General features: G+C 57.8%; 41 protein-coding genes, 1 tRNA gene and 1 riboswitch. Of the genes, 28 read left to right on the top strand and 14 right to left on the bottom strand.

Features of this window, described 5'->3' with window-relative positions; all coding sequences use genetic code 11:
• From VL547_RS05705 to VL547_RS05690, 4 genes are all read left to right on the top strand, one after another.
• Window positions 1–1295: hypothetical protein (locus VL547_RS05705; RefSeq protein WP_325576143.1), on the top strand; the 1295-nt coding region annotated here is incomplete at its 5' end.
• Window positions 1243–2505: a replication-associated recombination protein A gene (locus VL547_RS05700; RefSeq protein WP_325576139.1), complete on the top strand. Its 1263-nt coding sequence runs from the start codon at window positions 1243–1245 to the stop codon at window positions 2503–2505. The genes VL547_RS05705 and VL547_RS05700, both read left to right, overlap by 53 nt.
• Before the next feature lie 2 nt (window positions 2506–2507).
• The gene (locus VL547_RS05695) at window positions 2508–2996 is read left to right on the top strand and encodes a GNAT family N-acetyltransferase (RefSeq protein WP_325576137.1); all 489 of its coding nucleotides are present in this window, start codon (window positions 2508–2510) and stop codon (window positions 2994–2996) included.
• Window positions 2997–3064: 68 nt separating this feature from the next.
• The gene (locus VL547_RS05690; protein WP_325576135.1) at window positions 3065–4066 is read left to right on the top strand and encodes a hypothetical protein; all 1002 of its coding nucleotides are present in this window, start codon (window positions 3065–3067) and stop codon (window positions 4064–4066) included.
• A gap of 268 nt (window positions 4067–4334) precedes the next feature.
• Here the strand turns inward: VL547_RS05690 and uvrA are convergent, their stop codons facing one another.
• Both uvrA and VL547_RS05680 read right to left on the bottom strand, forming a co-directional pair.
• Window positions 4335–7376, bottom strand: a complete 3042-nt coding sequence (gene uvrA / locus VL547_RS05685; RefSeq protein ID WP_325576133.1) for an excinuclease ABC subunit UvrA — start codon at window positions 7374–7376, stop codon at window positions 4335–4337.
• Window positions 7377–7391: 15 nt separating this feature from the next.
• Complete coding sequence (locus tag VL547_RS05680; protein WP_325576131.1) at window positions 7392–8387, bottom strand: homoserine O-acetyltransferase family protein; 996 nt, start codon at window positions 8385–8387, stop codon at window positions 7392–7394.
• A 126-nt stretch (window positions 8388–8513) separates the two neighbouring features.
• Between VL547_RS05680 and VL547_RS05675 the strand changes: the two genes are divergently transcribed.
• The 9 genes from VL547_RS05675 to VL547_RS05635 all read left to right on the top strand — a co-directional run bounded on the left by VL547_RS05675 (window position 8514) and on the right by VL547_RS05635 (window position 17734).
• Window positions 8514–8930, top strand: a complete 417-nt coding sequence (locus VL547_RS05675) for an OsmC family protein (protein ID WP_325576129.1) — start codon at window positions 8514–8516, stop codon at window positions 8928–8930.
• A gap of 23 nt (window positions 8931–8953) precedes the next feature.
• Window positions 8954–10114, top strand: a complete 1161-nt coding sequence (locus tag VL547_RS05670; protein WP_325576125.1) for a trans-sulfuration enzyme family protein — start codon at window positions 8954–8956, stop codon at window positions 10112–10114.
• 114 nt (window positions 10115–10228) lie between these two features.
• Window positions 10229–12670: an ABC transporter permease gene (locus VL547_RS05665; protein ID WP_325576123.1), complete on the top strand. Its 2442-nt coding sequence runs from the start codon at window positions 10229–10231 to the stop codon at window positions 12668–12670.
• 66 nt (window positions 12671–12736) lie between these two features.
• A riboswitch (SAM riboswitch) is annotated at window positions 12737–12859 on the top strand.
• 203 nt (window positions 12860–13062) lie between these two features.
• The gene (locus VL547_RS05660; protein WP_325576121.1) at window positions 13063–14244 is read left to right on the top strand and encodes a PLP-dependent aspartate aminotransferase family protein; all 1182 of its coding nucleotides are present in this window, start codon (window positions 13063–13065) and stop codon (window positions 14242–14244) included.
• Window positions 14226–15479 carry a homoserine dehydrogenase gene (locus tag VL547_RS05655; protein WP_325576119.1) on the top strand — a complete coding sequence of 418 codons (1254 nt, stop codon included), beginning with the start codon at window positions 14226–14228 and terminating at the stop codon, window positions 15477–15479. The genes VL547_RS05660 and VL547_RS05655 overlap by 19 nt, the downstream gene beginning before the upstream one ends.
• 52 nt (window positions 15480–15531) lie before the next feature.
• Window positions 15532–15621, top strand: a tRNA-Ser gene (locus VL547_RS05650).
• A 289-nt stretch (window positions 15622–15910) separates the two neighbouring features.
• On the top strand, window positions 15911–16111 hold the full coding sequence (locus tag VL547_RS05645; protein WP_325576117.1) for a type II toxin-antitoxin system HigB family toxin: 201 nt from the start codon (window positions 15911–15913) through the stop codon (window positions 16109–16111).
• Complete coding sequence (locus VL547_RS05640) at window positions 16084–16533, top strand: transcriptional regulator (protein ID WP_325576115.1); 450 nt, start codon at window positions 16084–16086, stop codon at window positions 16531–16533. Before VL547_RS05645 ends, VL547_RS05640 begins: the two co-directional genes overlap by 28 nt.
• A 13-nt stretch (window positions 16534–16546) precedes the next feature.
• Window positions 16547–17734 carry an aspartyl protease family protein gene (locus VL547_RS05635; RefSeq protein WP_325576111.1) on the top strand — a complete coding sequence of 396 codons (1188 nt, stop codon included), beginning with the start codon at window positions 16547–16549 and terminating at the stop codon, window positions 17732–17734.
• A gap of 2 nt (window positions 17735–17736) precedes the next feature.
• On the opposite strand, the gene VL547_RS05630 is transcribed toward VL547_RS05635, so the two are convergent.
• Window positions 17737–18564, bottom strand: coding sequence for an RNA polymerase sigma factor (locus VL547_RS05630; protein WP_325576109.1), 828 nt, complete (start codon window positions 18562–18564; stop codon window positions 17737–17739).
• Between the two features lie 72 nt (window positions 18565–18636).
• Window positions 18637–19461: an SDR family oxidoreductase gene (locus tag VL547_RS05625; RefSeq protein WP_325576107.1), complete on the bottom strand. Its 825-nt coding sequence runs from the start codon at window positions 19459–19461 to the stop codon at window positions 18637–18639.
• Window positions 19462–19538: 77 nt separating this feature from the next.
• Here VL547_RS05625 and VL547_RS05620 point away from each other — a divergent pair, with 77 nt between their 5' ends.
• Window positions 19539–20663, top strand: coding sequence for an alpha/beta fold hydrolase (locus tag VL547_RS05620; RefSeq protein ID WP_325576105.1), 1125 nt, complete (start codon window positions 19539–19541; stop codon window positions 20661–20663).
• Here VL547_RS05620 and VL547_RS05615 read toward each other — a convergent pair.
• The gene (locus tag VL547_RS05615) at window positions 20638–21006 is read right to left on the bottom strand and encodes a helix-turn-helix domain-containing protein (RefSeq protein ID WP_325576103.1); all 369 of its coding nucleotides are present in this window, start codon (window positions 21004–21006) and stop codon (window positions 20638–20640) included. The genes VL547_RS05620 and VL547_RS05615 overlap by 26 nt on opposite strands.
• 39 nt (window positions 21007–21045) lie before the next feature.
• Between VL547_RS05615 and VL547_RS05610 the strand changes: the two genes are divergently transcribed.
• Complete coding sequence (locus VL547_RS05610) at window positions 21046–21513, top strand: DUF3291 domain-containing protein (RefSeq protein WP_325576101.1); 468 nt, start codon at window positions 21046–21048, stop codon at window positions 21511–21513.
• Between the two features lie 81 nt (window positions 21514–21594).
• Window positions 21595–24054, top strand: a complete 2460-nt coding sequence (ppsA, locus tag VL547_RS05605; RefSeq protein WP_325576099.1) for a phosphoenolpyruvate synthase — start codon at window positions 21595–21597, stop codon at window positions 24052–24054.
• Here ppsA and VL547_RS05600 read toward each other — a convergent pair.
• Window positions 24035–24469, bottom strand: coding sequence for a SecDF P1 head subdomain-containing protein (locus VL547_RS05600; protein WP_325576097.1), 435 nt, complete (start codon window positions 24467–24469; stop codon window positions 24035–24037). The two genes, ppsA and VL547_RS05600, sit on opposite strands and share 20 nt — an antisense overlap.
• Before the next feature lie 108 nt (window positions 24470–24577).
• Complete coding sequence (locus tag VL547_RS05595) at window positions 24578–25942, bottom strand: alpha-L-fucosidase (protein ID WP_325576095.1); 1365 nt, start codon at window positions 25940–25942, stop codon at window positions 24578–24580.
• 183 nt (window positions 25943–26125) lie between these two features.
• On the opposite strand from VL547_RS05595, the gene VL547_RS05590 reads away from it, so the two are divergent.
• The 8 genes from VL547_RS05590 to VL547_RS05555 all read left to right on the top strand — a co-directional run bounded on the left by VL547_RS05590 (window position 26126) and on the right by VL547_RS05555 (window position 32142).
• Window positions 26126–27007, top strand: a complete 882-nt coding sequence (locus tag VL547_RS05590) for an NAD(P)H-binding protein (RefSeq protein WP_325576093.1) — start codon at window positions 26126–26128, stop codon at window positions 27005–27007.
• A 1-nt stretch (window position 27008) separates the two neighbouring features.
• On the top strand, window positions 27009–27908 hold the full coding sequence (locus VL547_RS05585; protein ID WP_325576091.1) for a helix-turn-helix transcriptional regulator: 900 nt from the start codon (window positions 27009–27011) through the stop codon (window positions 27906–27908).
• A gap of 196 nt (window positions 27909–28104) precedes the next feature.
• A complete protein-coding gene (locus VL547_RS05580) occupies window positions 28105–28287 on the top strand; it encodes a hypothetical protein (RefSeq protein ID WP_325576089.1) in 183 nt (60 codons plus the stop codon).
• A gap of 52 nt (window positions 28288–28339) precedes the next feature.
• Window positions 28340–29950 (top strand): TlpA disulfide reductase family protein, encoded by a 1611-nt coding sequence (locus VL547_RS05575; RefSeq protein WP_325576087.1) that lies wholly within the window; start codon window positions 28340–28342, stop codon window positions 29948–29950.
• 14 nt (window positions 29951–29964) lie between these two features.
• A complete protein-coding gene (locus VL547_RS05570; RefSeq protein ID WP_325576085.1) occupies window positions 29965–30534 on the top strand; it encodes a hypothetical protein in 570 nt (189 codons plus the stop codon).
• Window positions 30524–30811: a transcriptional regulator gene (locus tag VL547_RS05565; RefSeq protein ID WP_325576082.1), complete on the top strand. Its 288-nt coding sequence runs from the start codon at window positions 30524–30526 to the stop codon at window positions 30809–30811. The genes VL547_RS05570 and VL547_RS05565 overlap by 11 nt, the downstream gene beginning before the upstream one ends.
• A 43-nt stretch (window positions 30812–30854) precedes the next feature.
• Complete coding sequence (locus tag VL547_RS05560) at window positions 30855–31511, top strand: hypothetical protein (protein ID WP_325576080.1); 657 nt, start codon at window positions 30855–30857, stop codon at window positions 31509–31511.
• 43 nt (window positions 31512–31554) lie between these two features.
• Window positions 31555–32142: a Crp/Fnr family transcriptional regulator gene (locus VL547_RS05555; protein ID WP_325576078.1), complete on the top strand. Its 588-nt coding sequence runs from the start codon at window positions 31555–31557 to the stop codon at window positions 32140–32142.
• On the opposite strand, the gene VL547_RS05550 is transcribed toward VL547_RS05555, so the two are convergent.
• From VL547_RS05550 to VL547_RS05540, 3 genes are all read right to left on the bottom strand, one after another.
• Window positions 32117–32758: a hypothetical protein gene (locus tag VL547_RS05550; protein WP_325576076.1), complete on the bottom strand. Its 642-nt coding sequence runs from the start codon at window positions 32756–32758 to the stop codon at window positions 32117–32119. The genes VL547_RS05555 and VL547_RS05550 overlap by 26 nt on opposite strands.
• Window positions 32755–33552 (bottom strand): class I SAM-dependent methyltransferase, encoded by a 798-nt coding sequence (locus VL547_RS05545; protein WP_325576074.1) that lies wholly within the window; start codon window positions 33550–33552, stop codon window positions 32755–32757. Before VL547_RS05545 ends, VL547_RS05550 begins: the two co-directional genes overlap by 4 nt.
• A gap of 69 nt (window positions 33553–33621) precedes the next feature.
• Entirely contained in the window at window positions 33622–34551 is a 930-nt protein-coding gene (locus VL547_RS05540; RefSeq protein WP_325576072.1) for a DUF5996 family protein, read from the bottom strand.
• A 92-nt stretch (window positions 34552–34643) separates the two neighbouring features.
• Between VL547_RS05540 and VL547_RS05535 the strand changes: the two genes are divergently transcribed.
• From VL547_RS05535 to VL547_RS05525, 3 genes are read left to right on the top strand one after another with little or no spacing between them, the layout of a single operon-like run.
• Entirely contained in the window at window positions 34644–37814 is a 3171-nt protein-coding gene (locus VL547_RS05535) for a SusC/RagA family TonB-linked outer membrane protein (protein WP_325576069.1), read from the top strand.
• Between the two features lie 12 nt (window positions 37815–37826).
• A complete protein-coding gene (locus tag VL547_RS05530) occupies window positions 37827–39503 on the top strand; it encodes a SusD/RagB family nutrient-binding outer membrane lipoprotein (protein ID WP_325576067.1) in 1677 nt (558 codons plus the stop codon).
• Window positions 39504–39509: 6 nt separating this feature from the next.
• Window positions 39510–40286, top strand: coding sequence for a DUF4397 domain-containing protein (locus VL547_RS05525; RefSeq protein ID WP_325576066.1), 777 nt, complete (start codon window positions 39510–39512; stop codon window positions 40284–40286).
• Between the two features lie 36 nt (window positions 40287–40322).
• Here the strand turns inward: VL547_RS05525 and VL547_RS05520 are convergent, their stop codons facing one another.
• Window positions 40323–40967, bottom strand: a complete 645-nt coding sequence (locus VL547_RS05520; protein WP_325576064.1) for a TetR/AcrR family transcriptional regulator — start codon at window positions 40965–40967, stop codon at window positions 40323–40325.
• Window positions 40968–41003: 36 nt separating this feature from the next.
• On the opposite strand from VL547_RS05520, the gene VL547_RS05515 reads away from it, so the two are divergent.
• Window positions 41004–41162, top strand: a complete 159-nt coding sequence (locus tag VL547_RS05515; protein WP_325576062.1) for a hypothetical protein — start codon at window positions 41004–41006, stop codon at window positions 41160–41162.
• A gap of 308 nt (window positions 41163–41470) precedes the next feature.
• Here the strand turns inward: VL547_RS05515 and VL547_RS05510 are convergent, their stop codons facing one another.
• The 3 genes from VL547_RS05510 to VL547_RS05500 all read right to left on the bottom strand — a co-directional run bounded on the left by VL547_RS05510 (window position 41471) and on the right by VL547_RS05500 (window position 43841).
• Entirely contained in the window at window positions 41471–42655 is a 1185-nt protein-coding gene (locus VL547_RS05510) for a cellulase family glycosylhydrolase (protein ID WP_325576060.1), read from the bottom strand.
• 113 nt (window positions 42656–42768) lie between these two features.
• Window positions 42769–43476, bottom strand: coding sequence for a sensor histidine kinase (locus tag VL547_RS05505; protein ID WP_325576058.1), 708 nt, complete (start codon window positions 43474–43476; stop codon window positions 42769–42771).
• Between the two features lie 131 nt (window positions 43477–43607).
• Window positions 43608–43841 carry a hypothetical protein gene (locus VL547_RS05500; RefSeq protein ID WP_325576056.1) on the bottom strand — a complete coding sequence of 78 codons (234 nt, stop codon included), beginning with the start codon at window positions 43839–43841 and terminating at the stop codon, window positions 43608–43610.
• Window positions 43842–43901: the final 60 nt, after the last annotated feature.

Genomic DNA, 43901 nt, shown 5'->3' with positions numbered 1-43901 from the left:
CGGAACCGCGGCCCGTCTACAGCACCTTTGCCAGCAAAGCCCGCCGGGAGGCCTTCTACCAGAATTTTCTAAAAAATTATATCGAGCGCGACCTGACGCTGCCGCTGGCGGACTCCACCGAGGACGACTGGTCGGACCCGTTCTATGGGATGGAATTGATGCGGTATAAAACGCCGTTTACGCTCCAGCGGATCACCGCGGCCTGGGAGCATATCGACGAGGTCTCCGAAGACTTTACAAAGGCTTTCCTCCAACTGATATTCGCCAACTACCCCAGGCGATTCCGGACGCAGGTGGAAGCGCTGATGCAGCGGACGCAAAGCGACCGGGTATTTGTGCTGTGCGCGGAATACCTGTTGCTCGATCCGGGGGATAACGCCGCGCGGACGGCGATCCGGATGCGTTTAAAAGAACGCCAGGACAGCAGCGCGGACCCCGTCCTGGACCTGTTCCGCCGCCGTCTCAACCACGAAGGCGTGCCCACGCTGACGCCCCCGCTCGAAGACCTCCTGGCCATCCAACCAGGCAAGCTCATTGTATTCAGCTTTCAGCGGTCCAACCGCGACTACCCGGGGCTCACCGTGATCCGTCGCGCGGACGGCACCTTCCAGAAGAATGCGGACGGCTCCTTCTTCTCAGTTCCCCAGCTGGCCCGTTCGGTTACCAACCTCCCCTACTATACCAAGGACGGCAACACGCCCCAGGGAATCTATCGCATGGAAGGACTTGGTTTTTCCCGGAACCAATTCCTCGGGCCCACGCTCAACATCCAGATGCGGATGCCGTATGAGGTGACGCCGGCCCGCTTTTTCAAGAACGACGGCATCACCGATACTACCTGGTACCTGGGCGCGTATAAGGATCTGTTGCCGCCTTCCTGGCGCGAAGACTTTGCGATGCAGGGGGCCTTTTACGCGGGCCGGCTTGGCCGGCGGGAAGTCATTGCCCACGGCACCACGATCAACCCGGAGTACTTCAAGGGCTGCGTTTGGTACCCCCAAACGCCTTCGCTGGGCTGTCTTTGCACCCACGAGAACTGGGACGCCGACGGAAAGCGCGTCTACAGCGACCAGCAGCAGCTGATCGACGCCCTGGACTCCGCGGGCGGGGCCGATGGCTATCTGGTAGTGGTGGAGCTGGACGATTGGCCGGGGCCCGTCCGGCTGGCCGACGTCAGCACCGCCATGACGGCCACGGACAAGGCAGCGGCCATAGCCCGGTCTGCCGTATATTTGCACCGCAATGGCGCCCACCATTCCACTGGCAGAACGCATGCGGCCCACGCGGCTGGATGACCTCATCGGGCAGGAACACCTGGCCGGGAAGGGCAGCATTTTGCGTAATGCCATCGAACACGGCAAGATTCCCTCGATTATTTTATGGGGCCCGCCCGGTGTGGGCAAAACCACGATCGCCGGCATCATCGCCCACACGCTGCACGCGCCGTTCCACACCCTCAGCGCGATCAGCAGCGGGGTAAAGGAAGTCCGGGCGGTGATCGACGAAGCCAGGGAGCAACCCGGCGCCATCCTTTTCATCGATGAAATCCACCGTTTCAACAAAGGCCAGCAGGACGCCTTGCTGGGCGCCGTGGAAAAGGGCATCGTGACGCTCATCGGCGCCACCACGGAGAACCCCAGCTTTGAGGTCAACAGCGCCTTGCTCAGCCGCGCCCAGGTGTATGTGCTAAAGCCCCTGTCCGACGCGGACCTGGAGAAGCTGCTTCAGACGGCCCTCGAAAAAGATCCCGAGATACGCGCCGCGGGGCTCCAGCTCGTCGAGACCGCCGCGCTCATCAACCTCAGCGGGGGTGACGCCCGGAAGCTCCTCAACCTGCTGGAGATCGTTGCCCAATCCGATCCGCCCGGCGGCAAGGTCACCGACGCGGTGGTCATGAACGCGGCCCAGAAAAAGGTGGCGCTCTATGACAAGAGCGGAGATCAGCACTACGACATCATTTCCGCCTTTATCAAGTCGCTGCGCGGCAGCGATCCCAACGCCGCCCTGTACTGGATGGCCCGGATGATCGAGGGTGGCGAGGACGTCAAGTTCATCGCGCGCAGGATGGTGATCCTCGCCAGCGAAGACATCGGAAACGCCAACCCCACCGCCCTGGTGATGGCCAATGCCACCTTCGAGGCGGTCAACAAGATCGGCTACCCCGAGGCGAACATCATCCTTTCGCAATGCTGTACCTATCTGGCCTGCTCCCCCAAGAGCAACGCCGCCGTGGCCGCCATCGGCGCCGCGATGGCCGCGGTCCGGAAGTACGGCGACCAGCCGGTCCCTCTGCACATCCGGAATGCACCCACCCGCCTGATGAAGAACATGGGGTATGGTAAGGATTACCAATATTCACACAACTACGAGAATAATTTTTCCCAGCAGGAATACCTCCCGGAAGCGCTCGCGGGGACTAAGTTCTACGAGCCCGGGCATAATGCCCGGGAAGAAGAGCTGAGGCGCTACCTCAAACAACTCTGGAAGGACAAATACCAATACTAGCCATGGACCAATGGATCCCCAAAACTTTTGACGAGCTTACCCCCGCGGAGCTGTATGCCCTGCTCCGGCTGCGCAGCGAGGTTTTTGTAGTGGAACAAAACTGCGTGTTCCTGGACATGGACGGCGCCGACGACGTCTGCCATCACCTGATGGGCTGGACCGGGGGCATCGACCGCCCCGACGGCCTGGGCGGATTTATTACCGAGCCGGCGTTCTTGGGCGCCTATGCGCGGATCGTACCTCCCGGCGTCAAATACAAGGAGCCCTCGATCGGCCGGATCGTTACTTCTCCGGCCAGCCGGGGCAAAGGTCTGGGGCGAACCCTTGTCGCACAATCCCTTACACATTTATATAGCCTTTATGGTCAGCAGCCTGTCAGGATAGGCGCGCAACAATACCTGGATAAGTTTTATGGCTCCTTCGGTTTTGTCCAAACCGGCGACATGTACCTGGAAGACAACATTCCGCATATAGAAATGGTGAAATATTAGGAATTTCCGCGATTGTTTGCTATTATTACAGCGTAAATCCATACCTGAAAACCTAAGATCCGTATTTTATGAAAAAGAGTTCCCCTCTTTTTACGTGGAGATTTCCAGCGCTTACCCTGCTCCTTATTGGCTTATTGTTGTCCTCGGGCACACACGCCCAGTTAGCCCTTTCTTTTAAAGACATGGAAGCCGACCTCGGCTTTGAAATAGGACCCTCTTTCTTCCTGGGTGACCTGGGGGGGAACCTTGGGGATGGGAAACGTTTTGTAAAGGACCTCAACCTGCCGACCACCCGTTACTTCCTGGGACTTTCCGGCGCCATCTATCCCGCCTCCTGGCTGGGGGTGCGGGCCAACCTCGACTACGGTCGTATCTATGGTAACGACGCCATGACCACCGGGGGCGACTTTGCCTCCAAGGGCCGCCGGATGCGCAAACTGGATTTCCGTTCCGCCATCGAGGAGGCCACCGTTTGTCTCGAGATCTATCCCACCGACTTTTTTACCCTGCCCCTGGACTACCAGCCACGGCTGCGTCCCTACGCGGTAATAGGCATAGGTGGCTTTCACTTCAACCCGCAGGGTTCCTATACCGACCCCAACACCGGTCGCACGAGCTGGGTTAACCTCCGGCCGCTGCATACCGAGGGTGAAGGCTGGGGTCCGGGCTATCCCCCGGAATACAGCCTTTGGCAGATGAACTTTCCCATGGGGATTGGCGCCCGCTACGACCTTTCGGACAGGGTCGCCATCAGCGGTGAACTGCTGGACCGTATTACGCATACCGATTACCTGGACGACGTCAGCACCACCTTTATAGGCGGGTACGATCCCACCGGCGCGAAGGCCATGGCTCTCTTCCAGCAGCACCTTTCGCCGCAAAATGCCGCCATAGCCTACCAGATGTACAACAAGAGCGGTCTGCCGTCCTCGGACTTTTCCACGCGCGGCGACCCCACCCACGATGACTCCTACTTTACCTTCACCATCCGCGTGATCGTCAAGTTCGGGAATTCCGATTCCTGGTTCGGGCGCGCGAGCGACCAGGTGAGGTGCCCGGTGCGCTGGTAAGCGCGCCGCGAAAGCGAGGCTACGGCCCGGTTTTTGCATCCAATGCGCCGCTGGGCCTCACGGCCACAAGATGTTAGAATTAATTTGTTTTAGCCATATATCCAAGCATAGCCGAGGGGAGGTGTCTACCACCCCTCTTTTTTTTGGCCCCGAGGCTTGGGGTTTGAAAACTTAAGCCTCGGGGCCAAAAAAACATATGCGTTGCGACAAAGGGGGGCAAGGCCCCCCTTTGTAATCCCCCGGAACGGGGCGCTTTGGCGCACGCGCGTTACTTCTTTTTGCGGGTGGCGGTCCTCGAGGCGGACTTGGCGGGCGCGGCGGTCTTCGCCGATTTCGCGGCGGCGCGGGCCTCGGCGGCGGCGGACTTCGCGGCTTTTTCGGCGGCCTCCCTGGCGGCCTTGGCTGCGGAACGCGCTTCGGCGGGGTTCCGCGGGAAGGTGGGGGCTTTGGCGGGTGCGACGCGCTTCTTTACCACCGCACCGTCGGGGAGCTCGAGTTTCAAAAACGCCGCCGTATGGCTCTCGGCGCAGGACAGGATTTCTTCGGGGGTGCCTTCGACGAGGATTCGTCCGCCGCCGGCGCCGCCTTCGGGGCCGAGGTCGACGATCCAGTCGGCGACCTTGACGACGTCGAGGTTGTGCTCGATGACGAGGACGGTGTTGCCGCGCTCGACCAGCTTATTCAGCACGTCGATCAGGTGGCGGATGTCTTCGAAATGGAGACCGGTGGTGGGCTCATCGAGGATATAGAAGGTCTTGCCGGTATCGCGCTTGGAAAGCTCGGTGGCGAGCTTGACACGCTGGGCTTCGCCGCCGCTGAGCGTGACGGCCGACTGGCCGAGGGTGATATAGCCGAGGCCGACGTCCTGGAGGACCTTGATCTTCCGGTAGAGGTAGGGCACGGCGGTGAAGAACTCCACGGCCTCGTCCACGGTCATGTCGAGGACGTCGCTGATGGACTTGCCCTTGTAGCGGATTTCGAGGGTCTCGCGGTTATAGCGGCGCCCGTTGCACTTTTCGCAGGGGACATAGACGTCCGGGAGGAAGTTCATCTCGATGACGCGCATCCCGCCGCCTTCGCATACATCGCAACGGCCGCCCTTGACATTGAAGGAAAAACGGCCGGCGTTGTATCCGCGGATCTTCGCCTCAGGCACCGCGGCAAAGAGCTGGCGGATTTCGGTGAAAAAGCCGCAATACGTCGCCGGGTTGCTGCGGGGCGTCCTGCCGATCGGGCTTTGGTCGATCTCGATGACCTTATCGACGTGCTCCAGCCCCTTGATGCTTTTGTATTCGAGGGGCGCCGTTTTGGACCCGTAACAATACTGGCTGAGGATGGGATACAGGGTCTCGTTGATGAGGGTGCTTTTCCCGCTCCCGCTCACGCCCGTGACGCATACGAACGTACCCAGCGGTATGCGCAGGTCGACCTGTTGGAGGTTGTTCCCGGAGGCTCCTTTGAGGTCGAGGAAATTCCCGTTGCCCGCCCGCCGGGTCGCGGGTACCTCGATCCGGCGGTGGCCGTTGAGGTAGCTGGAGGTCAGGGTGTCCAGCTTGAGCAGCGACTCGGGCGTTCCCTGGGCCACGATACGGCCCCCGTGGATACCCGCCTTGGGTCCCACGTCCACCAGGTAGTCGGCCGCCATCATGATGTCCTTGTCGTGCTCGACGACCAGGACGCTGTTACCGATGTCGCGGAGGTTCCGGAGCGCCTCGATCAGCCGGTGGTTGTCCCGCTGGTGTAAACCGATGGAAGGTTCGTCCAGGATATAGGTGATGCCCTGCAGCTGTGATCCGATCTGCGTGGCCAGCCGGATGCGTTGGGATTCCCCGCCGCTCAGCGTACGCGTGGGCCGCTCCAGCGTCAGATAGGTCAGACCCACGTCCAGCAGGAACTGCAGCCGCTCCCGGATTTCCTTGAGGATGTCCTTGGCGATGGTGTTCTGCTTGGCGGACAGGCGCTTTTCGATCCCGTTGAACCACGCCCAGAGCGTGTCCAGGTTCCAGGAGCTGAGCTCGGCGATGTTTTCATCCGCCACGCGGAACCACAGGCTTTCCTTCCGGAGCCGGGCACCATCGCAGGTATCACACGTCTTGAGCTCCATGAACTGCTCCGCCCACTCCCGCACGTGCTCGCTCATGCCACCGGAGAACCAGCGCTTGACCATATTCACGATCCCCTCGTATTCCTCGGGGTTGCCCGTGTTTTCCTCTTCAAAACCGACCTCCGTGGTCCCTTCGCCGTCCTCGTTCCCATAGAGCAGGACGTTGAGGACTTTGGGCGGCAGGTCCTGGATCGGCGTTTCGGGTTTGACGCGGTATTTCTTCAGGATTTGCTCTACCTGCTTGTACACATACGCGGCGCGCTCGCCGCCGAGGGGCGCGATACCGCCATCCTTTACGGAGACCGAACGATCGGGGATGATCGCGTTCAGGTCGATCTGGTATATGGTGCCGAGGCCCTTACACACCGGGCACGCGCCATAAGGCGAATTAAAGGAGAACGAGTTCGGCGAGGGCTCCTCGTAGGATATACCGGTGTCCTCGCACATCAGCTGCTTGGAATACTGCAGCACCTTACCCGCGTCGCCCACCAAAAGGAACAACAGATCCTTGCCCGCCTGGAGCGTCTTCTGGACGCTCTGGCTCAAACGGACCCGCATATCGTCGGCGACGGGCAGGCGATCCACCACGACCTCGATGTCGTGGATCTTGTACCGGTCGACCTGCATCTTCGGCGCGAGGTCCAGGATCTCGCCATCCACGCGCACCTTTACGTATCCTTTCTTCCGGATGTCCTCGAACAGCTCCCTGTAGTGGCCCTTGCGTCCCCGGACCAGGGGCGCCAGCAGGGTGATCTTTTTACCCTTGAATTTCTGGTAGATGTTGGCGACGATCTCCTCTTCGCTGAACTTCACCATCTTTTTCCCCGTGTTGTAGCTGTAGGCTTCGCCGATACGGGCATACAACAGCCTGAGGAAGTCATAGACCTCGGTTATCGTGCCCACCGTGGAACGGGGGTTCTTGTTGGTCGTCTTTTGCTCGATGGATATGACCGGAGAAAGCCCGGTGATCTTGTCCACATCCGGCCGCTCCATTTCGCCTATGAATTGCCGGGCATAGGCGCCGAAGGTCTCCATATACCGCCGCTGTCCCTCCGCGTAAATGGTATCGAAGGCCAGCGAAGACTTGCCGCTTCCGCTGATACCCGTGATGACCACCATTTTGTTCTTGGGAATATGAAGATCTACGTTACGCAGGTTGTGCACCCGCGCGCCAAACACATCTATGTATTCTTCCGCTTCGTGCATAGTACGCAAAGGTACTTAAGCTTCACGAAGCCACTCGGCTAAATATTCGCTAATCTTGGCCGATTCTGTCAAAAAACCGTCATGTCCGTAGACCGAGTCGATCCCTATCAGACGGGCCTGCGGAAGGTGCTGCGCCAGGAATTTCTGCTCCACGAAGGGACACAGGAGGTCGCTGTCGATCCCCATGACCAGGGACCGCTGCCGGATGCTCTTCAGGGCCATTTCCAGGTCCAAGTCCCGGCCCCGGCCGATGTTATGGCTGTCCATGCTCCGGGTAAGGACCCAATAGTTCCGGGCATGGAACCGTCTGACGAGCTTTTCACCCTGGTACCGGATATACGACTCGGCCCGGAACCCCTGGAGGGCGCCGGGAGGACCGGTTTGGGCATTGACATATTGCTGGTAAGTCCGGTAGGTCAGCATGCCGATCGCCCGGGCGGCCATCAGCCCCGCCGCGCCGCCCGACGGGAGGTTCCAGGTCGGATCGGCCTCCAGCGCCAGGCGCTGGGCGGTATGGATGGCGATACCCCAGGCGCTTTCCGAGGCGCCCGTTCCTATCAGGAATAATTCCCGGATCACGTCCGGTTCCATGAGCGCCCACTCCAGGACCTGGTAGCCCCCCATGCTGCCGCCCATCAGCAGCCGGATACTCGCCAGCCCCAGGTGCTCCCGGAGCAGGATATGCGCCCGGACCATGTCCCGGATCGTTATAAGGGCCGGCGTTTCCCCTTCGAAGATCGCCGCCTCGGTGCCGTAACAGGACCCGAGGATATTGGCGCAAACGACAAAATACTTGTCCGTATCGATCACCCTGCCGGGCCCGATCAGACCGCTCCACCACTCGGCCGCGTTGCTGCTGGCCGTGAGCGCGTGACAAACCCACACCACGTTATTCCCCTCCGCATCCAGGTGGCCAAACGTATGGTACCCTATGGTAAATTCGTCCAGGATAAGGCCGGATTCCAACGCGAACGGGCGTTTGTGACGATAATATTGCAATATGGACGACATGCCGTTATTTAAGTCGGGGCGGCGGCCTTGGCGGGCAATTTAGTCCACCGTCCCGACACCGCTATTAAAAATAGCTGCAAAGTAAAAACGATTCGCCGTTAACTTTGTAAAAAATATTGTGCGATTATGCTGATCGAATTGAAACGGATCGATGACAATTTCGGATTTGAGGCAAAGGACGTTAATGGCAACACCGTCCGTCTCGACGCAGGGACCGCCTCGGGGGGCACGGAGCACGGCGCCAGGCCGATGCAGCTCCTGTTGATGGGGCTGGGCGGCTGTAGCGGCATCGACATCGTCAGCATCCTGAAGAAACAACGTCAGCGGATCGACGACTTCACCATACAGATCGACGGCACCCGGGAGGCGGGCAAAGAGCCCTCCCTTTGGGAAAACGTCGCGATCCGTTTTCACCTGAAGGGAGATATAGAGCCGGGGAAGGCCCAGCGGGCCGTAGAGCTGTCCATGGAGAAGTATTGTTCCGTTGCGGAAACCCTCCGCAAATCCGGGACGCATTTGTCCTGGAGCGTGACCGTGAACTAAGTCTCTCCAACCAAAAAAAAATCATGCAACCAATAACAAAAGCCATCCGCACCCGCGTCCCGCAGACGGATGAGATGGAACATTCCTCCCCGCTCTTTCTGACCTCCAGCTTTACCTACGACAGCGCGGAAGACATGCGGGCCGCCTTCGCCGACGAAAACGACGCCAACATCTACACCCGCTTCAGCAACCCCAGCGTCCAGGAGTTCACCGACCGCGTATGCGCGCTCGAAGGTGCGGAGGCCGGTTTTGCGACGGCCTCGGGGATGAGCGCCATCTTTGGCACGTTCCTCTCCTTCCTGAAGACCGGGGACCACCTGTTGTCCTGCAGCTCCATCTTTGGCTCGACCCATTCGCTGATCACCAAATACCTCTCCCGCTGGGGCATCACCTACACCTACGCCGACATCAACCAACCCGATACCTGGGCGTCGCTGATCCAGCCCAATACGAAGATGTTGTTCCTGGAAACCCCCACCAACCCCGGTCTCGACCTGGTCGACCTGGAATGGGTCGGTAAGCTGACAAAGGAAAAAGGCATCCTGCTGGTCGTGGACAACTGTTTTGCCACACCCATTGCGCAACAGCCGCTCCGGTACGGCGCCGACCTCGTAATCCATTCCGCGACGAAGTGGATGGACGGACAGGGACGCGTGCTGGGCGGCGTAGTCGTCGGGCGCTCCGATTTGATCCACGACGTCTATTTGTTCTGCCGCACCACCGGTCCTGCCCTGTCGCCATTCAACGCGTGGGTCCTGTCGAAGAGCCTCGAGACTTTGGAAGTCCGGATGGACCGCCACGCCTCCAGCGCACTGAAGATCGCCACCGCGCTGGAAGGCCACCCACGGCTGCTCTCGGTAAAGTATCCGTTCCTGAAATCCCATCCCCAGTACGACATCGCCGTCAAACAAATGTCCAACGGCGGCGGCATCGTCTGTTTCGAGCTCGCCGGCGGTCTGGATGCCGGTCGCAAATTCCTCGACGCCCTCGATATGCTGTCGCTCACGGCCAACCTCGGCGACTCGCGCACGATCGCGTCCCACCCGGCGTCTACCACGCACGCAAAGCTCTCCGAGGCCGAGCGGCTCGCCGTAGGGATTACGCCCGGGTTGATCCGCATTTCCGTGGGGCTCGAGGCGCCGGAAGATATCCTGGCGGACATACGGCAGGCGCTGGACGCGTAGACGCCGGTGTATCGAAACCGCACACCTGCCGTTGCGTTTGCGGACGACATAGCGCCAAATAGCCTTGAAAGTCAGCGCAATAGCCCCAGGCATGGCGTTCGCGGGGGATAAGGCATGTTTAAAAACTACCTGCTCGTCGCCGCGCGCAATCTGCAGCGCCACAAGATCCTCTCCGCCATCCACGTGCTGGGGCTTGCGATCAGCATCAGCGCCTCGCTGGTGATCTTCCTCATCGTGCGCTATAGCTACGGCTTCGACCGGTTCGAGCCGGATGCAGGACGGTTGTACCGGGTGGTGAGCGATTATTCTTCGCAAAACGGCAGCGGGCATACGCGGGGTACCCAGGCCCCGATGTCGGAGGTCGTTCAAAAAGAACTGGCCGGCACCGATCTTGTTACCGTATTCCGGTACTACAGCCCAAACAAGCAAAGCATCCAATTGCCCGGGGAAAAGAAACCGGCAAAATTTCCGGCGCAACGCAAGATCATTTTTACCAATCCTGCCTATTTCCAAATGCTGCACTTCACATGGCTGGCGGGGTCGCCGGAAGCAATACAGCAGCCGGGGCGCGTCGTTCTGGATGAAACGCGTGCACAATTGTATTTTCCCGGTAAATCTTACGACCAGGTCGTGGGCAGCTCGATTGTGTATGACGATTCCATTACCGCGCAGGTCTCCGGGATCGTCCGGGACCTGGACAAGCAAGGCAGCACCGATTTTTCCTTCCATGAGTTTATTTCGCTCGCCACCCTGCTGGACAACCAGGGTTTGCGGCGGCATTTCTTTTGGGATGACTGGGGTGGGACGACGAGCGACCAGCAATTGTTCGTCCGGCTTTCCAAGGGATCGACCCGGGACGCCATCAATGCCCGGCTGCATTACCTGGGGGAAAAGTACATCGGGGACGACGAACGCAAGTACCACTACTCCTGGAAATTCTTGCTTCAGCCCTTAAGCGATGTTCATTTCAATAAGGATTACGGCATCCTGGACAGCCCGGTATCCGATAAAAATATGTTGAATGGGATGATGGCGATCGCCGTTTTTCTTTTGGCGCTTGCCTGTATAAATTTTATCAACCTGACGACCGCGCAGGCTACGGTCCGGGCCAGGGAGATCGGCATCCGGAAGACCATGGGCAGCTCACGGTTGCAGCTGGTATCCCAGTTTTTGAGCGAGACGTTCCTCGTCACCTCCGTCTCCGCTGTCTTATCCCTCCTGTTGCTCCGCTGGCTGGTGAAGGCGTTCTCGGATTATATGCCCCAAGGGTTCCATTTTACGTTCACCGATCCGTCGCTTTTTCTTTTTGTAGCCCTGCTGGTTGTCGCCGTGACCCTGTTGTCTGGCACATACCCGGCATTGGTGCTTTCTTCCTGGAACGCGGCCGTGGTGATGAAAAACCAAGGGGTCTCGAGCAATACGCGTAAAGCATGGATGAGGAAAACACTGACCGTATCCCAGTTCGTCATCGCACAATTTTTCATCATGGGGACGCTGGTCGTCTCCAAACAGATCCGCTACATGCTCGACTCCGACCTCGGGTTCCGCAAGGAGGCGGTGCTGAGCTTTTCCATACCCGGTGGAGACACCTCCGTAAGCCGACGGCTTGCACTTTTGAACGAAGTCAAACAATTACCCGCGGTGGAGATGGCCAGCCTGGCCAGCGACGTCACCAATTCCGGCGGCTGGTGGCACAAGGAGATCAACTACAAGGACGGTAAAAAGGACCTGCAAATACCAGTGGAATTAAAAGCGGGCGACGTCAATTTCCTCAAGCTTTTCCACATACCGCTGATCGCAGGCCGGGAGCCGTTGCCCTCGGATACCGTTATCGACATTGTCATCAATGAAACCTACATGCACGCGCTGGGCTTTCAAAAACCGGAAGACGCCATCGGGAAGGTTACGCTGTGGGATGGCAAGCGCGTGCCTATTGCAGGGGTAATGAAGAACTTTTACGCGCATTCCCTGGATCATGCCATCGAACCGATGGCGTTTTTCCATTCGCTGTCGGACAGCAGGACGATGATCGTCGCGCTCCCCCCCAGGGGCAGGTGGAAGGAAACCATTGATCGGATGGGAACCGCCTTCAAGAGCCTGTACCCGGATGACACCTTCGACTACAATTTCCTGGACGACAGCATCAACAATTCTTATGGCGAAGAGAAACGCATCGAGCGTTTGATCGCGTGGTCCGCGGGCCTAACCATCTTTATCAGTTGTCTCGGCCTGCTGGGACTGGTTATGTATACGACGAACCAGCGCACCAGGGAGATCGGCATCCGGAAAGTCCTCGGCGCCTCCATCCGTCAAATCGTGTCCCTTTTGTCCAGGGATTTTATGGCGTTGGTCGGGCTCGCGTTCGTGATTGCCACGCCGCTGGCCTGGTGGGCCAACCATGCATGGCTGCAACACTATGCCTATCGGATCGCCCTGAGCTGGTGGCTGTTCCCGCTGTGTGGCTTGGCGATGACGCTAATCGCCTTGTTAACCATTAGCTATCAAACGATTAGAGCGGCGGCCGCGAACCCGGTCGACAACCTCAGGACGGAGTGATATGTAAAAAAATTTGGCGGTCTCGCCCAAACCGCTATAACTTTGTGACCAGTTCTTTTGACACGTCTCTTATCAAGAAAGGCTGAGGGAAATGGCCCTTTGAAGCCTTGACAACCTGCTACCCACCCGAAAGGGCGGGGAAGTAAGGTGCCAACTCCATCCCGATGGAACAATCGGGACAGATAAGTCAGTGAAAGCAGAAAATATTGGTAAAGCGCCATATAATTGAAGCCCATCTGACGATCCAGGTGGGTTTTTTTGTGCCCGTACGTGGCGTGCCCGTGACCGTGAGGCCGCGGCCCACGACGTAAGGGGGCGAAGCCCGAACGCTGATCTTGATAAAAGTGGTGTCGCTAAACCACCTGTTTTTCAAACAAAAAAAACTGTCTATCATGCAAGCGACAACCAAATTACTTCAAAGCATCCCCGTCGACGAACTGACGGGAGCCATCGCCGTGCCCATCTACCAGACGTCCACCTTCGTCCAGGAAGCCCCCGGCATCAACAAGGGTTATGACTATTCCCGGAGCGGCAACCCCACCCGCCACGCCCTCGAGTCGATCGTGGCCGGGCTGGAGGGCGGAAAGGTAGGGCTCGCCTTTTCGAGCGGCCTGGCCGCCATCGACGCGGTGCTTCGCCTGCTCCAGAGCGGGGACGAGGTCATCGCGGTGGACGACATCTACGGCGGCGCCTTCCGGTTGTTCGATAAGGTGTATAAAAAATTCGGCGTAAAGGTCACCTTCGTCGACACCACCGACCTCACGCAGGTATTCAACGCGATCACGCCAAAAACCAAACTGATCTGGCTCGAAACGCCCACCAACCCCACGCTCAAGATTTCGGACATCGCCGCCATCGCCAAGCTGGCGCGGCAGCTAAACGTGTGTCTTTGCGTGGATAATACTTTTGCATCGCCGGCCGGGCAACTCCCTCTTTCGCTGGGAGCTGACATCGTCGTCCACAGCGCCACCAAGTACATCGGCGGACACAGCGACGTGATCGCCGGTGTGGTCGTGACCCGTACCGAAGAACTCGGCGAACAGATCCGGTTCTACCAGAACGCCTGCGGGGCCGTGCTGTCGCCCTTCGACAGCTTCCTGCTGATTCGCGGCATCGAAACCCTGCCGCTCCGCGTCAAGGCGCAAAGCCGCAGCGCCCAGGCCATCGCGGAGTTCCTGGAAGATCACCCTTTGGTTTCCAGGGTCTTCTATCCCGGGCTGGCTTCACACCCCGGTCACGCTATCGCGGCCGCCCAGCAGCAAACCTTTGGCGGCGTTGTCTCGTTTGTATTAAAGGATGACTCGGAGGAAGCCGCCCGCGCCCTCGTCACCCATACCCGCTACTTCAACCTGGCCGAAAGCCTCGGTGGGGTAAAAAGCCTCATCGCCCATCCCGCCACCATGACCCACGCCTCCATTCCGGGGGACGTTCGCCGGGCGGCGGGTGTCGCCGACGGCCTGGTACGGCTGTCCGTCGGACTGGAAGAAGCGGAAGACCTGATTGCGGATTTAACCGACGCCCTCCAGGCGTCTACCTATAAAAAACAAGAATTGAAATGGCACAAAAGCAACTGACCATTGGATTGTTCGGATTTGGCGTCGTAGGCGAGGGCCTCTACAGGGTCCTCCAGCAAACGCCCTCCCTCAAAGCCACGCTCAAAAAAGTCGTAATAAAGAATCCGGGTAAAAAGCGGAACGCCCCGCTGGAATTGTTCACCACCGATCGGGACCAGATCCTGAACGACCCCGAGATCAACGTCGTGGTCGAGGTGATCGACGACTCCGAGGCGGCGTTCCAGATCGTCTCCACGGCCCTAAGTAACGGCAAGGCCGTCGTCAGCGCCTCCAAAAAGATGATCGCCGAGCACCTGCCGGAGCTGCTGGCCCTCCAGCAAAAGACCGGCCAGCCGTTCCTCTACGAGTCCGCCGCCTGCGCCTCCATCCCCGTGATCCGCAACCTGGAAGAGTATTACGACAACGACCTCCTGCATTCCATCAAGGCCATCGTTAACGGCTCCACCAATTTTATCCTCACCAAGATATTCGAGGAAAAACTGGACTTCAAACAAGCCCTTATCCTGGCGCAGCAACTCGGCTTTGCCGAAAGCAACCCCACCCTGGACGTCGAAGGCTACGACGCCGTTAACAAGTGGTCCTTCCTGCTCACGCACGCCTATGGCGCCATCGTCCACCCGAACGACCTTGTTTTCACGGGCATACAGCACATCCAACCGGGGGATGCCGTCGTCGCCCGGGAAAAGAACTTCCAGATCAAGCTCGTCGCCCAGGCCAAAAAGCTCCTGTCCGGTAAGGTCGCCGCATTTGTCCTTCCCCAGTTCGTAAAACCCGAGGACCCGCTGTCCTTTGTCAAAAACGAATACAACGGCGTCGTCATCGAAAGCGGTTTCGCCGACAAGCAATTCTTCTACGGCAAGGGCGCCGGCAGTTTCCCCACCGCCTCGGCCGTCCTCAGCGACATCTCCGCCCTGCGCTACGAATACCGGTACGAGTACAAAAAGCTCTACCACCACCAACCGCTCGAAATCACCACCGATTTCCACATCAAAGCCTACCTCAGCTTCGACGAATGGAAACACATCCCCCGCGACGATTTCAACTGGATCGAAGAATGGCACGCCGAGTCCGAACGCAAATACCTCATCGCCGTATTCCCGTTCGCGCTGTTGCATTCCGGCACCTGGTGGAAAGAGAACAATGTATCCCTGATCCTAGCCCCCGATCCCATCATCGAGGACGTGGAAGTCAGGCAGTTAAAGAAAAAGAGCCTCGAGTTGGCCGGAATCGTGTAAAAACCTATTTTTGCAACCCCGCAGGCGCATTTGCGTGCGCCCGCGGCCTTTCGGAGAGATGCCTGAGTGGCCGAAAGGAACGGTTTGCTAAACCGTCGTACGCCTTTAAAGTGTACCGAGGGTTCGAATCCCTCTCTCTCCGCTAGCACAAAAGCGCCAGCGCCGCCGACGAAGTCGGTGGCGTTTTTCGTTTGGAGCGGATGGAACGAGCTCGCTCGTTCCGGCCGCGGAAGGCGAAAAACACCGCGCACAGCGCGGTGCTGGCGCGGGTGCGCTGAAGCCCCCCACCTAAGGGATCAGCGAGGCTGCTTCGCGGCCGCAGCTAATCCCTCTCGCAACGCCTCCAAAAAGTACGCATTACGCGAACTTTTCCGTATCTTAGCATAACCTTGCTGTGAAAGTTCACCTAGTTAAAAAGCAAACCATTGACGATGAGCAGTGCTGACTGGAGTGAGCCAGGGGATATATTAAAGACATTCGGCGCAACGGATTTGTTAGGCAACAACTGCGACCGGGCAGTCTTTGACATTGGAGGAAACAATTACCGCGTTATCTGCCATTATGTGTTCGGTGACAAACAAGTACATCTATTAACAAAAACAGCATGGAATCTATTCAATTCAAAGTCATAAAAAGCTCAAAACAATACAAGGACTATTGCAACATGCTCGAAAACCTCGTTATGATGGAAAAGAAGAGTAAGCTGCAGCAGGATACGATTGAGCTGTTGACGGTTCTCATTGAAAAATGGGATCAGAAGCACAATACTTTTTCAGACGCCGATCCGGTCGAGCTGCTTGTCTACCTGATTAAGACAAACAACCTTAAAGCGGTAGACCTGGCTAAACAATTGGATGTAAGTAAAAGCCTCATATCGGATATTCTTCACTACAGACGAGGGCTATCCAGGGATATTATCCGTAAGTTGGCTACTCGTTTTAAGGTATCACAGGAGCTTTTTAACAAGCCTTACAAGCTCATATCGCCTGTGAACTCCCATTTGAAAGATGCAAGTGTGATGAATACAAAAAAAACGCTGTCACGAGCCGTCTGATTTCACCCCAGCCATGACCCCAAAGCTCCTCCTCCCCCTCCTCCTCCTATCCACCGCCAGGGCCCAATCCCCCCAACAGGTCCTGCAATGGATCAACACCCCCAAAGCCGAAACCCACGACGTCTACGAGGAAATCCCGTTCGAATACCGCAACGGCAGCATCGTGATCAGGGTAACCATCGGCGATGACAGCTACCAATATATATTCGATACCGGCGGCTATAACGACATCACCGATGATATCCAGGCGAAGAAGCATTTCCCCATACTGACCACGGAGACCGTTGGCAGCTCCAACAGGCTAAAGGCAAAGGTCAACCTCGTAAAAGTGGACAGCCTGAAAATCGGATCGCTGCTGTTCCGTGACGTGGCCGCGCTGCAAATGAATTTCCACCATTCGCCGACGATCGGCTGTACGGTCGATGGCGCGCTCATCGGCGCCAGCATTATCCACGGGTATTGCTGGCAGATCGATTATGAGCACAAAAAAATAATCGTCACCGATCATCCGGACCGGCTACCGGGTCTGGGAGGTTCGGTAAAGGTTCCCGTCGCCTTTAATTCCCGGCTTATGCCATTTGTCATGGCCAGGCTGGATGGCAAAGACGTCCGGTTCATGTTCGACCTCGGTAGCTCGTCCCCGTTCATACTGACGGAGAAAAACGCAGAACCATACGCGGCGGAAAAACAGTTTATCACCATCGACGGGGTAACCTCGGAAGGCGGCAACGGCGTTATCAGGCAAACCATAAAGGTATTCAAGGTCGATTCGCTCCAGCTCGCCGGAACCTGCTTCCGGAACACACCTGTGTATAGCCTGCCGAACATCACCGACAACCTGATAGGCAACCCCATCATCAAGCACTTTCTCGTGACCCTCGATTTTCCGGACAGCGCCATTTACCTCACCCCCACCACGCCGCCAAAAGGGGGATTGGAAACGTATGGCTTTAGCTTGAAATACGACAACGGGAAAACGGTGGTCGGTTCTTTATACGAGGGCTCCGCAGCCGATCGGTCCGGCTTGCGTATCGGCGATACGGTCACCTCGGTCAACGGACAAGCCCTCACCTTTCCCGATCCATGCGCCGCCATCCCAACATTAGCGGCGTTGATTGGCTCCGAAGGCGATATCGAGCTAACCATACTCAGGGACAGGTCGGCTGTCGCCGTGCGTATAGCCAAAGAAAAATTGTTTTGACTTCACTCAAAAAAATCCTTCTTATCCCCGATCGCCGTCCTCGTACACTTCATAATCTCATCCTGCAAATCCGTCCCCGACGAATTCAACGGGTCAATCGCCTTGACGAGCAGCGTCCGCAGGGCAAACAGCTCCTCCCGGTTGTATTTCTTCGACGCCTTGACCAGCTCCAGCTTCATCCGCTCCTCCTGCTGGTCCTGTTTGGGATTGAAGACCGCGTTGATATGGCTGCACTGGTCGCAGACCCCGTTTTTGTTGACCAACGCACACCGGTGGTCGAAAATATCCGTCATGACCCCGCGGGCATCGCCGACGAGGTGTTTGACCACGCCCTCCGTCTTGTCCAGTATGAGCGCGATATCCTTGATGGGATAGTCGTAGATATCCTTCAGGATCAGCGAGACCTGGTTTTCTATGGGTAGCGTCTTGGAGATGCAGGTAAAACAGAAGTCGATGTGCTCCCTCATTTCATAGGCGCCGGCGCGGGCGTTATCATGAACGACCCAAAACGCCTTCCTGACCTCGTCGGAGCCCAGGGCCAGGTCGGCGCCCCGGTCCTGGGCGTCTGCGCTCCACCTTTTTTTCTTCCGCAGATGGTCATACGCCAGGTTGGTGGCGATTTTGAAAACCCAGGTCTTTAGCGATGACTCCCGGTTGAAGGTCGATATACCGGAAAACGCCCTGACAAAAGTGTCGTGCGCCAGGTCGTCCACGTCGTTCCTGTCGGTGAGCAACCGGTACAGATACGACTTCAACTGGGTTTGAAATTCTGCAAACAGGGTTTGAAAAGCATTTATATCCCCGGCTATGGCACGGTCCAGCATTTCCATGGTATCAAAATTTGGTGGCGACCCCGGGCCTCCGGCACAAGACCGGAGGGCCCGAAAGGCGCAACCGCTAATTTATAATATGTTCAGCTTCCCGCAATCCACATCGATCGCATGACTGTTGAACGCAACGCCCGCGTCCGAGGCTATAAAGGCCGCCGTCTCACCCACTTGTTTCAGGGTGGGGCTCGTCTTCAGGATGTCGAACGCCTTGTATTGCGCCACCAGCTGCTCGACCGGAACCCCGTACTCTTTTGCGGCGGATGCTATCCACCCGGAGATCCTTTGCGTCTCCATCAGCGCGCCGGGGGTGATACAGGTCACCTTTATGCCCTCGCCGCCCCATTCGGCGGACATTACCCGGGTCATCGCTTCGACGGCGGCACAGGCGGCCGAGAAGCCCGACAGGTTCGGGATCTTGGATCGGGCCGCCGCAGACGACAGCAGGATGATGGTGCCCCGGGATTGGGTTTGTATCATATACTTCGCCGCTACCCGGGACGTCAGGAACTGCGACCCGCAAATCTTCTGTACCGGCGCCAGAAATTGCGCCAGCGTAGCCACCGTGGCCGGCGGACGACCACCCATCTCGCTGTACTCCACCGCGATGCCATTGAATACGATGTCCAGCTTGCCGTTGTCCGCGACGACCTTCTTCAAAAAGCCGTCGATCTCCCCCTCATCCAGGGCGTCCACTTTGGCGGCCTCGGCGCTCCCGCCACCGGCCCCGGCGCTCCCACTGGCAGCCTTGATCTCCGCGGCAAGGGCTTTTACGGCTTCCAGATTCCTCGCGGTCACATAGACCTTTGCCCCGTGCTGGGCGAACGAATGTGCCACAGCGCCCGCGATCTCTCCGGTTGCGGCAAAAACAACGGCTACTTTGTCTTTTAAATTTTGCATTTTGTGTGTGTTTTGCGTGATAGACGTACGGGCCGTGCAAAACGGTCGGGATTTTTCAAAAAAAATATAAGTAACTGATGTTCACTCGCCTATTTCTACTAACTATCCTCTATTGGCCTGTCGCCCGGACCGACACACACCCCAGCGCCGCACCCGCGCCAGCGCGCGCGCAGCGCCCCCTCCCCGATTCAACCGAAGGCAACTACGAAATAAATAACTTCCCCTTTCAAAGCGGCGAAACGACTCTACCCGTCCTGCGGCTACACTACACTACCTTCGGCCGCCCTGTCAGGGACGCAAAAGGCAAGGTGACCAATGCCATCCTCATCATGCATGGCACCACCGGAAACGGCCACAACTTCATCAACCAGCTTTTCGCGGGTCACCTTTTCCAGCCAGGCCAATTGCTCGACGCCTCCCGATACTATATCATCCTCCCCGACGCCATCGGGCACGGCAAATCCAGCAAGCCCAGCGACGGGCTGCATATGCGGTTCCCGAAATATACCTATGACGATATGGTGCTCGCGGACTACCGCCTCCTGACCGAACACCTGGGCGTCAACCACCTCCGCCTGTGCATGGGTACCTCGATGGGGGCCATGCACACCTGGGTATGGGGCTATACTTATCCCGACTTTATGGATGCCCTGATGCCGCTGGCCAGCCTGCCCGTCGCCATCGCGGGCCGCAACCGGATCATGCGCAAAATGGCCATCGAGGGCGTCGAAGACGATCCGGCCTGGAACAACGGCGAATACGCCTCCCCCCCGGTGGCCGGGCTCCGCACGGCCTATTCGTCGTTGTTTTTTATGACGAGCAGCCCCTGGCACTTACAGGAGCGCGCGCCCACCCGGGACGCAGCGGAAAAGGTCCTGGACAGGGGTATCGATGGTTTCCTGAAAACCCAGGACGCCAACGACCTGATTTATGCATTCGATGCCTCCCGTGACTATGACCCATCGCCACACCTCGATAAGATCCGTGCGCCGCTGTTTGCGATCAATTCGGCCGACGACGAAGTCAACCCGCCCGAGCTGGGCATCATGGAAAAGGAGATCAAAAAAGTGCCGAAGGGGCGCTATATCCTCATCCCCTGGTCGGAAAAAACGTCGGGACACGGCACCCACACCGATCCGACGGTATGGGGCGACTATCTCCGGGAGTTATTGGTCATTAGCAAGCCGCCAGCATTTCCCTGATCGAAAGCACGCCTTCGATATGCTGCAATCCCCAATCCTGGATCTCTTCCAGCAAAGGCATCAGGGAACGGCCCGTTTCGGTCAGCGAATATTCGACGTGCAGGTCTTTGCGGTGTAGCGATTTCCTGGCGATGAGCCTGTCTTTTTCCAGCTGGCGGAGGTGCTCCGACAACATACGCCGGCTGATGTTCGGGATCAGGCGCAACAGCTCCGTGTAACGCAACGGGCCCTGTGACAGGTAACAAAGGATACAGGGCTTCCATTTCGTGGCAAAGACCTTCAGTGCGGCGATGACCGAACACCGGCCAAGGACCGGTAACCTTTTTGTAACTCCTTGTTCCATCTGTCGCGGCGATTTAGATTTGACAATAATATCAAATCTATGGAATATAACCTGGCCCAGTTGAATATCGGCCGCGTCCTCGCACCGCTGGACAGCCCTGTCATGGCGGACTTCGTCGGCAACCTGGATACGATCAACGCCCTGGCAGATACCAGCCCGGGGTTTGTCTGGCGGCTGAAGGACGACGCGGGCGACGCTACGTCGATCCAGATGTATGACGACAAACGCATCATCGTGAATATGTCCGTTTGGGAAACCTGGCAGCATCTCCACGATTTCGCCTACAAAACGATGCATACGGAATTCCTGAAGCGGCGTCGCGAATGGTTTGAGAAATTAGGGGACCTGTATTATGTCCTGTGGCATGTCCCCGTGGGACACCTGCCGGACGTAGGGGAAGCGAAGGATCGGCTCGAACACTTACGCGCTCATGGAGAGACGCCCTATGCCTTTAGTTTTAGCCGACGGTTCGACCCGGAAGAAGCCGCCGCTTATCGACACCAGTAAGGTACGACTATTCGGGCAAAGACATATATTTGTTTTTTACTATGCATTTTCTACTTTCGCCGCCGACCAAAAGCGAAAGATATGAGCACCTATGTACTTCCCTTGCGGGACATCGACCGCACCATGGCCGCGCTGGCAGGCGGCAAAGGCGCTAACCTGGGCGAGCTGACCAGGATCGGTGGCATACGCGTCCCCGACGGATGCTGCGTTACCACCGAAGCCTATAGGCGAGTAACCGCACACCTGGACCTGTCGGACGCCAGTGCCTATATCCGGACCGCCATCGAGACCGCGGCCATACCGGTAGCTATCGCCGACGAGATCGCCGCCTACATCGAAGAGGGTGTTCCGTATGCCGTCCGCTCCAGTGCCACCGCCGAAGACCTCCCGACGGCTTCCTTTGCGGGACAGCAAGACACCTATCTGAACATCATCGGCAAGGAGGCCGTTTTACAACACGTCGGCAAATGCTGGGCATCCCTGTACACGGACCGCGCGGTGGCTTACCGCAAGCAAAACAGCTTCGACGACCCTAATGTACACCTGGCCGTGGTCGTCCAGAAAATGGTCGCGGCCCGGACCGCGGGCGTCCTGTTTACCGCCGACCCCGTCACCTCCAACAGGAAGGTCGTATCCATCGACGCAGGCTTTGGCCTCGGCGAGACGCTGGTCTCCGGTCTGGTGAACAGCGACGTCTATACAGTACGGGACGGCACGATCGTCCGCGAAAGGGACACCCTCCAGGCGCTAACGGATGAGCATATCCTGGAGCTCGAACAGATCGGACGTAAGATCGAAGCCCATTTCAAAAGCCCCCAGGACATTGAATGGTGCATCAGCGATGCGATATACATCGTCCAAAGCCGCCCCATCACCACCCTATACCCCATCCCCCAGGCCCCTGACAAGGAGAACCGCGTCTATCTATCCGTCGGCCACCAGCAGATGATGACCGACGCCATGAAGCCACTTGGCATATCCATCAAGCAGCTCAATGCCTTCCGTCCCATGTATGAAGCGGGGGGCAGGCTGTTTGTGGATGTTACCGACAACCTTTCGACGACGTCCGGCAGAAAATCGTTGATAGACCTCATGGCGCAACACGACCCGCTCATGAAGGATGCCGTGACAACGCTGGTCGAAAGGGATTTCATAAAACTACTCCCCGAAGACGCGCACACGCCTCAAAGACCGTCGGCCTCGCACACCCAAACCGACAGCGATCCCGCCATCGTCACTGAGCTGATCGAACGCGGCCAGGCGTCGATAGCCGAAGTCAAACAAGCCATCCGGTCAAAATCAGGCGTGGACCTCCTCGACTTCATCCTGGAGGACATCCAGGAATTAAAGAAAATATTGTTCGACCGGAGAAGTTTTGGCGTCTTCATGGCTGCCATCGACGCCTCCGCCTGGATCAATGAAAAAATGAACGACTGGTTGGGCGAGAAAAACGCCGCCGACGTGCTTACGCAATCCGTGCCCAACAATGTCACATCGGAAATGGGTCTGGCGCTGCTCGACGTCGCCGACGCGATCCGTCCCTACCCGGAGATAATAGCCTATCTCCAGGAGACAAAAGACGACAACTTTCTGGACGGGCTACCCAGGCTCGAAGGGGGCCCGCAAACCCAAAAAGCCTTCCGCGAGTACCTCGACAAATACGGCATGCGCTGCGTCGGCGAAATCGACATCACCAAACCCCGCTGGAGCGAAAAGCCGTCCATGCTCCTCCCTCTGATCCTTAGCAACATCAAAAATTTCGAGCCCGGCGCCGCCCGACGGAAATTTGACCAGGGCTTACAGGAAGCGAGCCAAAAGGAACGTTCCCTATTAGAAGCGTTACAGCAATTGCCGGACGGCGAACAAAAAGCCAAAGAGACAAAACACATGATCAGCCTGATCCGGAATTTTATGGGCTACCGGGAATACCCAAAGTACTTCATGGTCAGCCGTTATTTTATTTACAAACAGGCGATGATGAAAGAGGCGGAGCGCCTTGCACAGTCCGGGGCCATACCCGACAAGGAAGACGTATATTACCTGACGCTGGAAGAACTCCGCGAAGCCGCGCGCACCCAAATACTCGACTACGAAACCATCGCCAAACGAAAAGCGGCATTTAAGACATATGAAAAGCTGTCGCCACCCCGCGTCATCACCTCCGACGGCGAAATCCTCACCGGATCATACAACCGAAAAAACCTCCCGCCGGACACGCTGGCAGGTCTGGCCGTCTCCTCGGGCGTCATCGAAGGCCGTGCCCGCATCATCCTGGATATAAAAGACGCCGACCTCGCGGAGGGCGATATCCTGGTCACCGCCTATACCGACCCCAGCTGGACGCCCCTGTTCGTCTCCCTCAAGGGCCTGGTCACCGAAGTCGGCGGCTTGATGACCCACGGCGCCGTCATCGCCCGCGAATACGGCCTGCCCGCCGTCGTCGGCGTCGAGAACGCCACCCGGCTGATCAAAGACGGCCAGCGGATCAGGGTGAACGGGACGGACGGATACGTAGAACCTCTTACATTTCCGACCGCATAACGCCAGCGAACTTCTCCAACTCCTCCTTCGGGTAGTTACCCCTGTTCAGCGCCGACACCCCCGAAAAGATCGGCCCATTGACTAGCGGCGTATACACCAACTTATCGTCGATAATCAATGCCAGTCTTTTACCGACAGCCCTATCCGTAGCAACCCTCCAGGCAACCGTCCCAAGGGAATCAAAGCGAATGTCAATATACGCGTAGGCCGCTCCGTTGTATGTACCCTCCAGCACTTCTACTTTGGCAAAGTGCTTTATGGTAACGATCGGCGTCGGGTCGATATAATACCTCTCATTGCTTTTGTCAAGTATCCTCAAACAGGTGCTTGTATCCTGGATATAGTACCACCCGGTCTGCAACGTTGGATGGGGTTTACCCAGAATACCCGCAATAAACAAGATCATACCTATCATAAGCGTTTATTTGACGAAACCCAAAGAGCGACAGCTCCAGCGCCAGCCGAACCGCACCAGTCCAATGGCCGGGATCAACCATGCCAGTACCAGCCCGAAGGTACCACCTCATTTCAACAACAGCTCGATGACCGGTATGTCGTAGGGTGGCCGCACCTTGGGCAGGGTCAACACCACGTCGTTGCCTGCCGTCGTCAGCTGGATTTCCGACTCGTCGTTCAGCAGCTCCGCGTATTTGACGCGGCCCGCGTAACCCGGTAACGTGAGCGTGGTCCTGGGGGTAAAGTCATATAAATGAACATACAACCGGCGCGTCGACGGGTTGTAGGTCAGCTTCGTGCCCGCGGGCGGCGTGAACGACGCCGGCGCATACGTGCAATCATAGATAGACCGGCTGTTGGCGTGGATCCAGTAGGCGAGGCTGTCCAGCGCGTGGGTGGCCCGGTAATCGAATTCACCCCGCGCGGTCGGACCTACATTCAGGATCAGATTGCCGCCGTTTGCGACGGAGGTGATCAGCAGGTCGAGCAATTGCCGGTGTGTTTTCCACGACGTCTCATCCCGGTAATACCCCCAGGACCCGGAAAAGGTTTGGCACGTTTCCCATGTCTTACCCTTGTAGCCCTCCAGCTCCTTCGACGAGACCTGCTCAGGGGTTACGAAATCCCCGCCGTCGCTGTATTCCTCGTCAAGCCCCAGGCGGTTATTGACAATGATGCCCGGCTGCAGCTTCCTGATCATCTTGATCAGCTCGACCGCGCCCCAGTCGTCGGCGTGTTTGCCGCGCTTGTCGTCCTTGCCCCACGTCCAGTCCAGCCAAAGCACGTCAATTTTACCATAATTGGTCAACAGCTCGGTAATCTGGTCGCGGAGGTACTGACGGTATTTGGCCATGTCACGCCCCTTGTTCAACCGGTCGTAGTTCGCCCGGCTCGTGTCGACCTGTGTCAGCGGGTGTACGTCGTCCATCGTATAGTCGGGATGGTGCCAGTCGAGCAGCGAATAGTAGAACCCGACCTTCAAACCCTGCGCCCGGAAGGCATTCACGTATTCCCTCACCAGGTCCCGATGCGCCGGTGTATTGGTCGCCTTGTAATCGGTATACTTGCTGTCGAACAAACAAAAGCCGTCGTGGTGCTTTGTCGTCAGCACCGCATATTTCATCCCGGCGGCTTTTGCTTCGGCGGCCCACTTTTTAGGGTCCCATTGGTCGGGGTTGAATATCTCGAAATACTTCTGATATTCCTCGTTGGTCATGTGCTCGTTGTGCTTTAGCCACTCGTGCCTCGCCCCCAGCGAATACAACCCCCAGTGGATAAACATCCCGAAACGGGCATCCGTCCACCATTGCATGCGCTCCTGCTTGTGCGCGGCGGATTCATGAAAAAGGGAGGCTTTGTTTTGCGCGGATACCGCAACAACAGAGAGATACAATCCGACGAGCGGCAATAGGATTTTCCTGGACCAGGTCATATGGAAGCGTTTTTTATTCCGCGCCAAAATACAAAAGGATTCGCAAACTAACCGGCCGCCGCGGAAATCCGCCGCAAAACCTGCGCAACCGATTGCCATCGGACATTTTGTTATAACAAACAAGAATCCAGTTAGGCCCCGCCGTCCATGAACTCCGAGCTTTGTGATACAAAAATCCCGAAAATGAACATCATCGTAACAGGCTCTTTGGGTCATATCAGCCGGCCCTTGGCTATACAGCTCGTGCAAAAAGGACATTCGGTAACCGTCGTCAGCAGCAACCCGGAAAAACGACAGGCCATCGAGGCGCTCGGCGCCCGGGCGGCCATCGGGTCGGTGGAGGACGCGGATTTCCTGGCCACGGTTTTTACCAACGCCGACGCCGTCTATTGTATGATGCCGCCGCGCTCGTTCCAGGAACCGGACTACCCGGCATATGGCCGGCGGATCGGTGGCAACTATGCCAAAGCCGTCCGGAGGGCCGGTGTGCGGAACGTCGTACACCTCAGCAGCTGGGGCGCGGAGCTGGATAAAGGCACCGGGTTCATCCTCGCGGCCCACGAGGCGGAAAAGGCGTTCGACGCCTTGGAGGACATTTCGGTCGTACACATCCGCCCGGCCTCCTTTTACTATAATCTGCTTAGCTTTATCCCCATGATAAAATCGGCGGGTATTATGGCGGCAAACTATGGGGAAGACGACCGGCTGGTCCTGGTGGCCCCGGCGGACATAGCGGACGCCATAGTATCGGCGCTGGAGTCACCGGGCGACCGTATCCGGTATGTCGCCAGTGACGAATCCACCTGCAACGAGGTCGCGCGCGTGCTGGGACAAAAAACCGGCCAGCCGGGCCTCACCTGGAAAAAATGGACGAACCAGCAAATGCTCGACGGCCTCGTGGCTGGCGGGGTTCCTGCGACCGTCGCCAGGGGTTTTGTCGAGATCGGCGCCGCCAGCCGTGACGGTCTTCTGCGAAAGGGCTACGACCTCCACAAACCCGTTTTGGGAAAAGTAAAACTGGCAGACTTCGCCACGGAGTTCGCCGCGCAATACAACCGGTCATAACATGCTTCCGCAGCGGATACATACCGTCACCGAATTCCACCGGCTCATGGGTTTACACGACCCTGACCATCCCCTGATCAGCCTGATCGATACCGGCTCCCTGCGGCGCCCGGGGAACAAAGAACGGGAAAGCTTCGTGTATGATTTCTATGTGGTCATCCTCAAGAAAAACCCCCGGGTAAAATTAAAATTCGGACGGTTGGAGTGTGATTTTGACGGTGGCGTGCTCCTTTTTATGGCCCCCGACCAGCTCCTGACCCTCGAATCCCGCGAAAGCGATCCGTCGAAACCCACCTCGGGATGGCTCCTGCTGGTCCATCCCGACTACCTGTGGGGCACTTCGCTGGCCCAGGCGATAAAGCGGTACGAGTTTTTCGACTACGCCGCCAGCGAAGCCCTCTTCCTCTCGGATAAAGAAGAAGCCAGTCTCGTCGGCATTTTCCTGAACATTCAGCTGGAATACCGGTCGGGCATCGACAACTATAGCCAGAGCATCATCATCGCGCAGCTCGAATTACTTCTATCCTATTCCGGAAGGTTTTACCACCGCCAGTTCATCACCCGCAAGGTACCCCACCACCAAATCCTGGACCGCCTGGAAGAACTCCTGGCGGCCCGGTTACAAAATGAGGCCCTGCCAACCGTCCAGTCTCTGGCGGACCAGCTGAACATCTCGCCTAATTACCTGAGCAGCCTCCTGAAAGTCCTGACCGGCCAAACCGCCCAGCAGCACATCCAGGAAAAGATCATAGACAAAGCCAAAGAAATGCTTTCCACGACCGATTTGTCGGTCAACGAAATAGCCTATCGCCTGGGGTTCGGGTACCCCCAATCCTTCACCCGCCTGTTCAAGCTAAAGACCGACGTTTCGCCGTCGGAGTTCAGACAAGCCTTCCGATAGGCATACTACCTTTTTAATATTTCATACGTATGAAATCCCGTTTTTTCCCCGTTGTGATCCACGGAACGGATTCCTAATTTTGCATTCACCACCGATAATCACTGTCATTACACCCACCCATGCCGGTTTCCGGCAAAGTCATGTGTCCGGCTAGCGCCGGACTAAAGGTCTTTTTTAACCACAAAAACCAAATCAAATGAGACCTCTGACAAAAGAAGAAATGAAGTCCGTGAAAGGTGGGGTAGTCACGACTACCTGCTGGTGTGTCATCAACGGGAACCTCGTCAATGGGGGGCTCGCGCTTTGCAGCGACGCAGGAACCAATTGTAACGACGTGTGTACGGAAAGGTGCAACCTGATGAGGAGCACGATCCAGTAATTCAAACAGGAGGCGGTGCATCGCCGCCTCCCTTTCAGTTAACCATTTACCCATGTATAAAGAACTATTAATCCTGCTCACCTGTCTGCAATTCTTACACGCGTCACCGGCACAAAAGACCACCCGTATTGAGGGGGTGTTGAACAACATCGAGGATGACAAAGTGACCATTTATCCGGATTACGACGGATTCCTCAATGAACATCATGGCATTGATTGCCCTGTCAAAAACCATCGGTTCTCCTTTAACTATGTCACGGCCCATTCGGGCTTCGTTAGGATCGAGTCAAAAACCTTCCCATGGAGGCTGCTGTTTGTACAGCCGGGTGACACACTTGCCCTCTCTGCCGACCAGACAGCCGGGAAGCTACGGTGCACGGTCGAGGGGGGAAAAGACCCTTTAGGGAATACCCTTTTCCTCAAGGGCCGGTTCGCCATCACCAACTGGATTGAGTTGTCGCAAAACCTGATACCGCAGATAGCCGGTCTTACGGACGTAGACTCCGCTTTCTTCATTATCCAACGACATACCGACTCCTCCAAGCTGGCCATAGATTCCCTATATCGGACAAACGGGCTATCGGATGCCATGTACAGCGCGCTTACGGCCTACCAGGAATCATACATCGTATTCACCTGCTGCGACTATTTGAGGATCACTAAATACCTGGTCGAACGAGACAGCCTGGTACCGCCACTTCATTTTGACGTGGCCGGCTGCAAACAACTCATGAGGCTCATATTGACCACCTGGGATCCTTTTGACGATAAATATTTTTCGTCTTTTACGGAATCGTCGAATCTGACGTTCAAGGGGGAGCTGATCCGGTCCCACGACCTACCCGTTCAAAATCCGGGGGAAAAGATCCTTTGGGCAAAAGACCACAAGAGTTTTATCCAAACCATGAGCCATGAGGCGCCCTTTCCCATCGACTCCGGGTTTTGGATGCTGGAACACGGTATTACCGAATGTCCGCACGCCTATGTCACCGGCGTCAGCCAACAACTCATTCAAAGCCACCACATTTTGGGTGATTTAACCTGGTCCAACGATCCCCCGGATGTCATCGGGCAACAAATCGCCCTGTATATCCAGCGGTACCCCCACAGCGAAATCAACCCGTTTTTCCAAAGCGAGATTAAACGGCTGGAATCCGGAAACACGACCCTGGAAAACTATGGCCACTTCGGGGTCTATGACACCGCAAGGGATTCGCTTATACTGACGACGGTCCCGACGTTGGATTTTAAAAACATAAAAGAAATCGTTTCTACCCAATTCAGCAACCGCGCCGTCCTGATCGACTGCTGGGCTACGTGGTGCCCGCCCTGTATGGAAGAGCTAAAGTATGCGGATACCTTGTTCACCCTGCTCAAGAAAAAAAATATCGGTCTGTTATTTATCTCCTTTGACAAACAGGCCAATAAGCTGAACTGGGCCAAAACGGTGAACCGGCTAAAGCTGAAGGGTACCCATTACATCGCATCGGACGACTTTGGCGCGGCGCTCCGGGCCGAACTGAACGTAAACGTGTTGGCCATCCCCCGATTTTTGCTGGTGGATAAAAAAGGGGACATCATGATTCCCAGCACGGTATTGCCCAGCGACCTCAACGGCCTCGACAAACAGATCGACAAATTTTTGGTTTGCACCGCAAACTAAATTAGCTTTGACTCATGATCGAAGAAACTCCCCTATCGCCCGGCGAGGGCCTCGCCCTCATCCAGGGCGTGATCGCCCGGACGAAAGAGCGTTACCGGGACAACAGCTTTTATTTTATGCTGTGGGGCTGGCTGATTGCCGTGGCGGGGGCTGCTTTTTTCGTGCTCCACCGGTTCACCGGCTTCAGGTTCTTCTTTTTGCCGTTTCCGGTGCTGGTGGCGACGGGTATCGTAACCTCGATCCTTCACTACCGCCGGCGACCCCGGTCGGTGGAAACCTACACCGATTTCTTTTTTAGCCGGCTTTGGCTCGCAGTCGGCATCGGCTTTATCGTGACGGTGGCCGTGGCTGTTTCACAAGGGCTTTCCCCGATCCTGTTTGCGATCGTCGTAGCGGGTATCGGCACGCTCGTCTCCGGATCGATCATGCGGTTCCGGCCGTTGATGGCCGGCGGCGCGCTCTTCTTCGTTGCGGCCATTTCGGGGATATTCATCCCGGATGGTTACCGGCCGTTACTGCTGAGTGCGGCCATCGTATTGGGTTATTTGCTACCCGGATACCTCTTGAAGAAAAATGAAGTATAAGGACCTGGACCCGGTTTTGAATACGCCCGTGCGGCTGGCCGTCGTGTCGATACTGGTCAAAATGCGGCAGGCGGACTTTGGGTACCTCCAGGAAACCACGGGTACGACCCAGGGGAACCTGAGCCACCAGCTGAAAAAGCTACACGAGGCGGGGTATATCGAGATCGTCAAAACGCAAAAGGGGAACTATCCGCAGACGATCTGCCGGCTCACAAAAACCGGTCATACGGCATTTGAAAGATATGTGGACACGATAAAGGATTATCTGCACCTCTAAATTTTTTTGCTCATTTTAGTTTGCGTCACAAACCAAATTTATCATGGAAAACAAACACCACGGCCCGCACCCGGGCATCCTCGCCATCATCTTCATGCTCCTGTTTTGCACGGGCTTGTCCTTTGTGATCTCTTTGTCAGGCACTCTCCCGTACTTCCCCGGCCCCTGGGAAACGCAAGGCGTCCTCGAAGCTTATTTCCAGCACTACCCGCACGACGTGCTGCGGTGCGCTTTCTTCCAGTTCGCCTCGGCGGTGCCGCTGGCGTTATTCGCGGCCGCCACGAGCAGCCGTTTGCGTTTCCTCGGAAACCGCTCGACCGGCCCCTTCATCGCCCTGGCCGGTGGGTTGCTGACCGCGGTAAACGTCATCATCTCCTCCCTGTTGTTATGGACGGTCGCCTATCCCGGGGTAGCCGACAGCGGCCCCGTGCTTCGGATGCTGTACTATGCGGATTTTGCCGTCGGCGGCGTGGGGTATTCCGTCCCGCTCGGTCTGTTGATCGCCGGCATTGCGGTGTCCTCCGGTTTTATGAAGATCATGCCCCGGTGGCTGGTCATCGCCGGCGTCGTCATCGCCGCCATAGGGGAGTCGAGCTGTCTCAGCCTGGTGTTCCCCAAGCTGCTGCCGTTGATTCCGCTCACCCGTTTTCCCGGCTTTATATGGCTGATCCTCGCGGGTTTCAAGTTGCCAAGAGGATAGGTTTTCCGTGCGGAAGAGCCGAAAGCTGGTATCTTTAAGGTGTATGGACAAGCAACCGCTGCTCGACTTCATCCAGGCCAGCATCCCGGATTTCCCGCTAACGCGTGAAGGGCTCGAGGCCATCGCGGAGAGGTTCGAAGGACTCGAATTCGCCAAAAACGAATACCTGCTCAAGGAAGGAAAGATCAGCGGGTATTTTTACCTGGCGGAAGGCTTTATGCGCGCCTATACCTATGACGCCAAGGGCAACGAGATCACCACCTATTTTTATCCCAGCGGCCGGGTTCTCTTCAACCCATATTCCTTCTTCAATAATGTTTCGTCGACGGAGAACATCCAGGCGGTGACGCCGTGCAAGGGCTACTATACCACCTTCGACAAGTTGAACGTGCTTTTCCACAACGTCCCCGAGTTCCGGGAATTCGCGCGCCTCATGCTGGTCAGGGAATTCGTGGCGTACAAACAGCAGACGCTGGCGATGATCAACCAAACGGCTGAGGAACGCTACGCCAACCTGATCGCCAACGGCAAGGAAATTTTCCAGCACGCCCAGCTCAAGCACATCGCCTCTTTCCTGGGAATGACCGACACGTCGCTCAGCCGGATCAGGCGGGAGTTTTCAAAGCGATAACGCTCCGCCGGATGGCCGCCAGGTGCGCAAGCAGGACCAACGGCACCACGAAACCAGGCAACAACAGGAAGGGGAAACGTGCTAACGCGACGCCCGGTTGGCCAAATGCGAAACGCTGGGCCCTGAGCGTCACGTTCAGCAACAACCCCATACAAACCACGTTCCACCAAAGCAACAACCGCGGGCGCAAGGGTTTGAAGCCAATGACATAGATCAACGGCGCTGACAGTCCGGACAGGATATCCAGGTTCCCGCCCTCGAAGGTCATCTGACGGGGAATGGTCCCCTGCACATACAAGCCATACAATACCAGCTCCACAAAAATCCGGAGGCCGTGCAACAACGTGAGTACCCGCAAATCGAGGCTGTCGAGAAAGCGCCTTCCAAAACGCGGTACCAATAATGTCACCGCGAAGATCGCGGGGGGAACGACGAGCAGCAGGATGCGGGGCGGCGTCGTGAGGACCGCATAAAAACCGGCCAATCCAAGACCGGTTTGCAACACGATCCACGCCACCGCCACACCGGCAAATACCCAGGGACGGCTCGTTGCGCGGACCCACCCATAGAAGAACATCAGCACGAGGCCGCCGAAAGCTACCGCTAACCAGGTCATAGTATAAAGGCTTTACATACCAGGGCGGTCAGGGGCGCCTGCATCGGCTCAGCCTCACCGAAAATGTCTATATATCGTTTTTCCAGGGCCTCTTCGATACGCGGGATCGCACCTTCCGCCCGATCCCGAATGGCGTTGGCCACCGGCAGTCCCTCGACCATCCCTTTTGCCGCGAGGGCGGCGTTCCCGATACGGCAGGTAAGCCGTACGCGCTCGATGGAAACCTCCGCAAAGCCGCATTCCTCCATCATTGCCATTACCATCCCTTCATCGCTCATGGCAAATGGCACGTCCATGGCAGCCGGCGCCTTCTCTCCAAACGCCTCGCGGACGACCTTCCCCAGCTCCGCCCAGAGCGGGTTCTCCGCCGCGGTCGCCCAGGTGCTGAATACCAGCCGGCCGCCGCTGCGCAACACGCGCCTGAATTCCGAGAGCGCTTTTTTCTTGTCCTGTGGGAACATCAGGCCGAACTGGGATACCGCGAGGTCGAATATTCCATCCCCGAACGGGAGCGCCGTCATGTCGGCCGCCGCCCAATGTATTCGGGTGTCCGGCAGCACCAGCCGCGCGACCGTTAGCATGTCCGGGTTGACGTCGGTGGCGGTCAACCTCGCCCCCGACGCAAGCCCGTCGGCCAATCGCCGCGTCAGTCGTCCGGTCCCGCAGGCGACTTCGAGGATATCATTGGCGGCTGGGAGCCGGTCCGCGAGGTCCGCCGCAAACGGTTCAAAAAGAAAGGGACCGAGAATCGTCTCGTACTGTGCGGGAATACTCTCCCCAAAAGAAAGGGTCATGGCTATTTTTCCTCAAAGAAAAACATTACCCGCGAGTCCGGGCTTGTCATATGACAAGAAATGCCGGCTTCATGGAGTCCGCTTATAGCGGCTGAGATCGCACTCCAGCGCCGGGTCCCAATGCCCGGTTACCGCGGCCGCCCGGTAGGTGGAACGCAAAAACCGGAGCAACGTCTCTGAAGGGTTGTCCGATCGCTGTACGGCTTCGTAAGGGAGAAAGAACTCGCCTTTTTCATCACTATAAAATGCCTCCGCGGGTTCCACGGGTTGTTTCGCGAAAGCCCCGGGGGTCGGATAACAATAAGAGTAGAACACGGGCACCGGGAAGTCCCGCGCGCCGGGCCAGAAACCCGCGCTGCTGACCTCGTGGGAGTACGCTTCCTGCATGACGTCGTCCGGCATATGCGGCGCACCGCCGGGGTGCAAGGGCGCCGTCCTGCCCGAAAAACGGGTCACCGCCAAATCGAAAGCTCCCCAAAAGAAATGCACCGGGCTGACCTTGCCCGTAAACGCCGCGCGGAACTCCGTAAATACGACCGAGACGTTGGCGATCACCTGGAACAACAGGTGCATCTGATCCCGGTCATAGACGCGGGTGACGCGGTCCCGGGCAAAGGGAACGGCTTCCACCAGCTCGTTGGGCACGGCGTATATCTTGACCTCGATGCCGAGGACCCGGAGCGTATCGAAGACGTCCTCATAAAAATCGGATACCGTGCGTCCATAAAAAGCGACCTTGCCGGACCTGCCGTCGCTCGTGCGGATCACCAGCTCGTGATCCGTAAAATCCATGTCGAGCTGGAACGTCCCGCCTTCGTACGGTATGCTCCCGGTGGTTAACCCCCTCGGGTATACGTAAAGGGTTACGTGCCAGGAATGGTTGAGCCAGGGCATCTGCTGCAACCGTATCTTTCCCACGATCTGCGTCCAGAGATGGACTGTCTCCAGGGTGTCCCGGAGTGGCTCGAAATCCAGGACGGGCCATCTAGTCGTTGCCATACATCCAAATATAGACTGGTTTTACCGGGTTTTTCCGGGTTTTTCCATAAATTAGGAATACTTCGAATTACACCTCGCTAAAACTACACGACATGAGGACTTTGCTACGCATGCTTCTATTCATGCTGACCCTGGCCGTTTCCTGGCCGTCGATGGGGCAGCAACGGACGGTCAAAGGGACCGTCCTCGATTCCAAAGACAACACGCCGCTCGCCGGAGCCACGGTCCAGAACCGGCGAACGCACCAGCAGGTGCAGACCGACGAGAAGGGCGCCTACGCCATCGCGGCGCAACCCGGCGACCTCCTCGTCATCACGCACATCGGCCACAAGAGCCTGCACCTGACGGTAGGCAACGCCGAAATGTACACCACCCAGCTGGACATCGCCGAGGGCCAGCTGAGCGACGTGGTGGTCACGGCCATGGACATCAAACGAAACCCGAGGGAGCTCGGCTTCTCCACCCAGACGTTGTCGGGTAAGACGATCCAGGAGACCCAGCGGGAGAACTTCGTAAACGGTCTCCAGGGCAGGGTCGCCGGTCTGTCCATAACGCCGACGTCGGGCCAGGCGGGCGCCTCGTCGACGATCACGCTGCGGGGGTTCAACACCTCCGGCGTCAACCAGCCGCTGTTCATCATCGACGGCATCATTGTCGACAACAGCACCTTCGACGAGAACTCCAACAGCGGGACGACGCTGGGCCTGGCGTCCGACCGGCCCAACCGCACGTCGGACTATACCAACCGTATCGCGGACATCAACCCAGACGACATCGAATCCATCACTGTCCTGAAGGGGCCCGAGGCGGCCATCCTCTACGGCAGCAAGGCCAGCTCGGGCGCGATCGTGATCACCACCAAGAAACCGGCGCTGGCCAGCAAGCTCCGTCTCAGCTATGACGACGCCTTCCGGATGCAATGGATCAACCGGTTCCCGAAAATCATCACCGACTTCGGCCCGGGGACTAACGGCACCCCCTCCACGACGTCGTTCACCGACTTCGGACCGTCGCTGCCCGCCAGCGCGCAGACATTTGACAACGTCCACCACTTTTTCAGGACGGGTTTTGCACAGACCCACAACCTCGAAGGCAGCTTCGGTACGAAAGCCAGCGCCTTCCGGGCGTCCGGATCGTATTTCGACGAGGATGGAGCGGTCCCCAACAACAACTTCCAGCGGTTCACCTTCCGTTTGACCAACAACACCAAGATCGGCAAATGGGTGGACCTGACGCCCTCGGCGACCTACATCAACGAAGTCAATACCGTCCCGACGCGGGGCTCGGGCGGCTATTACCAGGACCTGCTGGTATGGCCCGCCACCAACGACATCCGGCACTACCAGGACGCCAGCGGCAACCGCACCTATGCGCTGCCCGCGGCCGACCCGTCGGTAGAAGTGGACAACCCGCTCTATAACACCCACACCAACTTCAACAAGGCCAACACCTACCGGGGTATCTTTACCCTGGGTGCCGACGTGCACGCCCTGTCGTGGCTGACGCTGTCGGGGCGTTTCGGGTACGATACCTATATGACCGACGAGTTCGATATCTACGGCCCGCAGTCCAGCCAGCTGGTATCCATCGCGGGGACGCTGACGGGCGCCTACAACCTGAAGGGCGCGCTGGAAAACAGCTGGATGAAATACCACGATTACAACCACACGATCTACGCCACGGCCAAAAAGAAGTTCGGAGACTGGACGGTCAGCCTCGTCGGTGGGACGACATACGAAGACGCCGAGCACGGTACCTTCTCGGTGATCGGTACGCAGCTCATCAGCCCCACACGGCACGACAGCAGCAACACCAACCCGGCCACCCGGCAACGGCTGCTCCAGAATTATTTCGGCAAGTACAACGTCTCGATTGCCCGCAACCTCGCGTATTTCGGACAGGTCAACATCGGCTACAAGGACGTCGCCTACCTCAGCTATTCCCAACGCCTGGAAGAGACCTCGATCGTACCCAAGGCCAACCGGGAATATAACTACCCCGGCGGGAGCGCCAGCGTCATCCTGTCGGACATATTCCCGGCGATGAAACGCGGTGATTGGGTCAACTTCTGGAAGGTCAGGGGCGCGCTCGCCAATTCGGCGCGGCTACCCGATCCCTACCTGAACCAGTCGGTGTTTGGCAACAACTACGCCAGCGCCACCGGGTTGGCATACTCCTATGGCTTTGTCAACAACAATCCAAACCTCCAGCCGGAGCGCCAGCGGACCTACGAAATCGGTACGGAATTGACGCTCCTGAAGAATACGCTGGCGCTGGACGTCACCTATTACAACACGTATTGTTACAACCAGATCGCCCAGAACGCCCGCGAAAGCTATGCGACCGGGTTCGTGCTCAACACCCTCAACGCCTCCAGCCTCCGGAACCAGGGGCTGGAAATAACCCTCGATATCAACCCTGTCAGGACCAACGACTGGAACTGGGACATACAATTCAATTTCAACCACGCGTGGAGCAAGGTGCTCACCCTCCCCGCCGCGATCGGCCCGCTGAACGACTACTATAATTCCGATGACTTTGTCACCAACGGCGCCAGGGGCGGCTTTGTCCGCGGACATTCCACGTCGACACTGACCGGGTGGAACTACAACCGCAACAACGCCGGCCAGATCCTGATCAACGCGACCACCGGGCTCCCGGAGGTCAACCAGACATTCCTGCCCATCGGTGACCGGAACCCCGCCTTTACGCTGGGGACGCTCAACAGCATCAAGTACAAGCACTGGAGCCTCAGTTTCCTTTGGGACCTGAAGGTAGGCGGCGACATCTACGACGGCACCGACATGATACTGACCGAGTACGGCAGGAGTCCCCGGACGGCCGACCGGATGACCCCGCGGGTCGTCAAGGGGGTACTGGACGACGGCCTGCAAAATACGGCCAATCCCACCAAGAACACCATCGTCGTCAACCCATACCTGAACAGCACCAACTATTACGGAGAAACGACGGGGATGCCGGACGAGGAGTTCGTCCAGCACAACGTCAACTGGCTCCGTCTGAGAGACGTCACCCTCAGCTACGGCATGCCGCAACAGCTGCTGCACAAGCTCAGGGTAGTCAAGAGCCTCAACGTCTTCTGCACGGCCAACGACCTCGTCCTGTTCACCAACTACTGGGGGCCCGATCCCGCGGTCAGCGGTTCCACCGCGGCCACCCGGGGCGTCGGCGGCTTCGGGTACGATTACTTTAACCTTCCCACCCCGATGCAGCTCAACTTCGGTTTGCGCGCATCGTTTTAAATGCCATACGTCATGAAGAAATACTTATTATATATTGCCCTCTTCGCGGTCTCTTGCAGCAAGAAACTGGATGACGCCTATCTGAATCCCAACGCCCCAACGGTGGTTCCTATCGAGACCCTCCTGCCGGGGATCATCGGCTCCATGGTCGGCGCCTCGTCGACCACCGGCGTTTCCGGGGGCGTGGCGGGCGACGCCCTGGTCATCGGGCGTTACATCCAGTACTGGGGCGACTACAACGGCCAGTCCAACGCCAGCTATATCTACGACGAGATGGGCGGACCCGCATTCACCAGCGCAACACTGGCCACCATCTGGAACGGCTTTTATTTTGGCCAGGGACAGAACCTCAACCAGGTCATCAACTGGGGCTCGCAGCAACAGAAATGGGATTACGTGGGCGTGGCCCTGGCTATCCGGGCCTGGGGCTGGTTGGAGCTCGCCAACGAATACGCCGACGGCATCATCGTCCGGGAGGCCTTCAACACCAACCTCCAGCAGTTCGACTACGACCCGCAATCGCTCGCCTACGATACGTGCCGGGACGTCTGTTTCCAGGCGCTGGCCTACCTCTCCAGGACCGACGGGAACGTCAGCGCGACAAACCTCGCCATCGGCGACGCCTTTATGAACGGGGGGGACGTAAACAAATGGAAAAAATTCGTCTACGGCATACTGGCGCGTTCCTATGCCTATCTCGCCAATAAGGCCGTCTATGCTTCGGGCGACTACGCCGACTCGGTCATCAAGTACTGCGGGCTGGCGCAGCAAACGAACGACGACAATACCACGGCGAAGTTCTCAGGGAACGTAAATGTCTCGGGTAACAACAGCTACTACGGACCAACGAGGGGGAACGTCGGCGGTTTGCGGCAGGCGGCGTATATCGTGGGTATGATGACCGGTCAGAACCCGACCTTCGCCGGCGTCTTCGACCCGCGGGCCTTCTATATGCTCCGGATGAACCTGGGCGGCACCTTCCAGGGTATCACGCCCTGGCTGGGTAATGGCCCGGGCGGCGGCTTTACGACCGCCTCGGGCGACCCCAACTTCCCCCCGAATTTCTGGGGCAACACCGCGGCTCCCCAGTCGGCGTCTGCGCCGAGCGGGGCTACCACCGGGACCCTGGATTCGGGGCGCTACCTGTTCCGCAACAACGCCGAATTTCCGTTGATGACGGCTTCGGAAATGCAGTTCCTCCTGGCGGAAGCGGAGTACCGCAAGGGGAACAAATCCGCCGCGCTGACGGCCTATACTAATGGGATCAGCCTCAACTTCGACATGCTCACACAAAAATACGCGCTCAACGTCCCTTCCGACCAGGCCATCACGCCCACCTCGGAAGCGACCTACCTAGCGGCGGTGACGCCCGCGCCGGAGGACCTTACGCTGAGCCAGATCATGCTCCAGAAATACATCGCGCTCTACGGCTGGGGCGTGCAGGAAACCTGGGTGGACATGCGCCGGTTCCATTACAACGGGAACCTCGACCCCGTGGCGGGCACCCCGGTGTATGCGGGTTTTACGCCACCCCAGGGACAATACCTGTACATCAACAACGGCGACAGCCTGGTGTACCGCTGCAAACCGCAGAACGTCGAGTATACCTACGACATCCCCTCCCTGACCAAGATTGGGGCGATGAACCTCAACTATCATACCTATGAACCCTGGTTCAACCAAAACTGATCACGTATGAAACGACTATTATATGCGGCAATCACCGTCCTGGTCATCCTCGGGTCCTGCAAGAAGAACTTCAAATACGATGCTTCCTACAAACCCATGGACTCCACTATGGCCTACCTGAAGATCATCGACGCTTCGCCGCTCTTCCGGCAGATCACCACCTACCAGGATACCTTCATCGTCTTTATCAACGGCGCCAAGGTGACCGCCTCCAGCCTCACCTTCGGGGGCGCCTTCCCGGGCACGGCCACCAACACCTACCTGGCCGTGCCTCCCGGGCCGCAGGAAATAAAGCTATCGGTGCCGGGTATCGTCAACGTCGACTCGATCAAGATCCTTACCCTGAACCTGAATATGCAGGCGGGCAGGCGATATACGCTTATGCTCACCGACTCGATGCTGACCGCCTCGCGCGATTCCAGCCGGATCTTCGTACAGGACTTTTATAACGCGCCCGTAACAGGCTACGTCAACTTCCGGTTTATCCACGCGGTGACAAACGACACCCCCGGTCTTCTGGTGGACTTGTTTTCGTACGCCCGGAACGCCAATATCCTGAGCAAGGTCAAACCTGATTCGGTCTCGCCCTTCCAGACGCTGGGGGTGAACCTGGGCGTAGCCGATACCTTGTACGTCCGTCGCAGCGGCACCACCAGGACGCTGGCCAAGCTGCTGTTTGCGCCGCCGCCGCCGTTCAACCAGGAGACGTATACGGTGTATTACGCGGGCAACGATACTTTGAAGGGGAAGAAGGCGCCGGCGCTGTATTACTATACGCATTAGCGCGCATTAGCGTGTATTAGCACGCCTTAGCGCACCTTAGCGCGACGGAGGGGCGGCCAGGTATGGGACCAGGGTTTGCAGGAACAAATCCCGGTAATGTACTATGGCCGCCTCTCCTTTTAATTTTTCCGTCAATTCGTTGTTCGAGAGCCAGAAATCCCCCACGATAAAGAACTGCGTCACCAACGCTTCCCATACGCCGGCCGGCAAGTCGTTCCTGAACACGCCTTCGGCGGCCTGTCGCCCGAAAAAGTCCAGGAACTCCTTCTTCCGGCGCCGGTTAAGCGCGCGGTAGTGTTTTTGAACGGCGGGTATCCGGCGGGCGATCTCGACAAAGTGCAGGAAGATGAACCGGTAGTTGTACATCAGCCGGAACGACCGGTCCGCGAAAACGGCGATGGTATCCGCGCCCGCCTGTGGTATTTCGTCGTCAAACCCCGCACCCGCCCGTTGCACGATGTCGTCGAAGCCCGCGGCCAGGCGCCGGTACAGCGCCAGGATAACGTCATCGGTACGCGGAAAATGATAGTGCAGGTTGCCCGCGCTGATCCCCATTTCCGCGGCAATGTGCCGGCTGGTCACGGCGTTTACGCCACGCTGGTTGTAAAGACCGAGCGCGGTGGTCAAAATACGCTCTTTCGTGTCCGCCGCTCTTCGGCCCGACGGTTCCTTCGGTTCCATGCAATAAATTTAGAACAAATGTTCTAATTTTGACGCATGTCCATGTACAAAAGGATCAGGGACGCCGTGCTCCCGATCAAACCCGAAGACTCGCGGACGACGCGGACGCTCAAAAAAGGCGGCTTCTTCCTCTTTATGACGATGGCCCTGCTGGTCACGGGGGCGATCGCGCTGGCCATCGCGTTTGTGTTATGAAACGGGTCATCGGTTGCGGCCTGGCCTGGGGTGTCGTCCACCTGACCCGCTTACTCCACCATCCGCTGCCGTTGGTCAACGGCTGTCTCACCGACGTATTGGCGGTGCCGGCCATCACGGGGGTGACCCTGGCCGTAACGCGGCGCTGGATCGTAAAAAACCCGTTGTACGCCTACCCGCCGGCGTATTTCCTTTTTGTGGCGTTGTACCTGTCCGTGGTGTTCGAATGGATCATGCCCCATCTATCCCACCGGTATACCGGCGACTGGGGAGACGTGGCGGCTTATTTCGCGGGAGCGACGGTGTGCTCAATCGGGAAACGCCATCTTTTGCGTGGCTGGCGACGCCGTATTGATCCCATACCCCGCTCCGTTGAGCATATTGTAGCCCCACGCGTTCTGGGCGGCGGAGGACGGGATCGTCACGCCATCCCCGGTGGGCGCGTCGTTGATCGTCATGTTCATGGCGTACGGCGCGGTACCCGTCTGGTCGTCGGTGCCGTCGTTGTACCACGACCAGGCCAGGTAACCGATCCCGAGGTTGTTGGCCTTGGTAAGGAGGTCGGCATACCCGGTGGCGGCGCTGCCGTCGGGCAGGAGGTTGCCTTCTTCGCCGATGACGAAGGGGAGGCCGCTACCGGCCACGGCCTGTAAACGCGGCGCGGGGTCCGAACCCTCCCAGTAGTAGACGTGGATGTCAAAAAGCAGGTTGTGGAGGGGGTCTTGGTTTAGCAGGTATTGACCGTTGCTGATACCTTGCCCATAAGAGCCGGACGTAAAAATATCCTCCCGGTCGCCAAAACCGTAGGCGTCGATCATCAGGGGGACCTTGATACCGGCGTTCCGGATCGCGGTGATCGCCGAGACGTAAGTCTGGATAAACGTGTTGACGTCCGTCTGGCTGTAGTTGTCCTGGTTCGTATTGTAGTTGGCGCCCCATTCATTGGCCAGGTTGATCACCAGGTGGTTCTGGTGTTTGTTGACGACGGCCACCACGGCGGGGCTGGTCCAGAAGGCGGTGATGATCTGCTGGAACTGCCCGGGATCGTTTTTACCGGTCAGGTCGTGGAGCATGACTATGGGGAGGATACCCTTGCCGGTAAAAACGCCGATGGCGCGGTCCAGGTCGCCGGCCGTATAGTAGGTGGTGCCGGTTTGCGGCTCGGGGCTGCCGGCGATGTGGGTCCACCAGGCCAGCCGGACGACGTTGGTTTTGGTCGTGGCGACCGCGCCGGCCACGGCGTCCACGTCATCATCCCACCCCTCTTTGTAGGTATCGACATTCACGCCCCTGAACAATACGTTCGCACCGTCCGCATCCGTCAGGTAGCGACCTTTGACGTGGAGATAGGAACCGGTGGTGTCCGGCGTGCCGCCCCCGCCCTGGGCGCCGCCGCCGGGTGAGGATGACTTTTTGCTGCAGGAAAAAAGGGCGAGGACCATTATGCTGAGTCTCCAAGTAGCGCACATCCGGTTGGCGAACACGTATTTCATAGTGCCGATTTTGCAGCAAGATACCGCCGCCCGCGGAGGCCCGGATCGCCGATCGACCAATGACGCATACGATCGCCCAATGACGCCGCCAACCCGATAACGGGCGGGCGCCCCTAGGACACCTTTAGCGGCACGACGATCCGGACGCTGACACCGTGCGTGGCCGACACATCCCACCGGATGGTCCCGCCAAGCAGCGCCGCCCGGCGTTCCATGCTGTTCACCCCTGACACGGCGTCATAACCGCGGTCGCCGCCCTTCCCATTGTCGGCTATGGCCACCCTGAGCTGATCGGAGTGCAACGATATATAGACGATAACGACGCTGGCGTCGGCATGCTGGAGGACGTTTTGCAACCCCTCCTGGATGATCCGGAACAGCAGCACCTGCTGGTTGCGTTTGAGAGGGAGGCCCGGCTCCGCGACGTCGAGGGCCGCGTGTACGCGACCCAGCGCGTTGATGCGCGCGATCTCCGAACGCAGGTTGTCGAGGAGGTCGAATTCCTGGAGCCAGTCCCGGCTGAGGGTATGGGAAAGAGAGCGCAGGTCGCGGATCGCGCCGGCCAGCGTCTCATCCGCCGCCAGGAGGGTATCGGGGACCTCGGGGAGCGACCGGCCGGTGACGCCCAGCAGGAAGCGGGCACTGGTCAACAACTGGCCCACGTTGTCGTGGAGCCCTTGCCCGATGTGCAGCACCGTTTCCTCCCGAGCCTCCATTTCGGCCTTGAGGAGTTCCTGCTTGTACCTGAATATCCGATTCTGATAGACGAACAACAGCACGACACCGGCGGCGACAAGAGCAATAAATATAGACAAAGGCATGGTGCAAACCTATGTCGATCCGGCTTCGTGTACAACGTTGAAAACCCCCTCCGGGTACGGGAAAATTCCCGTATTTCGGTCCGGCCGCGCGACAGGCGCCCGTCAACGGACGGCGCCCCCGTGGTGCCACGCTATTCCAAGGTAATCTTACTCTTGCTGGTGATATCCGTCCTTCGGTCGAAAACGAAATCCATGTATTTAGCCTCCCCCGCCTTACCGCTGACGCCTTGGGTGTATTCGGAACCGGCGGTCCCGACGGCCTCGCCGGCGCCGTGGATGGCGTATTTGGACTTTTGTTTCATCCAGTGGCAGGAGGTTGCGGTGAGCAACAAAGCCAGGGCGCAGGAGCAGGAAAAGGTTTTCATACCGATTGTATAATCGAATATAGGAAAAAGCCTTTTTTTCCCTATCTTATTCCACCAGAA

The organism is Dinghuibacter sp. (genome assembly GCF_035492835.1).
GTDB lineage: Bacteria > Bacteroidota > Bacteroidia > Chitinophagales > Chitinophagaceae > Dinghuibacter.
Note: the sequence above shows the minus strand (reverse complement) of the source record. Positions and strands in the feature narration are given on the sequence as shown.

What these genes read in the sequence shown, in the direction of transcription:
- VL547_RS05700 (WP_325576139.1), top strand. Translation starts at nt 1,243, where the DNA reads ATGGCGCCCACCATTCCACTGGCAGAACGCATGCGGCCCACGCGGCTG.
- VL547_RS05695 (WP_325576137.1), top strand. Translation starts at nt 2,508, where the DNA reads ATGGACCAATGGATCCCCAAAACTTTTGACGAGCTTACCCCCGCGGAG.
- VL547_RS05690 (WP_325576135.1), top strand. Translation starts at nt 3,065, where the DNA reads ATGAAAAAGAGTTCCCCTCTTTTTACGTGGAGATTTCCAGCGCTTACC.
- uvrA (WP_325576133.1), bottom strand. Translation starts at nt 7,376, where the DNA reads ATGCACGAAGCGGAAGAATACATAGATGTGTTTGGCGCGCGGGTGCAC.
- VL547_RS05680 (WP_325576131.1), bottom strand. Translation starts at nt 8,387, where the DNA reads ATGTCGTCCATATTGCAATATTATCGTCACAAACGCCCGTTCGCGTTG.
- VL547_RS05675 (WP_325576129.1), top strand. Translation starts at nt 8,514, where the DNA reads ATGCTGATCGAATTGAAACGGATCGATGACAATTTCGGATTTGAGGCA.
- VL547_RS05670 (WP_325576125.1), top strand. Translation starts at nt 8,954, where the DNA reads ATGCAACCAATAACAAAAGCCATCCGCACCCGCGTCCCGCAGACGGAT.
- VL547_RS05665 (WP_325576123.1), top strand. Translation starts at nt 10,229, where the DNA reads ATGTTTAAAAACTACCTGCTCGTCGCCGCGCGCAATCTGCAGCGCCAC.
- VL547_RS05660 (WP_325576121.1), top strand. Translation starts at nt 13,063, where the DNA reads ATGCAAGCGACAACCAAATTACTTCAAAGCATCCCCGTCGACGAACTG.
- VL547_RS05655 (WP_325576119.1), top strand. Translation starts at nt 14,226, where the DNA reads ATGGCACAAAAGCAACTGACCATTGGATTGTTCGGATTTGGCGTCGTA.
- VL547_RS05645 (WP_325576117.1), top strand. Translation starts at nt 15,911, where the DNA reads ATGAGCAGTGCTGACTGGAGTGAGCCAGGGGATATATTAAAGACATTC.
- VL547_RS05640 (WP_325576115.1), top strand. Translation starts at nt 16,084, where the DNA reads ATGGAATCTATTCAATTCAAAGTCATAAAAAGCTCAAAACAATACAAG.
- VL547_RS05635 (WP_325576111.1), top strand. Translation starts at nt 16,547, where the DNA reads ATGACCCCAAAGCTCCTCCTCCCCCTCCTCCTCCTATCCACCGCCAGG.
- VL547_RS05630 (WP_325576109.1), bottom strand. Translation starts at nt 18,564, where the DNA reads ATGGAAATGCTGGACCGTGCCATAGCCGGGGATATAAATGCTTTTCAA.
- VL547_RS05625 (WP_325576107.1), bottom strand. Translation starts at nt 19,461, where the DNA reads ATGCAAAATTTAAAAGACAAAGTAGCCGTTGTTTTTGCCGCAACCGGA.
- VL547_RS05620 (WP_325576105.1), top strand. Translation starts at nt 19,539, where the DNA reads ATGTTCACTCGCCTATTTCTACTAACTATCCTCTATTGGCCTGTCGCC.
- VL547_RS05615 (WP_325576103.1), bottom strand. Translation starts at nt 21,006, where the DNA reads ATGGAACAAGGAGTTACAAAAAGGTTACCGGTCCTTGGCCGGTGTTCG.
- VL547_RS05610 (WP_325576101.1), top strand. Translation starts at nt 21,046, where the DNA reads ATGGAATATAACCTGGCCCAGTTGAATATCGGCCGCGTCCTCGCACCG.
- ppsA (WP_325576099.1), top strand. Translation starts at nt 21,595, where the DNA reads ATGAGCACCTATGTACTTCCCTTGCGGGACATCGACCGCACCATGGCC.
- VL547_RS05600 (WP_325576097.1), bottom strand. Translation starts at nt 24,469, where the DNA reads ATGATAGGTATGATCTTGTTTATTGCGGGTATTCTGGGTAAACCCCAT.
- VL547_RS05595 (WP_325576095.1), bottom strand. Translation starts at nt 25,942, where the DNA reads ATGACCTGGTCCAGGAAAATCCTATTGCCGCTCGTCGGATTGTATCTC.
- VL547_RS05590 (WP_325576093.1), top strand. Translation starts at nt 26,126, where the DNA reads ATGAACATCATCGTAACAGGCTCTTTGGGTCATATCAGCCGGCCCTTG.
- VL547_RS05585 (WP_325576091.1), top strand. Translation starts at nt 27,009, where the DNA reads ATGCTTCCGCAGCGGATACATACCGTCACCGAATTCCACCGGCTCATG.
- VL547_RS05580 (WP_325576089.1), top strand. Translation starts at nt 28,105, where the DNA reads ATGAGACCTCTGACAAAAGAAGAAATGAAGTCCGTGAAAGGTGGGGTA.
- VL547_RS05575 (WP_325576087.1), top strand. Translation starts at nt 28,340, where the DNA reads ATGTATAAAGAACTATTAATCCTGCTCACCTGTCTGCAATTCTTACAC.
- VL547_RS05570 (WP_325576085.1), top strand. Translation starts at nt 29,965, where the DNA reads ATGATCGAAGAAACTCCCCTATCGCCCGGCGAGGGCCTCGCCCTCATC.
- VL547_RS05565 (WP_325576082.1), top strand. Translation starts at nt 30,524, where the DNA reads ATGAAGTATAAGGACCTGGACCCGGTTTTGAATACGCCCGTGCGGCTG.
- VL547_RS05560 (WP_325576080.1), top strand. Translation starts at nt 30,855, where the DNA reads ATGGAAAACAAACACCACGGCCCGCACCCGGGCATCCTCGCCATCATC.
- VL547_RS05555 (WP_325576078.1), top strand. Translation starts at nt 31,555, where the DNA reads ATGGACAAGCAACCGCTGCTCGACTTCATCCAGGCCAGCATCCCGGAT.
- VL547_RS05550 (WP_325576076.1), bottom strand. Translation starts at nt 32,758, where the DNA reads ATGACCTGGTTAGCGGTAGCTTTCGGCGGCCTCGTGCTGATGTTCTTC.
- VL547_RS05545 (WP_325576074.1), bottom strand. Translation starts at nt 33,552, where the DNA reads ATGACCCTTTCTTTTGGGGAGAGTATTCCCGCACAGTACGAGACGATT.
- VL547_RS05540 (WP_325576072.1), bottom strand. Translation starts at nt 34,551, where the DNA reads ATGGCAACGACTAGATGGCCCGTCCTGGATTTCGAGCCACTCCGGGAC.
- VL547_RS05535 (WP_325576069.1), top strand. Translation starts at nt 34,644, where the DNA reads ATGAGGACTTTGCTACGCATGCTTCTATTCATGCTGACCCTGGCCGTT.
- VL547_RS05530 (WP_325576067.1), top strand. Translation starts at nt 37,827, where the DNA reads ATGAAGAAATACTTATTATATATTGCCCTCTTCGCGGTCTCTTGCAGC.
- VL547_RS05525 (WP_325576066.1), top strand. Translation starts at nt 39,510, where the DNA reads ATGAAACGACTATTATATGCGGCAATCACCGTCCTGGTCATCCTCGGG.
- VL547_RS05520 (WP_325576064.1), bottom strand. Translation starts at nt 40,967, where the DNA reads ATGGAACCGAAGGAACCGTCGGGCCGAAGAGCGGCGGACACGAAAGAG.
- VL547_RS05515 (WP_325576062.1), top strand. Translation starts at nt 41,004, where the DNA reads ATGTCCATGTACAAAAGGATCAGGGACGCCGTGCTCCCGATCAAACCC.
- VL547_RS05510 (WP_325576060.1), bottom strand. Translation starts at nt 42,655, where the DNA reads ATGAAATACGTGTTCGCCAACCGGATGTGCGCTACTTGGAGACTCAGC.
- VL547_RS05505 (WP_325576058.1), bottom strand. Translation starts at nt 43,476, where the DNA reads ATGCCTTTGTCTATATTTATTGCTCTTGTCGCCGCCGGTGTCGTGCTG.
- VL547_RS05500 (WP_325576056.1), bottom strand. Translation starts at nt 43,841, where the DNA reads ATGAAAACCTTTTCCTGCTCCTGCGCCCTGGCTTTGTTGCTCACCGCA.